This window comes from Streptomyces sp. NRRL S-455 (assembly GCF_000717875.1).
Classification (GTDB): domain Bacteria; phylum Actinomycetota; class Actinomycetes; order Streptomycetales; family Streptomycetaceae; genus Streptomyces.
This window is the reverse complement of record NZ_JOCT01000005.1, coordinates 1-57,671: the sequence shown is the minus strand read 5'-3', so window position 1 is coordinate 57,671 and position 57,671 is coordinate 1. Positions and strand designations below refer to the sequence as shown.

The 57,671-nt window shown below is 73.1% G+C and carries 38 protein-coding genes and 1 pseudogene (1 of these 39 running past the window's edge); 22 read left to right on the top strand and 17 right to left on the bottom strand.

The features are described from left to right. The 4 genes from IE97_RS0109755 to fabI all read left to right on the top strand — a co-directional run. Window positions 1-658 carry the 3' portion of a fatty acid desaturase family protein gene (locus IE97_RS0109755; RefSeq protein WP_030234955.1) on the top strand. The gene continues 446 nt to the left of window position 1, outside the view, so only the last 658 of its 1,104 coding nucleotides appear in the window; its start codon lies beyond the left edge, outside the window; its stop codon occupies window positions 656-658. A gap of 190 nt (window positions 659-848) precedes the next feature. Then, entirely contained in the window at window positions 849-2,273 is a 1,425-nt protein-coding gene (locus IE97_RS0109750) for an MFS transporter (protein ID WP_030234950.1), read from the top strand. 2 nt (window positions 2,274-2,275) lie between these two features. Beyond that, window positions 2,276-2,602 (top strand): ferredoxin, encoded by a 327-nt coding sequence (fdxA, locus tag IE97_RS0109745; protein WP_018888440.1) that lies wholly within the window; start codon window positions 2,276-2,278, stop codon window positions 2,600-2,602. Continuing rightward, window positions 2,599-3,363, top strand: coding sequence for an enoyl-ACP reductase FabI (gene fabI, locus IE97_RS0109740; protein WP_030234948.1), 765 nt, complete (start codon window positions 2,599-2,601; stop codon window positions 3,361-3,363). The genes fdxA and fabI overlap by 4 nt, the downstream gene beginning before the upstream one ends. An 82-nt stretch (window positions 3,364-3,445) precedes the next feature. On the opposite strand, the gene serS is transcribed toward fabI, so the two are convergent. The 11 genes from serS to IE97_RS0109685 form a co-directional block, all read right to left on the bottom strand. Further along, the gene (gene serS / locus IE97_RS0109735) at window positions 3,446-4,723 is read right to left on the bottom strand and encodes a serine--tRNA ligase (protein WP_030234944.1); all 1,278 of its coding nucleotides are present in this window, start codon (window positions 4,721-4,723) and stop codon (window positions 3,446-3,448) included. Window positions 4,724-4,859: 136 nt separating this feature from the next. Then, a complete protein-coding gene (locus IE97_RS0109730) occupies window positions 4,860-6,080 on the bottom strand; it encodes a beta-ketoacyl-[acyl-carrier-protein] synthase family protein (RefSeq protein WP_030234941.1) in 1,221 nt (406 codons plus the stop codon). Beyond that, a complete protein-coding gene (locus tag IE97_RS0109725; protein ID WP_018888444.1) occupies window positions 6,080-6,310 on the bottom strand; it encodes an acyl carrier protein in 231 nt (76 codons plus the stop codon). The genes IE97_RS0109730 and IE97_RS0109725 overlap by 1 nt, the downstream gene beginning before the upstream one ends. Before the next feature lie 106 nt (window positions 6,311-6,416). Continuing rightward, entirely contained in the window at window positions 6,417-7,424 is a 1,008-nt protein-coding gene (locus IE97_RS0109720; RefSeq protein WP_030234935.1) for a beta-ketoacyl-ACP synthase III, read from the bottom strand. Further along, a complete protein-coding gene (locus tag IE97_RS0109715) occupies window positions 7,421-8,413 on the bottom strand; it encodes a VlmB-like protein (protein WP_030234932.1) in 993 nt (330 codons plus the stop codon). The genes IE97_RS0109720 and IE97_RS0109715 overlap by 4 nt, the downstream gene beginning before the upstream one ends. Further along, window positions 8,410-8,967 (bottom strand): flavin reductase family protein, encoded by a 558-nt coding sequence (locus tag IE97_RS0109710; RefSeq protein ID WP_030234929.1) that lies wholly within the window; start codon window positions 8,965-8,967, stop codon window positions 8,410-8,412. Before IE97_RS0109710 ends, IE97_RS0109715 begins: the two co-directional genes overlap by 4 nt. Further along, window positions 8,964-9,572, bottom strand: coding sequence for a hypothetical protein (locus tag IE97_RS0109705; RefSeq protein ID WP_030234924.1), 609 nt, complete (start codon window positions 9,570-9,572; stop codon window positions 8,964-8,966). The genes IE97_RS0109710 and IE97_RS0109705 overlap by 4 nt, the downstream gene beginning before the upstream one ends. Before the next feature lie 21 nt (window positions 9,573-9,593). Further along, entirely contained in the window at window positions 9,594-10,076 is a 483-nt protein-coding gene (locus tag IE97_RS0109700) for a type II toxin-antitoxin system RatA family toxin (protein WP_030234920.1), read from the bottom strand. Window positions 10,077-10,078: 2 nt separating this feature from the next. Further along, window positions 10,079-11,374 (bottom strand): aspartate aminotransferase family protein, encoded by a 1,296-nt coding sequence (locus IE97_RS0109695; RefSeq protein WP_030234915.1) that lies wholly within the window; start codon window positions 11,372-11,374, stop codon window positions 10,079-10,081. A 235-nt stretch (window positions 11,375-11,609) separates the two neighbouring features. Then, window positions 11,610-12,749, bottom strand: coding sequence for an acyl-CoA dehydrogenase family protein (locus IE97_RS0109690; RefSeq protein ID WP_030234911.1), 1,140 nt, complete (start codon window positions 12,747-12,749; stop codon window positions 11,610-11,612). Between the two features lie 45 nt (window positions 12,750-12,794). Next, window positions 12,795-14,426 carry an aldehyde dehydrogenase family protein gene (locus tag IE97_RS0109685; protein ID WP_030234908.1) on the bottom strand — a complete coding sequence of 544 codons (1,632 nt, stop codon included), beginning with the start codon at window positions 14,424-14,426 and terminating at the stop codon, window positions 12,795-12,797. A gap of 150 nt (window positions 14,427-14,576) precedes the next feature. Here IE97_RS0109685 and IE97_RS0109680 point away from each other — a divergent pair, with 150 nt between their 5' ends. From IE97_RS0109680 to IE97_RS0109645, 8 genes are all read left to right on the top strand, one after another. Then, window positions 14,577-14,891, top strand: a complete 315-nt coding sequence (locus IE97_RS0109680; RefSeq protein ID WP_030234905.1) for an acyl carrier protein — start codon at window positions 14,577-14,579, stop codon at window positions 14,889-14,891. 11 nt (window positions 14,892-14,902) lie between these two features. Further along, a complete protein-coding gene (locus tag IE97_RS0109675; RefSeq protein WP_030234902.1) occupies window positions 14,903-20,611 on the top strand; it encodes a type I polyketide synthase in 5,709 nt (1,902 codons plus the stop codon). Window positions 20,612-20,629: 18 nt separating this feature from the next. Further along, complete coding sequence (locus tag IE97_RS0109670; protein ID WP_030234899.1) at window positions 20,630-22,246, top strand: fatty acid--CoA ligase; 1,617 nt, start codon at window positions 20,630-20,632, stop codon at window positions 22,244-22,246. Window positions 22,247-22,284: 38 nt separating this feature from the next. Next, on the top strand, window positions 22,285-23,289 hold the full coding sequence (locus tag IE97_RS0109665) for an LLM class flavin-dependent oxidoreductase (RefSeq protein WP_030234895.1): 1,005 nt from the start codon (window positions 22,285-22,287) through the stop codon (window positions 23,287-23,289). A gap of 53 nt (window positions 23,290-23,342) precedes the next feature. Then, the gene (locus IE97_RS0109660; protein WP_030234893.1) at window positions 23,343-24,110 is read left to right on the top strand and encodes a thioesterase II family protein; all 768 of its coding nucleotides are present in this window, start codon (window positions 23,343-23,345) and stop codon (window positions 24,108-24,110) included. A 520-nt stretch (window positions 24,111-24,630) separates the two neighbouring features. Next, window positions 24,631-25,596, top strand: a complete 966-nt coding sequence (locus IE97_RS0109655; protein ID WP_030895221.1) for a diacylglycerol/lipid kinase family protein — start codon at window positions 24,631-24,633, stop codon at window positions 25,594-25,596. 83 nt (window positions 25,597-25,679) lie between these two features. Next, the gene (locus tag IE97_RS0109650) at window positions 25,680-26,048 is read left to right on the top strand and encodes a nuclear transport factor 2 family protein (protein WP_030234889.1); all 369 of its coding nucleotides are present in this window, start codon (window positions 25,680-25,682) and stop codon (window positions 26,046-26,048) included. A 127-nt stretch (window positions 26,049-26,175) separates the two neighbouring features. Beyond that, on the top strand, window positions 26,176-27,729 hold the full coding sequence (locus IE97_RS0109645; RefSeq protein ID WP_030234886.1) for an MmgE/PrpD family protein: 1,554 nt from the start codon (window positions 26,176-26,178) through the stop codon (window positions 27,727-27,729). 87 nt (window positions 27,730-27,816) lie between these two features. On the opposite strand, the gene IE97_RS0109640 is transcribed toward IE97_RS0109645, so the two are convergent. After that, complete coding sequence (locus IE97_RS0109640) at window positions 27,817-28,476, bottom strand: ScbR family autoregulator-binding transcription factor (RefSeq protein ID WP_234310473.1); 660 nt, start codon at window positions 28,474-28,476, stop codon at window positions 27,817-27,819. A 337-nt stretch (window positions 28,477-28,813) separates the two neighbouring features. Here IE97_RS0109640 and IE97_RS0109635 point away from each other — a divergent pair, with 337 nt between their 5' ends. Continuing rightward, window positions 28,814-29,779: a ScbA/BarX family gamma-butyrolactone biosynthesis protein gene (locus IE97_RS0109635; RefSeq protein ID WP_037844163.1), complete on the top strand. Its 966-nt coding sequence runs from the start codon at window positions 28,814-28,816 to the stop codon at window positions 29,777-29,779. A 47-nt stretch (window positions 29,780-29,826) separates the two neighbouring features. Here the strand turns inward: IE97_RS0109635 and IE97_RS39225 are convergent, their stop codons facing one another. Next, entirely contained in the window at window positions 29,827-30,420 is a 594-nt protein-coding gene (locus IE97_RS39225; protein ID WP_234310474.1) for a TetR/AcrR family transcriptional regulator, read from the bottom strand. Window positions 30,421-30,596: 176 nt separating this feature from the next. Here IE97_RS39225 and IE97_RS0109625 point away from each other — a divergent pair, with 176 nt between their 5' ends. The 9 genes and pseudogenes from IE97_RS0109625 (at window position 30,597) to IE97_RS0109585 (ending at window position 40,495) form a co-directional block, all read left to right on the top strand. Next, on the top strand, window positions 30,597-31,766 hold the full coding sequence (locus IE97_RS0109625) for an acyl-CoA dehydrogenase family protein (RefSeq protein WP_030234870.1): 1,170 nt from the start codon (window positions 30,597-30,599) through the stop codon (window positions 31,764-31,766). Next, window positions 31,756-32,505 carry an HAD family hydrolase gene (locus tag IE97_RS0109620; RefSeq protein ID WP_234310476.1) on the top strand — a complete coding sequence of 250 codons (750 nt, stop codon included), beginning with the start codon at window positions 31,756-31,758 and terminating at the stop codon, window positions 32,503-32,505. Before IE97_RS0109625 ends, IE97_RS0109620 begins: the two co-directional genes overlap by 11 nt. A 228-nt stretch (window positions 32,506-32,733) precedes the next feature. Next, a pseudogene (locus IE97_RS43585) lies at window positions 32,734-32,877 on the top strand (IS630 family transposase); the annotation flags it as partial. Between the two features lie 186 nt (window positions 32,878-33,063). Further along, window positions 33,064-33,309: a phosphopantetheine-binding protein gene (locus IE97_RS0109610; RefSeq protein ID WP_030234857.1), complete on the top strand. Its 246-nt coding sequence runs from the start codon at window positions 33,064-33,066 to the stop codon at window positions 33,307-33,309. After that, a complete protein-coding gene (locus tag IE97_RS0109605; protein WP_030234853.1) occupies window positions 33,306-34,523 on the top strand; it encodes a beta-ketoacyl-[acyl-carrier-protein] synthase family protein in 1,218 nt (405 codons plus the stop codon). The genes IE97_RS0109610 and IE97_RS0109605 overlap by 4 nt, the downstream gene beginning before the upstream one ends. 51 nt (window positions 34,524-34,574) lie before the next feature. Next, a complete protein-coding gene (locus tag IE97_RS0109600) occupies window positions 34,575-36,323 on the top strand; it encodes an acyl-CoA dehydrogenase family protein (RefSeq protein ID WP_051704900.1) in 1,749 nt (582 codons plus the stop codon). Further along, a complete protein-coding gene (locus tag IE97_RS0109595) occupies window positions 36,307-37,293 on the top strand; it encodes a beta-ketoacyl-ACP synthase III (RefSeq protein WP_030234846.1) in 987 nt (328 codons plus the stop codon). The genes IE97_RS0109600 and IE97_RS0109595 overlap by 17 nt, the downstream gene beginning before the upstream one ends. 280 nt (window positions 37,294-37,573) lie before the next feature. Then, entirely contained in the window at window positions 37,574-38,575 is a 1,002-nt protein-coding gene (locus tag IE97_RS0109590) for a clavaminate synthase family protein (RefSeq protein ID WP_030234842.1), read from the top strand. Window positions 38,576-38,614: 39 nt separating this feature from the next. Beyond that, the gene (locus IE97_RS0109585; protein ID WP_030234834.1) at window positions 38,615-40,495 is read left to right on the top strand and encodes an ABC transporter ATP-binding protein; all 1,881 of its coding nucleotides are present in this window, start codon (window positions 38,615-38,617) and stop codon (window positions 40,493-40,495) included. A gap of 80 nt (window positions 40,496-40,575) precedes the next feature. Here IE97_RS0109585 and hasP read toward each other — a convergent pair whose 3' ends face one another. The 4 genes from hasP to IE97_RS0109565 form a co-directional block, all read right to left on the bottom strand. Next, window positions 40,576-41,484: a 3-hydroxyasparagine phosphotransferase gene (hasP, locus tag IE97_RS0109580; protein WP_030234827.1), complete on the bottom strand. Its 909-nt coding sequence runs from the start codon at window positions 41,482-41,484 to the stop codon at window positions 40,576-40,578. Window positions 41,485-41,559: 75 nt separating this feature from the next. Continuing rightward, window positions 41,560-42,378, bottom strand: coding sequence for an alpha/beta fold hydrolase (locus IE97_RS0109575; RefSeq protein WP_030234825.1), 819 nt, complete (start codon window positions 42,376-42,378; stop codon window positions 41,560-41,562). Between the two features lie 18 nt (window positions 42,379-42,396). After that, the gene (locus tag IE97_RS0109570) at window positions 42,397-49,539 is read right to left on the bottom strand and encodes a non-ribosomal peptide synthetase (protein WP_158708263.1); all 7,143 of its coding nucleotides are present in this window, start codon (window positions 49,537-49,539) and stop codon (window positions 42,397-42,399) included. Further along, on the bottom strand, window positions 49,539-57,671 hold an 8,133-nt coding region (locus tag IE97_RS0109565; protein ID WP_051704909.1), incomplete at its 5' end, for a non-ribosomal peptide synthetase. The genes IE97_RS0109570 and IE97_RS0109565, both read right to left, overlap by 1 nt.

Genomic DNA, 57,671 nt, shown 5'->3' with positions numbered 1-57,671 from the left:
CACCGTCATCTTCGACGTCAAGCAGTACCCCAGCCGGCGGGGCACACAGAGGTTCGTCGTGCGTCACCAGAGCGTGCTGTTCTTCGTGCTGCTCGTCCTGGAAGGCTTCAAGATGCTCCGGACGGCCGTGGTGTCCATCGCACAGGGCAAGACCAAGCGGCCCGTGCTGGAGTCGTTCCTGATCGTGCTGCGCGCCGCGGTCTACTGCGCCCTGGTCTTCACGGTGCTCTCGCCGGTCCTCGCCGTCGCGTTCATCCTCGTGCAGCACGCCGCCCTGGGCGTCTACTTCGGCATGATCTTCGCCCCGAACCACAAGGGCATGGACGTCCGCGACGGCGAGGAGGAGACCCTGGACTGGCTGGAGCGCCAGGTCCTCACCTCCCGCAACATCCGCCCGAACCTGGTTGTCGACTTCCTCTACGGCGGCCTCAACTACCAGGTCGAGCACCATCTGTTCCCGGCCATGCCGCAGAAGCACCTGCCGCGCGCCCGGGAACTGACCCGCGCCTACTGCGCCGAGCGCGGGGTGCCGTACCACGAGGTCGGCTTCTGGGCGTCCTACCGGGAGGTCGCCTCCTACCTGCACGAGGTCAGTGAGCCGGTGCGGGCCGGGACCGTGGAGGAGGAGATCAGGCGCCGGGCAGCCCAGGCGGCCTGACCCGGCCCGCGCCCCTCGGTCGCCGCCGGTCCGGGACCTCCCACGCACCGGTCCCGCACGCCCCCCCCCGCACCCCCACGCGTCCACAGCCCCGGCCAGGCCCCAGGGCCGCACGCCCGGGCCCGCCGTCGGCCCGGGCGGTTCCCTCACCGGAGCCCCTGAGAACCAGGAGTCCAAGGAGAGCCTCCCCATGTCCCAGACCACCACGGTGGCGGGCGGTGTCACCGCTCCCGCCGCGATCGGGGTCCGCCTGGACCGCATGCCGATCACCCCGATGCACCGAAGACTCACCATGGTCATCGGCATCGGCCTGCTCTTCGACACGTTCGAGAACAACCTCTCGGGCACCATCGCCAAGGTGCTCCAGAGCGACTTCGCCTTCGGTGCGACCGAGCTCAAACTCGTCCTGGCCTCGGTGTTCATCGGCCAGTTCATCGGCTCGCTGGTGCTCGGCCGGATCGCCGACCGGTTCGGCCGGCGCCGGGCCTTCCTGATCAACCTCGCCATCTACTCGGGCTTCTCCCTGCTGGGCGCCTTCTCGCCGAACGCCGCCTGGCTGATCGTCACCCGCTTCATGGCCGGCATCGGTATCGGTGCCGAACAGGTGCTGTCCGACTGCTACCTGGCCGACGTGCTGCCCGCCAAGCGGCGCGGCCGGTACATCGCCTGGGCCTACACCGTCGCCTTCTGCGGGGTGCCCGCCGTCGGCTTCGCCGCGCTGTGGCTGGTGCCCCTGTCCCCACTGGGCATCGACGGCTGGCGCTGGCTGTTCGTGATCGGGTCGCTGGGCTCCGCCGTGGTGTGGGTGCTGCGCCGACGGCTGATCGAGTCGCCGAGGTGGCTGGCCGCCCAGGGCCGCACCGAGGAGGCCGAGCTGCTGGTGGCCGAGATGGAGAAGCAGGCCTACCCGGACCGTCCCGCGACGGGTCGCCCGGTGGCCGCGGACACCGCCGGACCGGTGGAACCGGCCGCGGTGCGCCACCGTGTGCGCGACGTGTTCGGCCGCGGCATGCGGCGCCGCACGGTGGTGCTGTGGATCTTCTGCGTGCTGTCCGTGGTCGGCTACTACGGTTTCGGCACGCTGGCCCCCCAGATCGTCGCGGCCAAGGGCTACGGCATCGTCGCGGGCATCGGCTTCACCGCGCTGTCCTTCCTGGGCTACCCGGTCGGTTCCGCGCTGGCCCTGCCGATCGTCGACCGGTTCGAGCGCCGGACGCTGGTCGCGGCCTCCGCGGCGGCGATGATGGTGGCCGGCCTCGGCTTCGCCTACGCCGGATCCCCCGCGCTCATCGTGGCGTTCGGCTTCATCTACACCCTGTGCAGCAACGTCTTCTCCAGCGTCTCGCACGTGTACCTCTCCGAGCAGTATCCGACCGCGATCCGCGCCACCGCGTCCGGCGCCGCCTACTCGCTGTCCAAACTCAGCGCCGCCGCACTGCCGTTCGTCCTGCTGCCGGTCCTGGACTCGCACGGCCCCGGTGCCCTGTTCGGGGTCATCGCCGCGGCGATGGCGGCCCTGGCGGCGACCGTCCTGCTGCTGGGCGAGCGCACCACCGGGGCTCCGGTCGACGGCGTCCCCGGCCCCCCGACCACCCCCGTGACGAAGAGGAGCTGACGATGGCCTACGTCATCGCGCTGCCCTGCGTCGACGTCAAGGACCGCTCCTGCGTCGACGAGTGCCCCGTGGACTGCATCTACGAGGGCCGCCGGGCCCTGTACATCCACCCCGACGAATGCGTCGACTGCGGCGCCTGCGAACCCGTCTGCCCCGTCGAGGCGATCCGCTTCGAGGACGACGTGCCCGCCGAGTGGGGCGACCACACCGCCTCCAACGCCGACTTCTTCGCCGCCGTGGGCTCGCCCGGCGGCGCCGCCGCACTCGGCGCCCTCGGCCACGACTCCCCGCTGGTGCGGGCCCTGCCCGAGGCGGTGACCCGGACATGAGCGGACTCCTCGCCGGCAAGCGGATCCTGGTGACCGGGGTCGTCACGGACGCGTCCATCGCCTTCCACACGGCCCGCATCGCCCAGGAGGAGGGTGCCGAGGTCGTCCTCACCGGCTTCGGGCGCCTCTCCCTGATCGAGCGCGTCGCCGGACGGCTGCCGAAGCCGGCCCCGGTGCTCGAACTCGACGTCACCGACCAGCGGCAACTGGACGGCCTCGGCGACCGGATCCGCGAGCACACCGACACCCTGGACGGACTGGTGCACTCCATCGCCTACGGGCCGCGGGGCGCCTTCTCCTTCCTGGACGGCGACTGGAACGACGTGTCGACCGCCGTGCACGTATCGGCGTACTCCCTGAAGTCGCTGACCACGGCCTGCCTGCCGCTGATGGAGCGGCGCGGCGGCTCGGTGGTCGGGCTGACCTTCGACGCCGCGGTCGCCTGGCCGCGCTACGACTGGATGGGCGTCGCCAAGGCCGCCCTGGAGTCGACCAGCCGCTACCTCGCCCGGGACCTGGGCGGCCGCGGCGTCCGCTGCAACCTCGTCGCGGCGGGACCGCTGCGCTCCATGGCGGCCAAGTCCATCCCCGGGTTCGCCGACCTCGCCGGGGTCTGGGAGCACCGGGCCCCGGCGGGCTGGGACCCCACCGACCCGGACCCGGCGGCCCGCGGGGTCGTCGCCCTGCTGTCGGACTTCTTCCCGCGCACCACGGGGGAGATCGTGCACGTCGACGGAGGGGTGCACATGATGGGCGCCTGAGCCCCGGGCCGGGCGCGGCGAAAGGGGCGGGAGCGGGTCGCGGACCCGGCTCCCGCCCCTTCGCGGTGGCGCCCGCCGGCGCCTACGCGGTGTCCCCGCCCGGCAGGATCCGGCGGAAGCCGGTGTACGGGACGAGGGCCTCGGGCAGCACCACCGAGCCGTCCTCCCGCACGCCCTGCTCCAGCAGCGCGGCGACCGTGCGGCCGATCGGCAGCGCCGAGCCGTTCAGCGTGACCGCCGGCGTCCTGCTCCCGTCGGGCCGCTTGACGCGGATGTCCGCGCGACGCGCCTGGAAGGTGCCGCAGTCGGAGACCGAGGAGATCTCCCGGTAGGAGCCGCTGCCCGGCAGCCACACCTCGACGTCGTAGGTCATCCGGGCGGAGAACCCGAGGTCGCCGGCCGGCAGCAGCACCACGCGGTGCGCCAGTTCCAGGCGCTTCAGGCACTCCTCGGCGTGGTTCACCATGAGTTCGAGCTGCGCCGGGGCGTCCTCGGGGGCGCAGACGCGCACCAGCTCCACCTTCTCGAACTGGTGCAGCCGCAGGATGCCGCGGGTGTCCCGGCCGTACGCCCCGGCCTCCGCCCGGAAGCACGGCGTGCAGGCGGTGAAGGCCAGCGGCAGCGAGCGGGAGTCGAGGAGCCGTCCGGCCACCAGGTTGGTCAGCGGGACCTCGGCGGTGGGGATCAGGAACAACTCCCGCTCACCGACCTGGGTGCGGAACAGGTCGTCCTCGAATTTGGGCAGCTGCCCGGTCCCGGTCATGGTGTCGCGGCCGACCAGGAACGGCACCGACTGCTCGGTGTAGCCGTGCTCGCGGGTGTGCAGGTCGAGGAGGAAGTCGCGCAGGGCCCGCTCCAGTCGTGCCCCGGCCCCGCGGGCGACGGTGAAGCGGGCACCGGACAGCCGGGCCGCGGCCGGGCCGTCGAGGATGCCGAGGGACTCCCCGATGTCGGCGTGGTGGCGGGCGCCGTCCGCCGGACGAGGAGCGGGACCGCCCCGGCGTATCTCCACGGCCTCCTTCTCCGAGTCGCCGTCCGGGACCGCGTCCAGGGGGATGTTGGGGACGGAGAGCAGCAGCTCGGTCAGGTGTGCTGCGGCCGTGCGGGCGGCGGCCTCGGCCCGCTGCACCTCGGCCCGCAGCGCCCGGGCGGACGCCTTCTCCTCCTCGGTCGGCGGGCCGGAGCGGCGGGCCCTGGCCGTGCGGTTCAGCTCGGTGCGCAGCCGGGTCACCTCCGCCTGCGCGCCGTTGCGCTCGCGCAGGGCGTCGGCCAGCGCGGCCGGGTCGAGGTCGTGCCGGCGGCGGGCCAGCCGCCGTACGGCCTGCGGCCCGTCCTTCAGCAGTTCTTGGGGATCGTGCACGGTGGACTCCTGACGTGGGGCGGGGTGGGGTGGCCCGCGGACCGGCGGGGCGGGCGCCGTGCGGCCGGGTGCCGCACGGGAACAGCCGCCCGGCGGAGGTGCTCCGCGGGCGGCTGCCGGTACGTGCCCGGGCCGTTCAGGCCGGGGCGATGGCCAGGGCCGTGTTCTGGCCGCCGAAGCCCAGGGAGTTGCTCAGGGCGAGGTCGATGGGCATGTAGGTGGCGGTCTGGGCGAGTTTGATGTCGATCCTCGAGTCGGGCATGACGAGGTTGGCGGTGGGGGGCACGAGTTCGTGCTCGACGCTCAGCACGGTGAAGGCGGCCTCGACCGCCCCGGCCGCGCCGAGCAGGTGTCCGGTGACTCCCTTCGTGGACGTGACCAGCGGGTCCCCGCGCAGCGTCCGGCCGATCATGCGGGCTTCCGCCAGGTCGTTCAGCGGTGTCGACGTGCCGTGGGCGTTGACGTGCTGGACGTCGTCCGGGTCCGCGCCCGCGTCGGCGAGCGCGGCGCGGACGGCGGCCTCGATGCCCGCGCCGTCGGGGTGCGGCGACGTCATGTGGTGGGCGTCGGCGGTGGCGCCGTAGCCGATGATCCGGCCGTGCACATGGGCGCCGCGGGCGCGGGCGTCCGCCACCCGTTCCATGACGAGGATGCCGGCGCCCTCCCCGGCGACGAAGCCGTCCCGGTCGGCGTCGAACGGCCGGGACGCGGAGGCCGGGTCGTCGTGCCGCTTCGACAGCGCCCCCATCTGGGCGAAGCCGGCCATGACCAGTGGGGTGACCATGGCCTCGCTGCCGCCCGCGAGGACGATGTCGCAGCGGCCCAGGGCGAGCAGGTCCCGGGCCGTGCCGATGGCGGTCGCGCCCGAGGCGCAGGCGGTGGCCACCACCAGGTTGGGCCCGGTCGCCCCGAACTCGATGGCCGTCTGCCCGGCCAGCATGTTCGGCAGCTGCATGGGCAGCAACAGCGGCGAGACCCGGTCGGCGCCCTGCTCGCGCAGCACGTGGTGCTGTTCCTCGACGGTGCCCGGGCCGCCGTCCGCGCAGCCCAGCACCACACCCACCCGCGCCCCGTCCCACGTCTGCGGATCGAGGCCCGCGTCGGCCACCGCCTCGTGCGCGGCGACCAGCGCGAACTGGACGAACCGGTCCAGGCGGTGGGCCCGCCGCGCGCTCAGCAGGCGCTCGGGGTCGAAGCCGGGCACCCGGCAGGAGATACGTACGGGGTTATCCGTCAGCAGCGGATCGAGGGCGGCGGCCGGCCTGCCGTCGCAGACCGCCGCCCAGCTCGGCCCGACCCCGATACCACCCGGGGTGACCAGGCCGAGCCCGGTGACGGCGATGTCCATGCCGGCCATCAGACCTTCGCACTCCGCTCCTCCATCAGCCGGACCATGTCGGCCACGGTTTCCGCCTCCAGCAGGTCGTCGTCGCTGACGTCCAGGCCGAGCTCGGACTTCAGCAGCAGCGACAGCTCCACCACGGCCAGCGAGTCCAGCTCGATGTCCTCCCGGGTGGCCTCCGGGGTGATGGCCTCGGGCGACACCTTGAGCTTGTTGGACAGGATTTCCTTGAGCTGCTCCAGCATGTCGGTTCCTTTCGACAGTTCTCTCGAAGGCGCAAGCGCCCGTTCTCCGCTGTGTCGGACAGCGCTTGTTGGAGGGGCCGGCCCGGGCCCCGCTTGTGACGGGACGTCAGACGGTCTGCACCTCGGGCCAGACCAGCGTGGTCGCGCCCCAGGACAGCCCGCCGCCGAACGCGGTCAGCAGCAGCCGGTGTCCGGCGGTGAGCCGTCCGTCCGCCGCGCTCTCGGCCAGCAGCAGCGGCAGTGAGGCGGCGCCGGTGTTGCCGACCTGTGCGATGTTGCTCAGCCGCCGTTCGCCGGGGATGCCGAGCCGCTCCGAGACCGCCTCCAGGATGCGGGCGTTGGCCTGGTGCGCGGCGAACCGGTCGACGTCGCACGGCCGCCAGCCGGCCCGCTCTGCCGCCTCGGTGGAGGTGGCGGTCATCCGCTCCACCGCGTGCCGGTAGGTGTCGCGGCCCACCATCCGGAAGAAACGGTCCTCCGGTGCGGGCTCCCGGCCGGACGACCGCTGCCGCGACCCTCCGGCCGGCACCTCGATCAGATGGCTCAGCCCGCCGTCGCTGCCCAGCACGAGCGGGCCCACCGCGCCCGGCTCCCCGGGGGAGCCGGCCCGCAGCAGCACCGCGCCCGCGCCGTCCGCGAAGATCACCGCCGTGGTGCGGTCCTCGGGGTTGATGATCGTCGTGAACGCGTCCGCGGCGATCAGCAGCACCCGGTCCGTCACCCCGGCGGCGATCAAGCCCGCCGAGCTGGCCAGGCCGTACAGGAAGCCGGAGCAGACGGCTGCCACGTCGAAGGCGGGCACCTCGCCGAGTCCGAGCCGCGCCGCGACCTGCGGCGCGGTGGCCGGACACGGCTGGTCCGGGGTGGTGGTGGCCAGCACCACCGCGCCCGCCCGCGCGTCTCCCGCCGACTTCAGCGCCCGCAGGCCCGCCTCGACCGCCAGGTCGCTGGTCGCCGTGCCCGGGGCGACCACACAGCGCCGGGCGATCCCGGTGCGCGAGCGGATCCAGTCGTCCGAGGTGTCCAGGCGCCGGGCCAGATCCTCGTTGGTGACCACGTCGGGCGGGACGTACGACCCGATCCCGCAGACCACGGCGGCCCGTCGGGTGCTCACGCGCCCGGCCCCGGACTGCTGAGGACCTCCAGGGGCAGGCCCATGTAGGCCATCCGGGCCTCGGCCATCTCGTCGGTCCACCGCTCGGCCATGTCGTAGCGCTGCTCGGGAGTGGTGTCGAGCATCCGCACGCCGGGCCAGATCTCGTAGTCGCCGATCCGGTCGGCGTGCCGGAGCATGCCCTCCTGGAACAGCTCCTCGCGGTGGATCACGAACTCCCGGTCGGGGATCTCGTCCCACAGCCGCACGCCGGCCCGCAGGATCTCCAGCAGGCGCGGACGGTACTCGGGGTGCGCGGCCACGTGGTCGCGCAGGATGGTGCTGGCCACCGTCAGATGGCGGATCTCGTCGATCGCGGTGCCGCGGGAGATCTCGCCGGTGGCCGGGGACAGGGGAGTCCACTTGCGTTCGCTCAGCTCGGCGGCCGGTGCCAGCACGCCCTCGATGACGATGGCGAACACGGCGACACCGCCGGGGAAGTCGGCCTGGTCCCGGACGATGTCGAGGGTGAAGTCGACCACCGGGTCCAGCACCCGGGCGCGGTAGTCCCGGGCCATCTCGTCGATGCTCTTCAGGAGCGTGTCGGCCGGGATGCCCAGCTCCACCAGGTGGTTGCGGAACACCCGGGCGTGCCGTGCCTCGTCGAGCAGCTGGGTGGCGTAGAACTCCATCTCGGGTATGCCGGGCGCGATCGACACGTAGTGGCCGAGCAGCCGGGTGGCCAGCTCCTCGGACAGCCCGCGCAGACCGAACTCCAGCACCAGCGCCTCGCGCAGCGGGCCCGGCTCCTTCAGGAAGTCCGGGACGATCGCGTCGTCGTGGTGGCCGGTCACGCCGCGGTCGCGCAGCGTGCCCTGGGCCACCGAGGTGATCCAGTAGGCGAGGTCGCACTCCTCGGGACCGAGGGTGAGTTCCTTCGCCCCGTCCAGCAGACCGGGTGCCTTGTCCCAGTCGGCCTCGGGGGCCACGAGTACCTTGGACTGCGTCATGACGCGGCGGCCTCCTTCGCAGGGTGCAGGGTGCCGGCGTGCAGGCGGCCGGCGTAACTCAGCAGGGGGAGCCCTTCGTCCGCCCTGGCGCGCACGACGTGGCCGAGCAGCAGCTCGCTGTCGCCCGCGGCGTGGGCGGAGTGGAAGCGGCAGGTGTAGTGGGCGAGCGCGCCCGCGATGAGCGGGGCCTGCGCGTACGGGTCCGCCGTCCAGGCCAGGCCCGCGAACTGGGCGCTGCCGTCGGGGCGCCCGCTGTCGGCGAACCGGCGGGCCACCTCCGCCTGGTCACCGCCCAGCACGTTGATCGCGAACCGGCCCTCGGCGGCGGCCCGCCGCGCGAAGGACGACCCGGCCCGCAGCACGACGCCGACGAGCAGCGGCTCGCGCGAGACCAGGGTGACCGTGCTCGCGGTGGTGCCGTGCATCCGGCTCTCAGGGCCGGTGGTCAGCACCGACACCGGGGACGCCAGGTGGTAGAGCGCCCGGCGCCGTTCGGCCGGGTCCTGGCGGACGGGCCGGCGCGTGCGCGGGCCGGTCACGGTCGCGGTGCTCATCGCAGCGCCTCCGCTTGCCTGGCCGCGGACTCTCCGGCCACGACGGCCTGCGCCGGGTCCTCCTGCGCCGCGGCGGCGTCCGCCCGCGGCGCCGCCACCGGCGTGCGGACCGGGACGTGCCCGACCGGCACCGGGTCCGTCACATGCCCGACCGGCTTGGGGTGCGGCAGGCCCAGGTCGTCCAGGAGCCGCAGGTAGCCGGGCTGGCGGACCGGCTCGAAGGGCAGCGCGAAGGACTTCATGAAGTTGCCGAACAGCCCGCGGTCGCCGAAGAGGTGGAAGGGCAGCACCAGCAGCGCCCACTCCGGCTTCACCAGCCAGCACCACAACGCGGCCACGGCGGCCTGGGTGATGAGGCTGTGCATCACGTTGTACAGGACGTAGTACGCCTTGTGGATCGGCCGCCCGCCACTGCGCCGGAACGCGATCGCGCCCGGGATGTAGCCGATCAGGTCGATGTAGAGGAAGAGGGCGATCGCCGGCAGCCAGCGGATCTCGTCGAAGTGGGCGATCATCAGGCCGGTGGTGACGGCGAAGCCCACCAGGTACTCGGCGCGGTGCAGCGAGTACGTGCGCGGTGTCTCGAAGGGGTTTGCCTGGTCCATGGTCAGCAGCTCCCCGATGCGCTAGGCGCCGACCGCGGCGGGCGGGGTGAGTTCGATGCCGCCGCTGATGCGCACGGCGGGGAACAGACCGGTCAGCGCCCAGGCCACGGTCTCCTTGATGACCCGCTCGGCGATCGGGTCGAGGATGCCCTCCAGACTCGGGATGCCGAAGTCGAAGTCGGCGTCGAAGCGGACCGCGACGTCGTCGCCGTCCTGCGTCACCGACCAGGTCCCGGAGAAGGAGTCGAAGTCCCCGTCGGACTGCTCGAAGCGGATCTCGCCCTGCTCCGGCAGCACGGTGTCGTCCTCGGTCCAGCGCAGCAGGCCGCTGCGGAAGTGCAGCTCCCAGCTGGAGGAGGCGGCGGGGTCGGGGTAGGCGGCGTGCACCGTGGTCGCGTTGACGTGGGGCGCCAGGTCCGGGTACCGCTCCCAGCGCCGTACGGCGTGCAGGACCGTCTCAGCCTGCTCCGCGGGTATCAGGGCATCGAGTTCGACGTGCCTCACGATCAGTTACCGCCTTCCGGCATCTTGGCCGCGCCCCGTACGAGATCGCGGGTGGCCAGGTCGAAGGAGTTGAGGAGGAAGTCCACGTCGGTGTCGCCGAGCACGGCGGGCGGGGTGAACCGCACCACCGAGCTGCCGTTCATCGAATGGTTGGCGACCACGCCGTGGTTGAACAGTTCGATCAGCAGCTCGCCGGCCAGCCCGGCCTCGACGAGCTCGACGCCGATCAGCAGGCCCCGGCCGCGCACGTCCACCACGAGGTCGGGGATGTTGCGGCGCGCGATCTCGGTGATCGCCGGCAGCAGCCGGGCGCCGAGGTCCAGCGCCCTCGTGACCAGGCGCTCCTCCTGCACGGCGCGGATGGCGCCCTGGACCGCGGCCATCAGCACCGGCTGGCCGGAGAACGTGGCGGTGTGGACGTAGGGGTCCTTGTCGAAGGGACGGAAGGCCTTGCGGGTGGCGACGGCCGCCGAGACCGGCATCACCCCGCCGCCGAGCGCCTTGCCGGCGAGCAGGACGTCCGGGACGACGCCCTCGATGTCGGCGCCCCACCACTCGCCGAGCCGGCCGAAGCCGGACTGCACCTCGTCGAGGATCAGGAAGCCGTCGTACTCGCGCACCAGCTCCTCGACGCGCTTGAGGTAGCCCTTCGGCGGGATGATCACACCGCCCTCGCCCTGGACCGGTTCGAGGATGACGCACACCTCGCCCGGGTGGGCGGCGAGTTCGGCCTCCAGGGCGTCGGCGTCACCGAAGGGCAGGTGCAGGAAGTCGGGCACCAGCGGGCGGAACGGCCGCTGGTAGACCTCCTTGGCGGTGGCCGACAGCGCGCCGAGGGTCTTGCCGTGGTAGCCGCCGCGCATGGAGACCGTCCGCTTGAAACCGCCCGCGCGGGCCAGCTTCAGGCCGGTCTCCACCGCCTCCGCCCCCGACAGCGCGAAGTGCACCCGGTCCAGACCGGGTGGCAGCACCGAGACCAGTGCCTCGGCCGCGCGGGCCACGGTGGGCTCCAGCAGGATGCGGGTCGCGGTGGGGTGGGTGCGCAGCTGGCGCTCCACCTCCTCCATCACGATCGGGTGGCGGGCGCCCATCACGAACACGCCGTAGCCGCCGGCGTTGAGGAAGCGCTCACCGTCGCTGGTGGTGAGCCAGGCGCCCTCGGACGCCACCTCCATGTGGCTGCCGAACAGCTCGGCGAGCGTGGCCCGGCCCTTGCTCAGATGCGCGCGGTACAGGCCGAGGACCTCCGCCTCGGCGTCGGCGGACGAAGCCGCCGGGGATTCCTGGATGACGGTCACGTGTGGCTCACTCCAAGGGGTCGTGGGGTGGTGCGGACAGGACCGGGACCGTGCCGCGGCCGGGGCCCTGCCGACCCGAGCGGGGCGTGGTGCGTGCAGATGCAAGGCGGAGGAGGGCGGCAACGCGGAGCGTTGACAACCGACGACAACGCGGCTGGGGGTCCCCCCCTGCTCGAAGAGCTTGGGGGAGTGCGTGCCACGCCCCGCGACGCCGGCATGATCCAAACGACAGGCCCTAGGCGAGGACGAGCTCGCCGCCGTCGAACCAGCGCAGCAGCGGCTCGGCGGCGGCGGCGCGCGACGGCGGGTGGAAGGCGAGGGCCCGCAGCGCGGCCGCGGCCTGTGCCGGACCGGAGCCGCGGATGAAGTCCAGGCCGCCCAGCAGCTCCAGGGCGCGGGAGGCGATGTCGGGCAGGGCGTTCTGCACGGCGTACCGGGCCACCAGTACGCGGGCCACCGACTCCTCGTCACCGGGCTCCGGGCCGGTCGCCCGCGCGACGCCCTCCAGCAGCGCGACCGCGGTCTCCATGTCCACGGCGAGGGAGGCCCGCTCCGCCACGCTGCCGCGCTCGCGCTCCAGCACCTGCTCCACCAGCGCCAGCGCACCGCCCGCGTACCCGGCGGAGATCAGCATCTCGAACCAGACGAACCCGGCCGCCTGAAGGTCGTCGAGACGGTGCGGGTCGTCGGCGCCGGCCCGCACGACCATGCCGGCCGGCACGAACACGTCCTCCAGCCGCACCTCGTCGCTCTCCGCGCCCGCCAGCAGGTCGTTGCCCCAGTACGGGTGCACGGTCAGGCCGGGCGCGTCGGCCGGCACCAGGGCGAGCGCCAGCTCCGGCTCGCCGTGGTCGCCGTGGATGGCGACGCTCGCCGTGAGCAGGCTCATCGAACGGGACAGGCTGCACGGCTTCTTGGCGCCGGTGAGCAGGAACCCGTCGCGCACCGGGCGGGCGGTCACGGCCGGCTTGAGGATGTTCTGCGCCGTTCGGCCCTCGGCCCAGCCGGACGCCATCACCTGCTGGTCGGGCACGATCCGGCGCAGCAGGGCCGTCTGCTCGTCGGTCAGCCGGCCCGCCTTGACGGCCAGCGAGTACAGCATCGCGGTGGTGAAGTGGTGCATCGACACGGCCGCCACCAGCGACGGGGACACGGCGCCCAGGGCCAGCTGGACCCGCAGCGCGTCCAGGGCGTCGGCGCCGTGGCCGCCGTACTCCTCGGGGATCAGCAGACCGACCCCGCCGTGGATGCGGAACAGGTCGATCACCGGGCTGCCGGGCCGCTCGCGGTCGGTGTACGGGATCTGGTCCAGCTCCTTGAGCAGACCGGGATGGAAGCGCTCGCAGACGGAGCGGGCGAGGTCGAGGGAACGCAACGGAAGCCTCCAGCGGAAACGGCGGGGTTCAGGGGCGGAGGGCGGTCAGGCGCCGAACACCGCGTCGTACGGGCTGACGCCGCGGGCGATGCTGACGCCCTGCACGTGGGAGGTCTTGAGCATCGGGTAGTTGGCCTCGCCGAAGGCGCCGCCGGTGCGGCCGGTGCCGCCGTGGCTGGGCAGGTAGGGCAGGAAGCCGATGTGGGAGTCGTTGACCTTCAGCAGGCCGCCGTTGACGACCCGCCGCACGAAGGTCTCGATGACGTGGTCGGAACGCGACCACAGGGAGTTGCGCAGCCCGTAGTCGTTGCTGTTGACGAAGCGCAGGAACGCCTCCAGGAGGGCGTCGTCGTCCTCCCGCTCGGGGACCACGATCGGCACCAGCGGGAAGAACGTCTCCTCGCGCACCACGTCGTAGGTGCGCGCCCGGTCCAGGCCGTCCACGCGCACCACCGTCGGCTGGAGGAACACCCCCGTCTCCGAGGGCGTGCCGTCCAGTTCGGTGCGGTGGCCGCCGGTGACCAGCTCGGCGCCGTTGTCCAGCGCCTGCCGCAGCAGCCGGAAGAACCGCTCGCTGCGCCGCACCGGCGACAGCAGCACGTCCTCCTCCTCGGGCAGGCCCGGCCGGATGCCCTTGACCTGCTCCTTCACCTCGGTGATCAGGCTGTCCGCGACGTCCGGGTGCACCAGCACGTAGTTGGGCACCATGCAGATCTGGCCGGAGCCGTAGAAGGCCTCGGTGATGGCCTCGGCCGCCCACTTGACGTCGGCGTCCTTCCACACCACGATGCCGTCGTTCCCCGCCAGTTCGAGGATCGGCTTCTTGCCGTGCGCCACGCACTGCTGCTCGAAGCGCAGGCCCTCCTGGCTGCCGCCGATGTAGAAGATGTCGTTGATCAGCGGGTCCGCGATCCAGCGGTCCATGGTCTGCTTGGGGTTGCTGCACACCGCGTTGAGCACCCCGGCCGGCGCGTCCATCTCCTCCAGCAGCGGCGCCACCACGTCCCGCAGCAGCCACATGGTGCTCAGCGCGATGCTGCGCGGCGCCCGCACCACCACCGCGTTGCCGGCCATCAGCGCCAGCACGCACAGGGCGGCGCTCGGCAGGGGTGCGTTCTGCGGCGGGTTGAAGGCCACCACCCCGTCGGGCTGGCGGTGCAGCACCAGCGTGCGGCCGGCGTACTCCTTCTCCACCCGCATCTGCTTGGTGTACCAGCGCAGGGAGCCCGGGGAGTAGATCTGCAGCAGGCAGCTCAGCTCCCAGCGGGCCAGCTTGACCGGGTGGGACTCGGCGACCAGCATGCGCAGGAACTCGTCCTGGTGCTTGATGAGTTCCTCGCGGAACCGGGTGCCCAGCCGCATCCGCCGCTCCAGCGGCACGGCCGCCCAGTCGGGTGCGGCGGCGGCAGCGGCCTGCGTGGCCAGGTCGATGGACCCGTCGTCCGCGACCGCGCAGCGCCCGACGACGTACGGGTGCCTGGCCGCCTCCGACTCCGGGTCCTGCTCCAGGGCGCGCTTCAGGCTCACGCTCGTGAACACGTCTTCCAGCAGGGACCGGCCGCTGACGGTGTACACCCACCCGTCACCCGCGACGTCCTTGCCCGCGATGTAGAGGTCGTAGCTCTTGATATCGGAAGGTGCCTCGGCACTCTCCTCCTGCGCGGCTTCGCGAAGCATCTTCAGCCTTTCACCTTTGGCGAGCGGATTTTTCGAAGCAGTGCGAGCGTGACAGCGGAATCTGACCCGGCGCTGACAGGGGGCTGATTCAGCCAAGCCGGCCCCGCCGTCCGTCAGTGGGGCGTCAGCCTGCGCTGCTTGCATGACCGCATGCCACCCGTCGACAGCACTGTTCAGCGCCTGCGTGATCTGCCGCGCGCCGAACTCGCCGAAGAAATCGAGTCGATCGTCCTGAAGAAATTCAGGGCGGTTCTCCTCATGGACGAATCCGAGGACCTCCCGCTCGACATCAGCTATTTCGATCTCGGACTCACCTCACTGCGGCTGACCGAGATACGGCAGAGCCTGGAGCGGCTCCTTGATCTCTCCATCAACGTCAACGTGCTCTTCAACGAGCCGACGGTCGCCCATCTGGTGGACCACCTGACCCAGGCCGTCCAGGACAGTTCCTCTCAGGAAAGCTAAGGAGTCCCTCCATGCCGCGTGCGGAATCCCAGCAGCCGCCCGAGCCGGTCGCGATCGTCGGAATCGGTCTGCGATTCCCCGGCGGCAGCACCTCGCCCGACGAGTTCGACGCCTTCCTGCGGGAGGGGCGCAGCGGGATCGGCCCGATCCCGCAGGACCGGTGGGACGTGGCCGCGTTCACCCCCGAGACCCCCGAGGACAAGGGGAAGATCCACACCACCGCCGGGGGCTTCCTCGACCGCGTGGACCTCTTCGACGCCGCCTTCTTCAACATCTCCCCGAAGGAGGCCCGGTACATGGACCCCCAGCAGCGCCTGCTGCTGGAGACCGCCTGGCAGGCCCTGGAGCACGCCAACATCGACCCGGCACCGCTGCGCCGCGGCAACGGCGGCGTCTACGTCGGCGCCAGTTCCATCGACTACGCGCTGGAGCTGGAGTCCCTGCCGTACGAGGAGATGGACGGCCACCTGGCCTCCGGCATCACGATGTTCCCGCTGTCGGGCCGGCTGTCGTACTTCCTGGGGTGGCGCGGACCCAGCATGAGCGTCGACACCGCCTGCTCGTCCTCCCTGGTCGCACTGCACCTGGCGGTGCAGGCCCTGCGCTCCGGCGAGACCGACATCGCGCTGTGCGGCGGCGTCAACGCCCTGCACCACCCGCGCATCCCGGTGATGTTCTCCAACGCGCAGATGCTCGCCCCGGACGGGCAGTGCAAGACCTTCGACGAGTCGGCCGACGGTTACGCGCGCGCCGAGGGCTGCGGCGTCCTGGTCCTCAAGCTGCTCTCCGACGCCGAGCGTGACGGCGACCGGGTGCTCGCCCTGGTGCGCGGCACCGCCGTCGGCCAGGACGGCGACAGCGCCGGACTGACCGTGCCCAACGGCCCCGCGCAGGAGAAGGTGATCCGCGCCGCGCTGGCCACGGCCCGCCTCGCCCCCGAGGACATCCAGTACGTGGAGGCGCACGGCACCGGCACCCCGCTCGGCGACCCGATCGAGTTCGGCGCCATCGGGGACGTGTTCGCCGAGTCGCACACCGCCGACAACCCCGTGCTCACCGCGTCGGTGAAGACCAACCTGGGCCACATGGAGCCGGCCTCCGGCATCGTCGGCGTCATCAAGACGGTGCTGCAGCTGCGCTCCGGCACCATCTACCCGCACCTGAACCTCACCACCCCGTCCGGGCGCATCCCCTGGGACCTCTACCCGCTGCGCGTGCCGACCGCCTGCGAGCCGTGGCGGGCCGAGGTGCGCCGCGCGGTCGTGAACAGCTTCGGCTTCGCCGGCACCATCGGCGCGGTGGTCCTGGAGCAGGCACCGGAGGCGAGCCCCGCGCCGCAGTCCTCCGGCACGCCCGCCGCCCCGCTGTTCACCCTCTCCGCCAAGAGCTCCGCCGCCCTGCGCGAGCAGGCCGCGAACCACCGGCGGCTGCTCGACGAGCGGCCCGACCTCCCCCTCGACGCCCTCTGCCACACCGCCAACGTCGCCCGCACCCACCACCCTTACCGCGTCGCCGCCCCGGTCGCCGACCGCGCCGCCCTGGCCCGGCTCCTGGACCGGGCGGCCGGCCAGGACCACGAGGGCCCCAGCGGCATCCGCAAGACGGCCTTCATGTTCACCGGCCAGGGCTCCCAGTACGCCGGCATGGGCGCCGCCCTCTACGAGGCCCTCCCGGAGTTCCGCTCCCACGTCGACGCGTGCGACCGGCTGTTCGCGGAGCACCTGGACCGCTCCGTGCGCGACCTGCTGCTCGGCACCGCCGAAGACCCCGGGGCGATCGACCGCACCGAGTACACCCAGCCCGCCCTGTTCACCCTCGAGTACGCCCTCGCCCGGCAGTGGATGGCCTGGGGCGTGCGCCCCAACGTGCTCGTCGGGCACAGCATCGGCGAGGTCGTCGCCGCCGCGGTCGCCGGCCTGTTCAGCCTCCCCGACGCCGTGCGGCTGGTCGCCGCGCGGGCCCGGCTGATGCAGGCGGTGCGCGCCGAGGGCGGCATGGCCGCGGTCGCCGCCCCCGTCGAGGATGTCGAGCCGCTCCTGGAGAGCCGTCCCGACCTCGCCCTGGCCGCCGTCAACGCCCCCGACCAGTGCGTCGTCTCCGGCGCCCTCCCCGCCCTGGACGAGGTCTGCGGCATCCTCAAGGAGCGCGGCGTGCGCGTCGACCGGCTCGCGGTCTCGCACGCCTTCCACTCCCCGCAGATGGCCGAGGTCTACGACGACTTCCGCGCCGCACTCGACGGCATCGAGTTCCACGAGCCGGCCATCAGCCTGATCTCCAACGTGACCGGACGGCTCGCCCGGTTCCGCGACATCGCCACCCCCGACTACTGGGTGCGGCACATCGGCGAACCCGTGCGATTCCTGGACGGCATCCGCGCGGTGGCCCGGCGCGGCCGGCACGCCATGATCGAGGTCGGCCCGCAGGCCGCGCTGACCGCGCTCGCCCGGCGCGGCGTCGCCGCCGAGGACCACCTGTGGCTGGCCAGCCTGCGCCGCCGGGACCGGACGGCCACCACCACCCTGACCGCACTCGCCGAGTACTACGCCGCCGGACTCACCGTCTCCTGGCCCGGCTACCACGCCGGGCACGCCGTGCCGGCCAAGGCGGACCTGCCCACCTACGCCTTCCAGCGCAAGCGCTACTGGCTGCCGGCCGCCGGACCCCGCCGCGCCGCCGCGGGCGGCACCGCCCGCCACCCGTTGCTCGGCACGGAGGAGCGCTTCGCCTCGGGGGTACGGGAGTTCACCGCGGAGTTCACCGCCGAGGACCTCGGCCCGCTCGCCGACCTCGCCGACGCCGGACACACCACCCTGCCCGCCGGCGCCTACGTCGACCTGCTGTTCGCGGTCCAGGACGCGGTCCGGGGCCACGCCCGGTCCGCCGTGCGCGACCTCCGGCTGCTCGCGCCGCTCGACGTTCCCGCCGAGACCAGGACCGCCCTGACCACCCGCTGGCGGCCGCTTCCGGGCGGGGGCGCCGAGGTGGCGGTGTTCACGGTCGTCGGCGGGGAGGAGGACGTGCACGCCACCGCGATGATCGCCGCCGACCCCGAACCGGTGGTCCCCGTCTCCGAACTGGCCGAATTGGACGCGGGCCTCGCCCCCGCCGGAACGCAGATCGACGACGAGGACATCTACACCGACCTCGCCTCCGTCGGCCGCCCGCACGGCCCCCGGATGCGGCTGCTGCTGCGCGCCGCCCGGCACGCCGACGGCCTGGTCACCGGGGAGCTGACCGGCCGGAACGCCTCCGCCGTCGAACACGTGCCGGCGGAGCTCGTGGAGGCCGCCGTCCAGGCGTGCGTCGTCCTCGACCCCGAGGGCCCGGTGTTCGTGCCCCGCGGCGTCGCCTCGGTCCGCCACTTCCGCAAGCCTCGCGGCGAGGAGCTGCGCGTCCTCGCCCGGGTGCACGGCGACCAGGACCGCCGCACCGCCGACGTGCTGCTCCTGGAGAACGGCGACCCGGTCGCCGAACTGCTCGGCGTCCGGCTGGCCCGCCCCGAGGGCAGCACCGGCCGCCGCCGGTTCCTGCACCGCCCCGAGTGGGTCCGCCGCGCCCTGCCCGCACCTCAGGCCACCGCCCCCGCCCGGCACGTCGTGCTGCTCGACCCGTCGCCGGCCCGCGCCGCCGACCTCGCCGGACGGCCCGGCCTGAAGGTCACCCGGGGCGCCGACCTCACCGAACTCAAGGCGGCCCTGGAGGACCCCACCGTCACCGACGTCTGCCGCGTCTGGCGGCAGCTCCCGCAGGCCATGTCCGCCGACCGGCTGCGCGCCGAGTGCGAGGAGAACTACCGCGAACTGCTCGCCCTGGTCACCGCGCTGGACGCCACGGGCACCCCCCGGCCGCCCCGCCTGTGGCTGGTGACCGAGGGGGCCCAGTGGCTGCCCGGCGACCCGGCCGGCGACGGCGGACACCTGGCCGCCGCCACGCTCTGGGGCTTCGGCCGGGTGCTGCTCACCGAGTACCCCCAGTACCGGGCCACCCTGGTCGACGTCGCCCCCGGCAGCGGCCTGACCCCGCTGCTGGAGGAGTGGCACGCCGAACCGCCCGGCGAGTACCAGGTCGCCCACCGTCCGGGCCGCCGCTACGTCCGCCGGCTCCTCTCCGGCGACGCCCCGCTCACCTGGTCCGGCGGCTTCGAACTGCGCGCCCCCGACTCGGGCGACCTGTCCGACCTCGCGCTGGTCGCCGCCACGGACGTGCCCCCGGGGGCCGACGAGGTCCAGATCCGCGTCCGGTCGGTCGGCCTGACCGCCGGCGACGCCCGCACCGCCCTGGACACCGGCCGCGCGGAGCGCGAGGAACTGCTCGGCGAGGAGGAGGAGCCCCCGCCGCTGCTCGGCACCGCGGCCACCGGCACGGTCCTCGCCGCGGCCGAGGGCACCGGGTTCGCGCCGGGCGACGACGTCCTCGTACGCCACGACGGCACGTTCCGCTCCACGCTCACCGTCCCCGCGGCGGCCGTGGTGCACGCCCCGCCCGCCGAAGCGGACGACGGCGCCCGGCACTTCCGCCTCGACGAGACCGGCGAGGCGCTGCGGACGGCCCTGTCGGACCCGTCGGGACAGTCCTGGGTGACCCTCCCTCACGCCCCCGAGGCGGAGCCCGCCGCCCCCGCCGAGGAGGTCCCGGCCGCCCTGCGCCCGGACCGCACCTACCTCGTCACCGGCGGTCTGGGCGGTCTCGGCCTGGTCACCGCCCGGAAGCTGATCGCCCTCGGCGCCCGCCACCTGACGCTGGTCAGCCGCAGCGGACGGCCCACCGAGGAGGCGGCCCCCGTCCTCGCCGAGCTCGCCGAGCACGCCGAACTCGACCTGGTCCGGGCCGACATCGGCCGCGCCGAGGACGTGCGGCGGCTGGTGCGGCACCTCGCCGCCGGCCCGCACCCGGTGGGCGGGATCGTGCACGCCGCAGGCGCCTACGACAAGAAGCTCATCGCCGAGCTCACCTGGGAGGCCATCGACGCCCAGCTGGAGGCCAAGGCGTACGGCGGCTGGCTGCTGCACGAGGCCGCGCAGTCCTCCTTCCCGGAGCTGGACTTCTTCGTCACCTACTCCTCGATCGCCTCGGTCCTCGGCGGCGCCACCCAGGGCCACTACGCCGCGGCCAGCGCCGCCCTCGACGCCCTCGCCGAGTGGCGCGGCCGGCGGGGCGTGCCCGGCCTGTCGGTGAACTGGGGCGCCTGGGCACGGGTCGGCATGTCGGCCCGCCTGGAGGAGCACCTCAGCCAGGAGATCGAACGCAGCGGCGTGCGCTTCTTCTCCCCGACCCGCGCCCTGGACACCCTGGCCAGGCTCTGGGGACGCCCCCGCACCCAGCGGGTGGTCGGCGAGTTCGACTGGGACCGCTACGTCGCGGGCAGCGTCACCGGCGACCTGTTCTACGACCGGCTCGCCCGCAACGCCTCCGACGACGACACCGGCCTCGACCTCACCGCGCTCGCCGCCCTCCCACCGGCCGAGCGGACCGCCGCCATGACCGGGGTCGTCCGCGAGAAGGTCGCCGCCGTCCTGCACCTGGAGGAGGGCGACGAACTGAACCCGAACACCGAGTTCGTCTCCCTGGGCCTGGACTCGCTGATGGCCCAGCAGGTCAAGGCCGCCCTGGAACAGGCGTTCCGGCTGCCCCTGCCGGCCTCGCTCACCCACGACCACCCGACCGTGCGGCAGCTGGCCCAGTTCCTCTGCGGGCAGCTCGAGCCGGTGCCGGCCGCCTGACGCACACAAGGACGGATCATGACTGACACACCCAGCGGCATACCGACGGAGCGCTGGACGCTCACCCACTCCTCACGGGCCCACGCCGGCAGCCGACCGGACCACCCGGCCATCATCTGCGAGGACCGCGTCACCACCTACGACAAGCTGCACCGCGACAGCAGCCGTGCCGCGCACGCCATGCGCGCCGGCGGCGTGCGGCGCGGCGACCGGGTCGCCTACCTGGGGCGCGAGTCGGAGAACTACTACGTGGTGATGCTCGCCTGCGCCAAGGCGGGCGCGGTCCTGGTGCCTGTCAACTGGCGGCTCACCCCGACCGAGGTGGACCACATCCTGCGCGACTCCGGCGCCGCCCTGATCTTCGTCGACGACGAGTTCTGGGACACCGTCGCCGCGGTGCGCCACCAACTGCCCGGTCTGCGGCGGGTGATCCGCGTCGACGGCACCGACGCCGACGGCGAACCCGCCCGCGGCGCGGGCCTGCCCGCCTGGGCCGCCGACCAGCCCGACTCCGAGCCGGTGCCGGGCACCGGCCCCGACGACGCCGTGGTGCAGATCTACACCAGCGGCACCACCGGACTGCCCAAGGGTGCCGTCCTCGCCCACCGCAGCTTCTTCACCCTGCCGCACGCGATGCGCGAGCACGGCGTCGCCTGGATCGACTGGCTGCCCGACGACGTCAGCCTCATATCGCTGCCGGGTTTCGGCGTCGCGGGCATCGGCTGGTTCCTGCACACCTTCAACGCGGGCGGCACCAACGTGATCATGCCGCAGTTCGACCCGCAGGAAGCGGTCCGGCTGATCCGCACCCACAAGGTCACCACCACCTTCGCGGCCCCCGCCATGCTCCAGATGATGGCCGCGGAACGCGGCGCGGGACCGGAGGCGTTCACCTCCCTGCGCAAGATCGCCTACGGCGCGGCGCCCATGTCCGAGACCCTGCTCAAGCAGTGCCTGGAGACCTACGGCTGCGAGTTCGCGCAGATCTACGCCAGTACCGAGACCGGCAGTGTGGCGGTGTGCCTGCCGCCCGAAGCGCACCACCCGGGCAGCCCGGTGCTGGACTCGGTCGGCAGGCCGTGCCCCGGCAACGAGGTCAAGGTGATCGGCCCCGACGGCGACCCCCTCCCGCCCGGGGAGATCGGCCAGATCTGCGTGCGCGCCCCGTCCCGGATGCTCGGCTACTGGAACCTGCCCGAGGCCACCGCGCGCACCCTGGTGGGGGAGTGGCTGCACATGGGGGACGCCGGCTACCTCGACGAGGACGGCTACCTCCACCTGTGCGACCGCATCAACGACACGATCATCGTCGCCGGGCAGAACATCTACCCGGCCGAGGTCGAGAAGGCGCTCGCCGCGCACCCGGCCGTGGCGGACGCCGCCGTCGTCGGCCTGCCCGACGAGCACTGGGGCGAGAGCGTGCACGCGGTCGTCGTCCTGCGCCCCGGCGCCGAGGCGCACCCGCGCGAACTGCTGCTCTCCCTGCGCGGCCGGCTCGCCGACTACAAGATCCCCACCGCCTACCACTTCACCGACTCCCTGCCCCGCAACCCCTCCGGCAAGATCCTGCGCCGCGCGGTGCGGGAGCGGCTGACCGCACCGGCCCGGGACCCGCTGGCCGGCACGGTCGCATGACACCGCGTCAGCCAGCGCGGACAGAAAGGTTGTCGCCCATGAACGGGCCCCTGCACGTCGGCATCCTGCTGCCCACCCGGGAACAGGCCATCAACGGCACCTACGCGGCGGCCCCGCTGCTGGGCTTCGCCCGGCAGGCCGAGGCCCTGGGATTCGACTCCCTCTGGGCGGGCGACTCGCTCACCGCCCGCCCCCGCCTGGACCCGCTCGTCGTCCTGGCCGCCGCTGCTGCCGCCACCGAGCGGATCACCGTCGGCACCGCCGCCCTGACCCCGGCCCTGCGCCACCCGCTGATCGGCGCCAATATGGTCGCGAGCCTCAGCCATGTGGCAGCGGGCCGGCTGGTCCTCGGGCTCGGCTCCGGCTTCCCCATGCCCGAGACGGAGGAGGAGTTCGCCTCGGTCGGCGCCGGCTTCCGCGGCCGCGTCGGACGCCTCGACGAGATCACCGCCCTGTGGCGCACGGCCTGGCGCGCCGGACAGGAGGGCGAACCGGCCGACTTCCGGGGCAGGTACTGGCAGGCCGACCACCTCGACCGGCTGCCCTCCCCGGCCACCGCCGGCGGCCCGCCGCTGTGGCTGGCCGGCAGCGACACCCCCAAGGTGCTCGCCCGCGCGGCCACCCGCTACGACGGCTGGCTGCCGTTCCTGCCCGACCCCGACGCCTACGGCCGGGCCCGCCGCCGGATCGCCGAGCTCGCCGAGGAGGCCGGCCGCCCCGCCGGCGCCGTCACCCCCGCTCTGTACGCGACGATCACGGTGAACCGCGACGAGCGGGCGGCCGAGGCCGAACTGGAGCACTACATCAGCCACTACTACGGCCGTTCCCTCGACCAGATGCGCACCATCCAGGCCTACGCCTGGGGCAGCGCCGAGAAGTGCGCCGAATGGCTCGGCGGCTACGTCCGGGCCGGCGCCCGCCACCTGGTCCTGAGGATCGGATCGCTCGACCCGGAACCGCAGTTGAAGGAGATCGCCGAGGTGCTGCTGCCCGCGGTACGCGCCCTCGGCCCGTCCACCACCGTGGGGAGTACACAGTCGTGACCAGTACCACCAACGCAACGGACACCGGTGCCACCGTCACCGCCGGCAGCCGGATGTCCCGCGCGGGCCAGTGGTTCCACCCGGTGGAGCCCTCGCCCGACGCCTCGATCCGGTTGTTCCTGCTCCCGCACGCGGGCAGCGGCGCCATCATCTACCGGGACTGGGAGAGCCTGCTGCCGCCCGACATCGCCCCGCAGGCGGTGACCCTGCCGGGCCGTCACAACCGCCGGGAGGAGCCGACGTACGAGGAGTTCTGGCCGCTGCTCGAAGCGCTGCACGAGGCCGTGCTCGACGACCTGGACGACCGGCCGTTCGCGTTCTTCGGGCACTGCCTCGGCGCCCAGCTGGCGTTCCGGCTGGCCATCCGCATGGAGGAGGAGGGCGGCCCGGCGCCCGTCATGGTCGGCATGTCCGGCTGGTCGCCCGTGGGCTTCTTCCAGCCCACCGAGGAGCAGAGCCGGATGCCCGAGCCCGAGCTCGTCGAGTGGATCAAGAAGCTGGGCTCCTTCCCGGCCGAGATCTACGACAACCCCGAGATGCTCGCCCTCGTGGTCCCCGCGCTCCGCGCCGACCTCAGGGTCGCCGCCCAGTACGTCGACGACGGCGCGGGGGTCGCCTGCCCGCTCGCCTCCTACGGCGGGCGCTCCGACCCCCTGCAGGAGGAGCCGGACGCCATGACCCACTGGGCCGGACGCACCCCCGCCTACCTCGGCCACAACGAGTACTCCGGCGGCCACTTCTACATCGACACCCACGCCCAGGCCGTCACCGCCCACTTCGCGCACCGCCTGCAGCGGATCGCCGCCCACCCCGCGCGCTAGCGCCGCGACCGGAGAGGTCGACCGGCCGGCCTTCCCGGCCATAGCACCGGCGCGGCACCGGGAAGGCGCCCCGCTCCGGCGCCTTCCCGGTCTGCACCACACCCCCAGCACCGGCCTCACACGAGTGTCACCGCGCGCCGGGTGAAGCGGCTGCGCGAACCCGTCCAGCGGCTGGTGGACGAGCTGCTGGACGAACTGGAGGCACTGCCCCGGCCGGCCGGCCCGCGCCCCGCTCTCCCCTCGCTCCCACTCCCGACCCACCTCGCACACGTGCCTTGGGTGCCCGCGGCGCCCGGCCCGGCGCACCGCGGGCGTCCGCGGCGGGCCGGGCGTGCCCTCGGCCCCGCGTCCCCGTGCCCGGTGTGTCCCTGTCCTGTCTCCCCGTGCCCGTGCGCCTCGTCGGCGTCAGCCGCACGTCAGCGCCGTGGCAGCGGTCGGCGGCAGAGTTGGCGTCGTGGGTCCGGAGCCGCAGGCGCGGCCCCGGACCCGCCGGCGCCGTCCGACGAAGGAGTACGCCCTCATGGCAGATACAGCAGCCCCGGTCCCGACCCGGGCACTGGTCCTGGCCAACCCGGCCTCCGGCAGCCACAGCCCGGAACTGGTGGAACAGGTACGCCAGTTGTGCGACTCGTACCTGGAGCGCACCGAGGTGCACCCGACCACTGGACCGGGTGACGCCACCGTCGCGGTGCGGAGGGCCCTCGAACGGCACGCCGGCGCCCCCGACCTGGTCGTCGTCATCGGCGGCGACGGCACCGTCCGGGAGGCCGTCCAGGGCCTGGTGCCCGCCTCCGGGCGCGCCACGCTCGCGGTGGTGCCCGGCGGCACCGGCAACTCCGGCTACAAGATGCTGTGGGGCGACCGTCCGTGGACGGAGTCCCTCAAGACGATCCTCACCGACTCCGGCATCGGCGGCAGCGCCCGCCCGCGCCGCCTGGACCTGGCCCGTCTCGCCGAGACCCGTCAGTACGTCTACCTGGGAGCCTGCTCCGGTGTGATCGCCGACGCGCTGATCACCGCCCGCGACCTGCCGTTGACCGGCCGCGAGCGGTACGCGCGCGCCTTCGCCGACACCGCCGCGGGCTACGCGCCGTACCCGGGCCGGGTCACCGTCGACGGGCGGGTCGTGCACGAGGGCCCGACCGTCCTCGCGAACGTCGGCGGCGGCCCCTACCGCGGCGGCCGGTTCAACGTCCTGCCCGACTCGCTGCTCGACGACGGCCTGCTCGACGTCTGCGTCATCGGCGACGGGATCGCCGCGGCCGACGTGCCGCGGCTGACCCTGACCGCCGCCCACATCGGCCACCCCGCCACGCGGTACGCGCGCGGCCGGACCATCACCGTGGAGCGCACCGACGGCCGTCGGCTGCCGCTGGAGCACGACGGCGAGTACCAGCACGGCATCGGCTCCACGGCCACCTTCGAAGTCCTCCCCGGCGCCCTCCCCGTGTGGGCCCCGGCCTCGGACCGCCCCGAGACCCCCTGAGACATCCAGAACCCCCGTCGTACCGCACGCCTGGCGACGGCACGTCGGGTCAGCCCCACCATCGGAAAACGAGGAGAACACACATGAGCGACCTGACCACCACCGTCGACCGCTACCTGGCCATCTGGAACGAGGCGGACGCCGACAAGCGCGCGGCGGCCATCGCCGAGCTGTTCACCGCCGACGCCCCGTACATCGACCCGCTCGCCGCCGTCGAGGGCCACGAGGGCTTCGGCGCGGTGGTGGCGGGCGCCCGTGAGCAGTTCAAGGGCCTGACCTTCGAACTGCACGGCACCGTCGACGCCCACCACAACCAGGCCCGGTTCCAGTGGGGCCTGGTCACCGAGCCCGGCGCCGAGCCCATCGCGATCGGTTTCGACGTCCTGGTCGCCGACGAGGCGGGGCGCATCAAGGCCGTCTACGGCTTCCTGGACAAGGTGCCGGCCGCCTGAACCCCTCCCGCGGCGGTGGGAGCACCGGCCGACGGTGCTCCCACCGCCGCTTCCACCCGCCCGGAGCGACCAGCCGCCGGCCACGGCACGCCCCGGCCGGCGTACGGCAAGAGAGGTGCCTCGCGCCATGACGGCAGTACTCGGTGAGAGCGTGGCCAGGGCGCTGTGCGACGACTGGGGAAGCACGGCGCCCAGGCGTCCTCGCCGACCCACCGACACCCCGCTGCGTGAACTGTCCCAGTGGGCGGCGACGCTGCGCCCCGAGCACATCCCGTGCCGGGTGCTGAAGCTCGCCGCCAGCCAGGTGCTCTCGCAGGCCGCATCCATCAGGGCCGGGCTCCAGCACCCGCTGGGACGGCGGCTGGTGGCGGCCTTCGGGCACCCCATGCAGCGCGACCCGCGCACCGCCGCGGGCGTCTTCGCCGCCCTCGGGTCCTGGCTCAACCTCGACGACACCGCCTACGCCGGACACCTGTCGAACTCCACCGTCGCGGTACCGCTCGCCTTCGCCTACACCCGCCGGCTCGACGGGCTGTCCCTGCTGACCGCCGTCGTCGCGGCCAACGAGTGCGCGGCCCGCATCACCGCCTCGGCCACCCTCGGCCCGCTGCGTGGCCAGAGCGCCGTGCACACGCACCTGGCGGGCGCGGTGGCCGGCCGGCTGCACTGCGACCGGGCCCCGGCCTCGCTCTGGGAGAACGCCTTAGGGCTGGCCTTCGCCATGCCCAACTGGCCCCTGATGCGCGCCTTCCTGGCCAGCGACGCCCGTCTGTTCAACACCTTCACCCCGGTACGCACCGCCATGGACGCCTGCGACGCGGCGTACGCGGGGCTGCGCGGCGCTCCCGACATCGTCGAGCACGAGGACGGCTTCCTCGCCCGGTTCGCCACCGTGCCGCTGCCGCAGGCGGTGGCCAAGGGACTGGGCCGGCGCTGGCACACCGACACGCTTTCCTTCAAGATGCACCCCGGCGGGCCGGGCATCGACGCGGCCGTGGACTGCGCCGCCGAGATCCACCGGGAACTGGGCGGCCTGCGGCCCGAGGAAGTGGCCGAGGTGGTCGTCGAGGCGTCCCTGTACACCCTCTTCGCCGGCGAGCGCGCCGCCCGGTACGTCAACGGTCCGGGCTCCCCGCTCGGCGCCCTGGTCCTCGACGTGCCCTACCCCGTCGCGACCACCCTGCTCACCGGCGAGTTCACCGTGGACGACTTCTCCTCCCCGCACCTGGACGACCCGGCCCGCTGGGCGCTGGCCCGGCGGGTGCGCCTGGAGCACGACACCGAGATGACGCGCGAACTGTTCCTGTCCGACGCCCCGTTCGGCGAGGCGGTACGGGAGGCGGGGGAGCGTGCCGTGCCGTGGCTGCGCGGCTTCGGCGGGGACGAGCTGGTCGACCTGCTGGGCCCGCTGAGCGCCGACGAACGGGACTTCTCCCGCGCCGCGAAGGCCACCGGTGCCCGGGTCACCGTCCGGCTGACCGACGGCCGTACGGTGTCGCGCACCCGGCTGATTCCGGTCGGTGCGGCCGGCCCGGAGACCCGGGTCCGGCACGCGGACCTGGTGCGGGAGAAGTTCCTGTCGGTCGGCGGCCCGCACGAGGTGTCCGACAGCGTGGACCGGCTGCACCGCATGCGTCCGGGCGCCCTGCGTCGCTGGATAGAGGCCGCCTTCCTGGACTGAACCGTCCGGCCCGCCGCCGGACGGCGCGGCGGTGCGGCGACCGGAGCGGTTCACCGGCTCCCGCCGCACCTTCCCGGCCACACGGTCCTACCGCGCCGGCACCGACAGCAGGGCGAAGGCGTCGACGATCTCCTCGACCCGCTCCACGATGTCGGCCCGGTCGTTCTGCACCCAGGAGATGTGCTGGGCGCCGAACAGGGCGGAGACCAGGACCCTGGCCAGGGCCTCGGGCACCGTGCTCTCCGGCAGCCGGCCCGCGGCCCGGCACTCCTGGAGGAGTTCGACGATCAGTGACGTGAAACCGACGTACGGGACCGGCATCTCCGCCTTGATGTAGGGGCGTTCGATCTGCAAACGCGCCCCCGCCTTGACGTAGACGTCGTCGCGGAACCCGCCCGCGGTGCGCAGCAGCACGTCCACCACCGTCGAGGGCGAGGAGTGGTCGCCCTCGAGCGCGGGGGAGACGATCTCGTTGAGCCTGCGGTAGAACTCCTCCGTCACGGCGACCGCGAGGGCCTCCTTGTTGGAGAAGTGGAAGTACACCGCGCCCTTGGTCATCTCCGCGCCGTCGGCGATGTCCTTGATGGTGACGTTCGGGTAGCCGCGCCGGGCGAAGACCTCCGCGGCCGCGTCGAGGATGGTGCGCCGGGTGCGGATGGCGCGGTCCTGCTTGAGGTGCGAGGTGTCGTCGACCGAGGTGCCGCCGGAGATGTGCGAGGTCTGTATCGCGTTGCCGTGTTCGCTCATGACGTCCATTCGTGCCGTGCCGTCCGCCGCTTTCGGTGGCCGGTTCGTGGGGGGAGGGCCGGGTCGGGGCACGTGCGGACGCTTCGCGGGTTTCGCCTCTCTGACCAGCAGGGATGACCGATCATCCGCCGTGTTCCGCCCGAGCCTTGCAAGATACCTTCCCGAAGGTATATTAATTTTGTGCCGAAGGGCGCCGCACGTCTGTTAGTTCGCATGGTCCTGGTTCTTCCAGTACGGGGGAGGCGAATCCCAGATGTCAGTCGTGCTCAATCATCCCAGCATCCCTCAGGCGTCAGCAATGGCCCACGCCTGCGATTCGTTGAGCTTTGCACGTCCCGTGACGCGTGAGCTGGTGCACCGCAGCTCCGTCGCGGAGGTCTTCGTCACCGACGGTGCCCGTGTCGGTGACCGCGAGTTCGTCGTCGCCGCCCAGTGGCCGCGCGACCACGCGCTCTACCACCCGGACGAGAACGGTCTGAGCGATCCCCTGCTGTTCGCGGAGACCCTGCGTCAGGGGATGGTCTACGTCGCCCACCGGCACTGCGGTGTGCCGCTCGGCCGGCGCTTCGTCGGCCGCGACATCGACTTCGAGATCACCGACCCCGCCGCCCTGCGGGTCGAGGGCGTACCGCTCTCGGTGTTCCTGGTGGGCGAGTGGGCCTGGGACGGCGACGATGCGCGGGGCAGGAGCGGGGCCCGGATGGACTTCCGGCTCGTCGTCGGTGGCCGCACGTGCGGCTGGGGCGCCATCAGCATGCTGATGGTGGACGAACGGCGCTACCGCCTGCTGCGCCGGCTCGGCGGCGGTGCCGCGGACGTGCCGTCCACCGTACCGGCGCGGACGGCCGCCTCCGGGGCGCCGCGCACGCCCCCGCACCGGGTGGGGCGGCTGCGCTGGCGGGACTGCGTCCTGGAAGAGGCCGCGAGGCCCGAAGAGTGGCGGTTGCGCGTGGACCGCGACCACGCGGTGCTCTTCGACCACCCCACCGACCACATCCCGATGATGGTGATGCTGGAGGGCTTCCGCCAGCTCGGCCACCTCAAGGTGCACGAGGCGTGCGACGGCCCGTTCGCCGACCTGTCCTTCGCGCTGGCCCGGACCACGGTGCAGTGCCTGGCCTTCGGCGAGTTCGACCGGCCCACCCGGCTGGTGGTCGATGAGTGCGCGTCGGGCGCCCGTCCACAGGAAACGTTTCAGCTGTCCGTCTCGGCTGTCCAGGGTGACACCGTACTGGCCCGCGCGCGGACCGCCTGGGCCTGCGTGGGCACCCGCCCGGCGGCGGCCGTCCCGGCCTCCTGGTAGCGGCGGCCCACCGGGCCCGGGCCCCGGGGCCGCGCGGTCGTCGGGGCTCAGGCGGAGGCGCGTGTTCCCATCACGCGCGTCAGCACGCCCCACATCGCGGCGACGCTGGGCCCGGGCCGGTCCGGGCCCGCGCAGGCGCCGGTCCACAGCGCGGTGCAGAACGCCGCGACGATGAGATCGGCCAGGGCGTCGGCCGGCGGCGTCTCGTCCCAGTGCCGTCCCCGCTGCACCTCGCCCACGAGTTCGAGCGCGACGCCATGGGTGTCGCTCAGGAGAGGAGCCACCGTGTCGGCCGCCCGAGCCGCCTCCACCTCCAGCCGCAGGGCCGCCTGCGCCCTGTGGTCGGTCTCGAAGAGCTTGCCGAGTCCGAGCACCAGGGCCTCCAGCCGGCTCGTGGCCGGCTCGGGCGAGGTCCTGGCCTCGTCCAGCAGCGTCCGCACGCCCCGGGACAGGTGTTCCGTCAGCGCGGCGGCCAGCTTCTCCTTGCTGGAGAAATGCCCGTACAGGGCGCCCTTGGTCAACCCGATCCGGTCGGCGATGCGCTGCAGGTTCGCGTTCACGTAGCCGTAGCGTGCGAACTCGTACGCGGCGGCGTCGAGGACGCGATCGTGCGTCCGAAGGGCACGCGCCTGCTTGACCACGCTGATCACCTCCTTCACCCCGGCCCGGTGGTGAAGGACCGGCCGAGAAAGATTCGTTCCCGAACGAATTCTAGTCGTGGAGTAAAGGAGAGCGATAGGTGAACCGGCGTCAAATCTGCACAGGCCAGGGGGCACAGGGTGGCGCGCCGCGGGCGCGCGTACAGCTGGAGGGCGCCGTGGCTTCCGCCGCGGCACACGCGTCGACGGCGGACGCCACCGGCCGGCTGTCCGCGGAGACCCTCGCGCGGCTGACCCGCGCCGGCTTCGCCCGTCACTTCGTGCCCGGGGTCTGGCACGGTACCGAGGGAACCTTCAGCGACCTCCTCGCCGAGGTGGCGGCCGTCGGCGAGGGGTGTGCGTCCGCCGCGTGGTGCGCCGCCCTGTGGGCGACCCACGGCAGATACGCCGCCCACCTGCCCCTCGAAGGGCAGCTCGACCTGTGGGGCCGAACGCCCGATGTGCGGATCGCCGCCGGACTGCGGCCCTCCGGCTCGGCCGCCCGCTGCTCCGGAGGCTGGCTGCTCAGCGGCACCTGGGAGTGCGTCAGCGGGATCGCGGACGCGGACTGGCTGCTGCTCGCGGCCCCGGAACCGGACGAACCGCGGTTACCCGGCGGCCGGTGCCGGCTCTTCGCCGTCCCCGCCGCCGAGATCCACGTACGGGAGACGTGGCGCAGCACCGGAATGCGCGGCACCGGCAGCCACACCGCGGTCCTCGACGGCCCGGTGGTCGTCCCCGACCACCGCACCTGCTCGCTGTCGGACGTGCTGGCGGGCTCTCCCGGGCCCGGGCGGTCCCGCTGCCACACCGCCCCGGCGCACCTGGGCACGGGACTGCTGCTGTGCGCGCCCGCCCTGGGGGCGGCCCGCCACGCCCTGCGGGAGTGGACCGCGTGGGCCGCGCGCAGGGGAGCCGGCCGGCCCTCGGAGCGTGCCACGCTCCAGCTGACGCTGGCGCAGTCGGCCGATGACATCGAGGCCGCCGAACTGCTGCTCGGGGACGCGGCGCTGCGGGCCGACTCGGGCACCCGCGCCGAGCGGGACGTGGCCCGCAACCGCCGGGTCGCGGCGGCCGCCGCACAGCACCTGGTGACCGCCGTTGAGCGGCTGTTCCGCGCGGCCGGAACCCACGCATGCGGCGGCCCCGGGCCGCTGGAGCGCACCTGGCGCGACGTCCACGTGCTGGCCGCGCACCAGGCCGTGCGCCGGGAGACCGCGGCGGCCCTGTACGCGGACTCGGTGTTCGCCGACTTCGAGGACCGTCCCGAGCAGGCGGCCGGGCCGGCGGCAGCGCCCCGGTTCATGGCGTACTCCGCGTCGGCGGAGGTGGTCGCCGGTGTCCACTGACACCCGCAGCGGGCGCAACCGGTCCCCGCGACCCGCGACGCCCCGCCCCACACCCTCCCGGCCCGCGGCGCGGGTACGCCCCGAGGGCCCCCGCCGGCTGGTGTTCTTCGACGTGGACGAGACGCTGATCGGCCGCAAGAGCGGCCCGGACTTCCTCCGCGACCACTTCGCGCGGACGCACGGCGCGGACGGAGTGCGCCGGGCCGGCGAACTGCTCGGCGCACTGGCCGGTCTGCCCCGCGAGGAGGCCAACCGCCGTTTCCACCGGGCCTTCCGGGGCTGCCCGGCCGCGGAGGCCGAGGCCGCGGCCCGCCGGTGGTACGGGGAACACAGCCGGGCCGACGGCTTCTATCTCCCCACCACACTGGCCGCGCTGCGCCGGCACCGGGCCGAGGGCGCGTCCGTCGCCCTGGTCTCCGGCACCTTCCCGCCGCTGCTGGCCGTCATCGCCGAGGCGGTCGGGGCGCGGTTCGCCCTCGGCGCGAGACTCGAACACTGCGGGCCGCTGCTCACCGGCGAACTGATCGGCCCCCCGGCCATCGGCGAGGGCAAGCGCACCCTGGTGCGCCGGCTCCTCGCCCGCCACCCCGACATCGACCCGGCCGACTGCTGGGCCTACGGCGACCATCCCTCCGACCTGCCCATGCTGCACAGCGTGGGGCACGCGGTGATGGTCGCCCCGGACGGGACCCACACCACCGTGCCACCGCACGCCGCCGGGACCGACGGAGACGGGTGACCGCGGCGGACCGCCGGCTCCGGCCGGGACCGGTGCGGTTGTCGATGCGGATCACCGTGACCTGCCCGCACGACTGTCACGCGGATGAGAGCGAGGTCGGCGTGCACCGTCAGCACGCCGATCATGCCCACGTGCACGGCGAGGGCTGCGGGCACGTGGCGGTGCCCCACGATGACCACATGGACTGCGGGCGCCGAGTCCTGTGCCCGCAGACCGAGCTCGTCCTTCCCCGACGCCCCGGCGACGGTGCTGATCTGTGACAACGACCCGATCCACCACGCCCGCACGGTCCGCGACTTCGTGGCCGACCAGCCCGGCCTGCACCTGTGGTACGGCGCCCGCTACAACCCGCACGACCATCCCATCGGTCGGTGCCGGAGGCCTGAATTCCCTTTTGAGGCCCGCCGGTTCAGCCGGCGGGTTTCGGTGTTCTGGCTCTTTCCGCCTCTTTCTCTTGATAACGGCGCGATACGTGCTCCATATCCGGCGTCAGCAAAGTGGAGTTGATCTCGTTTCGAGGTGCCGAATCAATCCTTAGCCCCCACAGAGGTGAAAGACATGAGCATGGACCCGAAGACTGTCGTGCACGGGATCCTGGCCGAAGACCTGGAAGTGGACCCCGCGGAGATCACGGACGGCGCCCTGTTGCGCACCCTCGAACTGGATTCTCTCGCCATCGCCGAGCTCATCGTCAGGATCAAGGAAGAGACGGGCGTGGACCTCGGCGGCGAGGAGACCCGGATAGCGGACCTCACGGTCGGGGACGTCGTCTCGCTGGCCGGCTCGGGGCTGGAAGCGGCGTGACCGAAGGACCCGTCGCCATAACGGGTGCCGGCCTGGTGACCCCGGCGGGCACCGACTCCGACACGACCTGGGAGGCGCTGTGCGCGGCCAGGTCCCTGGAGTCCGGTGACCCGGAGCCGCTGGCCGGCACCGGGGCGTGGCACAGCCTGCGCGTGCCGCCCCTGCGGCCGGGGCAGCTCACCGGGCGCGGCACCGCCCGTACCGACCCCTTCATCCGGTTCGCCCTGGCGGCGGTGGACGAGGCGTTGGTCCAGGCGGGGCTCGACCCGCGGAGGTGGGACGGCAGCCGGGTCGGCATCGTGGTGGGGTGCGCCTTCGGCGGAGTGACCACGCTGGAGGAGCAGCACCGGCGGCTCGACCGCCAGGGCCCGGAGATGGTCTCGCCGTATCTGCACCCCCGGTCACTGATCAACATGGCGGCGGGCACTCTCAGCGCGCGGTACGGGATCACCGGGCCCAGTCACACGGTGGCGGCCGCCTGTGCGTCGGGTGCCTCGGCGCTCGGCCTCGGCAAGACCCTGCTGGACGCCGGGGTCTGCGACACGGTCATCGCCTGCGGCACGGACGCGGCCGTCACCCCCCTCGTGGTCGCCGGATTCGCCCGCATGGGCGCGCTCTCCGAGCACAAGGGGCCCGACGCGTCACGGCCGTTCGCCGCGGACCGCGACGGCTTCGTCATCTCCGAGGGCGCGGCGGCCGTCGTCATGGAGAAGCCGGCGAAGGCCCGCGCCCGGGGCGCCGACGTACTCGGCCGGCTCCTCGGCTACGGCAGCACGTCCGACGCGCACCACCCGACGTCCCCCCGCCCCGACGGGGCGAGCGCCGCGGCCGCCGTGGAACAGGCGCTGGCCGCGGCCCGTATGACCGCGCGGGACGTCACGACCGTGAACGCGCACGGCACCTCGACACCGCAGAACGACCAGACGGAGGCCCGGCTCCTCGCCCGCCTCTTCCCCCACGGACCGTCCGTCACCTCGAACAAGGGGCTGCTCGGCCACACCCTCGGCGCGGCCGGTGCCATCGAGGCCGTGCTGACCCTGCGCAGCCTGCGCAGCGGCACCCTGCCGCCGATCGCGCACACGGAGCGTGCCGACCCCGACCTGCCCGAACTGGACCTGGTCCTCGGCAGCGCGCGCAGCCACGGCGGGACCGTCTCCGTGAGCACCTCCTTCGGATTCGGGGGCAGCAACTGCGCGCTGGTGCTGGACGCCTGACCGGCGCAGCCGCGCAGCCACAGACCCGTGCGACCCATCCCAGGAGAGTCCATGACGCAACGCGAAGAAGAGCTGGCCCGTGTCCTGTCCGGGCCCGAGTTCGCCACCATCAGACCGGACGACGGAAGCGTTCTCGACTACAGCCTGCTGACGCTTCGCCGGGCGAAACTCCTCAACGGTGCCGGCTTCACGGCGAATTCCCTCTGGCTGGGCCGCGGCGACAGCGCCCGCTTCCCCGACTTCCTGCGCACCATGGGCTGGATCGGTGCGTACGACCTGTCCCTGCTCAACGTCCTGGTCTCCCACCAGATCGCGGGTGACGCGCTGCTCAGCCACGGCGGACAGCAGCAACTGCGCTCCTACGGCCCGGAGATCGACCGCATGGCCAAGGTGTACTGCTTCGCGGGCTCCGAACTGCACGCCGGATCGGACCTGAAGCAGGTGCGGACCACCGCCACCTACGACCCGCAGAGCGGCACGCTGGTCCTGAACACGCCCCGGCCCGCCGACAGCAAGGTGTGGATCGGCAACAGCCTGCACACGGGTGACGTGGCCATGGTGCTGAGCCGGCTGCAGGTCGGCGGGCGGGACGAGGGCCACCACTGGATCCGGGTGCCGCTGCGGGAAGACGGCAGGGTGCTGCCCGGGGTGCGCATCGGGCGGGCCGAGCCGAAGGGCGGCGTCACCGCCAACCAGACCGGCGTCCTCTCCTTCACGGACTACCGCCTGCCGGTGTCCGCCCTGATGAACCGCTGGGCGTCGATCGACGCGGACGGCACCTACCGTTCCCCGCTGCCGCGCCACCGGCGGTTCGAGGAGTGCCTGGCGACCTTCACCCACGAGCGGCTCTTCCCGTCGGTGGGGGCGGCCTACGCGCAGCTCCTCGCCTGTGCGATCACCACCCGTTTCGCGGCCGTCAAGCAGACCTTCGGCAGACCGCTGATCGGCCACGAGCACTACCGCATGCGGCTGTCGGCCGCCGTGGGCCGGTCCCTCGCCGCCCGGCACGCCATGGACGCGCTGTCCGAGATCGCGGTCGCCCGTTCCGCTCAGGGCGCACCGGCCCGTGACCAGGTGCTGCACGCGCTGATCTCCTGCGGGAAGTCCGGAAGCACCGGCGACGCCCGACACACCCTCGCCGAGACGCGGGAGCTGTGCGGCGGACTCGGGTACCACGACGCGAACCAGATCACGCCCCTGCTCCACGACTACGAGATCGCCGTCACCTTCGGCGGGGACAACACCGTCCTCGGCTACCAGGCCTCCCGCTTCGCCCTGCGCCACCGCAAGGAGTTCGACACGGTACTCGACGAGGCGGTCGCCGGGGCCGGCGGTCCGGACGCCGCCCGCCTGCTGCGGTCCGTGTGCGACGTCCTGCTCGACCACGTCGAGCGGCACGGTCCGGGCGAGGCCAGCGCGCAGTGGACCCGCGCCGTCCACCAGACGCTGGCGATCGGCCACTGGGCGGCCCACGCCGGGACGCCCCTGTCCGAGCGCCTCCTCGGACAGTACGCGGCGGCCTGTGCACTGGAGCACGCGCTCGCCGCACTGAGGGCCGGAATCCTGGACCAGGGCGCGGTCCTGCGCCTCGAAGAGGTCCGCCGTGAGGCGGCCGGCGCACCCCTGGACGCAGCGGAACTGATGACGGAACTCGGCGTGCCCGAGGAGCTGATCACAGCACCCATCGCCCGCCAGGACTTCGCGGAACTCCATACGGCCCTCGCCCTCGCCGGGCCCGCCCCGGTGTCGGCGTCGTCCGCATCCCCGGAAGGAGGGGGCCTCCATGACCGCGGCGAATGACCGGGTCGGTGCCGTCATCACCGGCCTGGGCACCTGCCTGCCGGAGGACGTCGTCACCAACGACGAGGTGTCGCGGCACCTCGACACGGACCACGCCTGGATCCACAGCCGTACGGGCATCGAACGGCGTCGCCGGGTCTCCTGGGGGACCGGCACGGGAGACCTCGCCGTCGGGGCCGGAGCCGCGGCGCTGAAGTCGGCCGGGCGGGACGGCTGCGACCTCGTCCTGCTCGCGACCACCACGCCGGACCGGCGCTGCCCCGCGACCGCCCCCTGGGTGGCGTCCCGACTGGGCCTGGCGGCAGCGGCGTTCGACCTGTCCGCCGTCTGCTCCGGGTTCGTCTACGGGCTCACCGTGGCCTCCTCGATGATCACCGCGGGCAGCTGCGATCGGGCCCTGGTCATCGGCGCGGACGTCTACTCCTCGATCGTGGATCCCGACGACCGTACGACGGCCGTCGTGTTCGGCGACGGAGCGGGCGCGGTCCTCCTGGAGCGTGGCCGCACGAGCGAGCCCGGCGCGGTGCTGCACACCGAACTCGGCAGCGACGGCACCGGGGACGACCTGATCACCATCCCGCCGCACGGCGAGTACCTCACCATGCAGGGCAGCGAGGTCTACAGCCGGGCCGTCACCACCATGACGGAATCCGCCCGCTCCGTCGCCGGGAAGGTGGGGTGGGACATGGCGGACGTCGACGCGTTCGTCGGCCACCAGGCGAACATCCGCATCCTCAAGTCGGTGGCCAAACGCCTCGGCCTGCCACCGGAGCGGGTGATCTCGAACATCGCGGACGTGGGCAACACGGCCGCCGCCTCCATCCCCCTCGCCCTGGCCGACGCGGCCGCCGAAGGACGTATCGGCACCGGGGACCGTCTGGTCCTGACCGCCTTCGGCGGCGGCCTCACCTGGGGCTCCGCCGCCGTCGTCTGGTCGGGCGCGGAACCCGTCCGGGACCTGAGGGGCTGATGGCGCCGAAGGTGCGGATCGCGGTCGTCGGGGCGGGCATCGGCGGGCTCGCCGCCGTGCTCGCCCTGACGCCCACGCCCGCCTCTTTGAGTTCCGGGGCCTGCTCGTGGACCCGTACCTCGTGGCCCTCCCGCATGCACCCCGGCCCCAACGGCAGCCGCATCCTGCCTGCGGAGACCGGAACCGGAATATCCGCTCATGCTCGGTCGATACGCGGCCGATAACGCGCCGCCATAGCGTCCGGAGTACACGCAAAATACCGTGGACGGAGGCTCTGAAAATGGCTGCGAGTGCCGAACGATCGGCTCCGCGCTACGACGTGACACTGGACCCGTCGGATGCGGAACTCGTCGAGGAAATAGCCTGGAAACTCGCCACTCAGGCGACCGGACGCCCCGACGACGTCGAATGGGTGGAGGCCGCCAGGAATTCATGGCATGAATTGCCGGTCGCGCTGCGCAGAACCCTCGCCGATTTCCGTCGGGATTCCGGTCCCGGCGGCGGGCTGCTGCTGCGGGGACTGCCCGTCGACGCCCTGGGCCTGCCGCCGACCCCGTGCGTCAACGGCTCCGTACAGCGTGAGCCCGCACTGGGCGCCGCCGTCCTGCTGATGATCGCCTGCGGTCTCGGCGACCCCGGCGCGTTCCGGCCCGAGAAGGGCGGTGCCCTCGTCCAGGACGTCGTGCCCGTCCCGGGCATGGAGGAGTTCCAGGGCAACGCCGGCTCGACGCTGCTGACCTTCCACAACGAGAACGCCTTCCACGAGCACCGACCCGACTTCGTGATGCTGCTGTGCCTGCGGGCCGACCCCACGGGCCGCGCGGGCCTGCGGACGGCCTCCATCCGGCAGGTACTCCCGCTGCTCTCCGACGGCGCTCTGCGGACCCTGGGGGCCCCGGAGTTCATCACCGCGCCGCCGCCCTCCTTCAACATGGGCGAGGTCGAGGAGCCGCCCGCCCCGGTCCTCACCGGCGACCCGTCGGACCCCGACATCCGGGTCGACCTGGCGGCCACCAAGCCGGTCACCCGACGTGCCGCCGAGGCGCTGCGCGAACTGCGGGACCACTTCGACGCGACCGCGGCGACCCACCGCCTCGCGCCGGGTGAGCTGGCGATCGTCGACAACCGCGTCACCGTCCACGGCCGTACCGAGTTCACCCCCCGCTACGACGGCACTGACCGCTGGCTGCAGCGCACCTTCGTGATGACCGATCTGCGTCGCTCGCGCGCGATGCGCCCGGCCGACGGCTATGTGCTCGGAGACGTGGCGCAGCCCGCCTGACCGGCGAATCCCCCGCAGTGAAACAGGAGTTGGAGTCCGATGACGAGCACGCAGACCAGGGAGCGGCCGCCCGCTCCGCCCGCCGGGGCGGCGATCTCGCCGAAGCCGGAGTCGCCCGCCCTGCCGGCCCGGAAGGTCGGATTGCGCTCGCTGTTCCCGTATCTCCAGGGCCACTGGCCGACCCTGGGGATCGTGGCGGTGCTCTCCCTGGTCGTGACCCTCCTCACCCTCAGCCAGCCGGTACTGACCCGGGACGTGCTCGCCGACATCGAGGCGGACAAGCCGGTGGGCCGGCTGGTGGCGCTGCTCATCGGCGTCCTCATCGTGGTGGCCGTGCTCAGCGGGGTGCGCGACTACATGCTGCAGCGCGCCGCCGAGGGCCTCGTCCTCACCGCCCGCCGACGCCTGGTGGCCCGGCTGCTCAGGCTGCCCATCACGGAGTACGACCAGCGCCGCACCGGGGACCTGCTCTCCCGCGTCGGCGCCGACACCACGCTGCTGCGCGCGGTGGTCACCTCGGGCCTGTTCGACACCGTGACCAACGTCGTCATGGTCGGCGGCTCCGCGGTCATGATGTGCCTGATCGACCCCACCCTGTTCGCGGCCACCGCCCTCGGCCTCGGCCTGGGCGTCGTCGCGGTCGTCGGGCTCTCCCGCCGGGTGCGCGGGGCGTCCCGGGACGCCCAGGACCGCATCGGTGAGATGACGTCCGCCGTGGAGCGGGCGATCTCCGCCGTCCGCACGATCCGCGCCAGCGGTGCCGAAGAGCGGGAGGCGCGCGCCGTCGACGGGTACGCCAAGGACGCCTATACCGCCGGAATGCGCATCGCCAAGCTCCAGGCGATGATCAACCCGATCACCTCGACCACCATCCAGGTGGCGTTCCTCGTCGTCCTCGGCCTCGGCGGCGCCCGGGTGGCCAGCGGCGCGATCCAGGTCGGTGACATGGTCGCCTTCGTGCTCTTCCTGTTCATGCTCTGGTTCCCGCTCGGCCGCGCGCTGACCGCCTACTCCCGGCTCCAGTCGGGGCTCGGCGCCCTTCAGCGCATCGAGGAGATGGTGGACCTGCCGCAGGAGACCGACACCGCCGGCGGCGCCGACGCCCCCGGCATCCTCCGGACGCCGCCCGGCGGCGCGCTCTCGGTACGCGAACGGACCCGGCCCGAGGCGGACGCCGGCGCGGGACGGCCGCCCGCCATCGAGTTCGACCGGGTCAGCTTCGGCTATTCCGGCGGCGAGAGAGTCCTGCGGGACGTCTCCCTCACGGTTCCCCGAGGCACCCGCACCGCGCTGGTCGGCCCGTCCGGAGCGGGCAAGTCCACCCTGCTGTCGCTGGTGGAGCGGTTCTACGACGTCACCGCGGGCGCCGTGCGGGTCGGCGGGATCGACGTACGCGACCTGCCGCGCCGCGAACTGCGTCACAGCCTCGGCTATGTCGAGCAGTCGGCGCCGGTCCTCGCCGGAACCGTCCGCGACAACCTCTCCCTGGCCTCGCCCGACGCCACCGACGAGGACATGCGGGAGGTGCTGCGCTCGGTCAACCTCGAGGACGTGATCAAGCGTGCGCCGCTCGGCCTCGACACCCAGGTCGGAGAGGGCGGCGTCCTGCTGTCCGGCGGGGAACGCCAACGCCTCGCCCTGGCACGGACGTTCCTGGCCGCGCCGCCGATCATGCTGCTCGACGAGGCGACCAGCAACCTCGACGCCCGCAACGAGGCCCTCATGCGGAACGCGATCAGCACGGTCACCGCCGACCGGACCCTGCTCGTGGTCGCCCACCGGCTCTCCACCGTCGTGGACAGCGACCAGATCGTGGTCCTCGAACACGGCGAGGTCGTCGCCGCGGGCCGGCACGACGAACTGACCGGCAGCAGCCCGCTCTACCGCGAACTCGCCAGCCACCAACTGCTCATCGAGTGACAGGAGCGACACCACCACGAAGGGGCCTCCCGGTCGATGACCGGGAGGCCCCTTCGCCGTGCCCTGCGGGCGCGCCCGCGTCAGGCCGCCGTCGCCAGGCAGCGCCCGACCCGTTCCCGGGTCAGCTCCCAGTCGGCGTCGAGCCGTACCGCGCGCGCCCGAGACGCGTCGTCCGTGAACCGCTGGTGGGCGCGCCGCTCCCGATACAGCAGCAGCGTCAGGTTCAGCAGGAAGGGCGCCAGCCCGTCTCGTACGTCACCGCGCCCGGCCACCTCCACCTCGATCCGCTCCCGGGCACCCGGAACCTTCCACAGGAGCATCCAGAGCTGGGCCAGATCGAGGCCGGGCAGATAGACCGCGCTGCTCGCCCAGTCGATCAGGGCATGTCCGCCGCCGGTGCGGACCACGTTGGCGAGCACCAGGTCGCCATGGCCGAACTCCCGCGGCCGCCCGGACAGTTCGAGGAGCGCGAGCATCTCCGTCCAGCCCTTTTCGTCGAACACGCCCTGGGCGCGCATGCCTTCCAGCATGGGCCGGTAGTCGACCCACCACGCGCGTGACGTGCCGGGGTGCCAGTGCCGCAGACGCTCCACGGCATCGAGCACGCCGGTCAGATCCGCATCGGAGACGGGGTCGGCGGGGAACCGGTCCGGCGCCACCACCTCCCCCGCCAGCCGCTCCATCACGAGCACTGCGCGCTCCTTGTCGGAGCCGAAGCGGCGCGGCACCGGCACCGGCGGGGGCGCCGTGTCGAAGAGGTCGTACGCCTCGATCTCGCGCAGGCACTGCCGGCGCCAGTCGGGCGTACGGACCTTGGCGAGGGCCTCGGTGCCGTCCAGGGAGCCGCCGACCACCAGCGATGTGCGGCTGCGGTAGACGACCTCCGACGGCTCGAACCCGGGGCACACCTCTAGTGCCAGAGCGAGCAGCTCTGCGTCGCCGGCCCGGAGATCCTCGTCGAGCCCGGCCTTCACCGTGCTCCCCTTCATCGCCCCATCCCCTTCCTCCTCTTGATCAACTTGACCCCTCTCATGGCTTCAGCGGCTTCATGTGCTGTGCCTGCTTCATCCGCGCAGGAATTCGACGATGCTCTTGTTCACCGCGTCGGGTGACTCCAGATAGCCGTAGTGCCCGCAGTCGGGCACGACCTCGAACTCGGCACCGGGGATCGCGTCGGCGACCTCCCGGCCCAGGCCCGGCGGGGCGATCAGGTCGTCCTGGAAGGCGATGACCCGGGTGGCGGCCCGGATGCCGCGGTAGGCCTCCCGCCGGTCCGGCATGAGGCCCACCCCGAGCTGTGACCGGTGCCCGGGCCCGGAGAACCGGGTCAGTTCCAGCATGTCGAGCCAGTCGCGTGCCTGCTGGTCCTTGTCGAGCGTGCGGGGCGAGAGGTTCTGCATGGCCTGCACGACCGCCGCGTAGGCGGCGGGCAGCTCCACGCCCCGGTCGTACAGCTCGATCTCCGCGCGGGACAGCGCGTCGCGCAGCACGTCGGGACGGGCCCGGGTGGCCATCAGGACCATACGGCTGACGAGTTCGGGCCGGGCCAGGGCGAGCTCCTGCGCGATGTGCGCCCCCATCGAGATGCCCGCCACCAGGCAGGGGCCCAGGCGCAGTTCCTCGATGAGCGCCGCGGTGTCGGCGACCAGGTCGTCGATGCCGAAGCCGGATGGGCACTCGTCGCTCGGGGCGATGCCGCGGTTGTCGAAGCTGACCACCCGGAACCCGGCGGCCACCAGGGCGGGCACCTGGTGCAGATGCCAGGCCCGGCCGCTGCCGCCCGAGCCCATGACGAGCAGCACGGTGGGCGCGGAGGGGCCGCCGCCGGGCGGCTTGTTGTCGTAGTAGTTGAGCTTGATGTCATTGACGGTGATCACGGGCATGGTGGGAGTCGACCTCGCTCAGTCCAGTCGTTCGGTCAGGGCACGCCCGACGACCGCGAGCGCGGCGTCGGACTGGACGAGCCCGAGGTGGTCGGCGTCGACACCGACCCGCTCGATACGGCCCGTCACGTACGGGCGCCACGATTCGGCGCCGCGGCGCGCCAGCTTCTCGCCGGGCACCCGCTCGGCCGACAGGACCAGCACGTCGCCGTCGAAAGAGCCCGGCGTGTGGCCGCGCATCAGCCCGGCGTTGTTCATGAACACCTTGAGGACCGCCGCCAGTTCGGCCTCGTCCAGTCGGCCCATCGGGTCGCGGGTGGCGTTCAGGAACGCCCGGTAGCGGGCCGCGGGGAAAGCGCCGTCGGCGAGCTCCTCGGTGCCGATGTCGAACCCGGCGTCGCGCAGATTGTGCGCGAACACCTCGGCCAGCGGGGTCTCCTCGCCCTGTGCCGCGCGTCGCGGGTAGGCGTCCAGGAACGCCACCAGCTCCACCTCCTGGCCCCGTGCGCGCAGTTCGCCCGCCATGGCGAAGGCCACGTTGCCGCCGAGCGACCAGCCGAGCAGCCGGTACGGTCCCTGCGGCTGCGCCTCCTGGACCAGATCGGCGTACTCGGCGGCCATCTCCTCCAGCGTGGCGGGCAGCCGCCCGTCGCCGTCGAGGCCCGCGGCCTGGATGCCGTACACCGGGATGTCGGCGGGCAGATGGCGGACGAGACCCGAGTAGCACCAGCTCATGCCGGACCCGGGGTGGACGCAGAACACCGGACGTCGCGAGCCGGACGCGCGCAGCGGCAGGAGGCGCTCCATCGGCTCGTGGTCGCCGCGGGCGGCGAGCCGCGCCGAGAGGTCCGCGACCGACGGCGCGGCGAACAGGTCGCGCACGGCCATCTCCACGCCCAGCTCGCCGCGGGCCCGCTCCACGAGCCGGATCGCCAGGAGCGAGTGGCCCCCCAGGTCGAAGAACCCGTCGTCGGGGCCGACCAGGTCCAGTTCGAGGACCTCGGCGAAGAGCCGGCACAGGGCCTCCTCGCGCGGGGTGCGCGGGGCCCGCCCGTTGGTGGCGCGGTACTCGGGCGCGGGCAGCGCGCGGTGGTCCAGCTTGCCGTTGGCGGTGAGCGGCAGCGCGTCCAGGACGACGAAGGCGGCGGGCACCATGTACTCGGGCAGCAGTTCGCGCAGCCGCCGGCGCAGCGCGGCGGTGTCCACGGCCGTACCGGCGTCCGGCACGACGTAGCCGACCAGGCGGCGGTCGCCCGGCGCGTCCTCGCGGACCAGGACCGCCGCCCGCCGGATCCCCGACTGGCGGGTCACCACCGTCTCGATCTCCGACGGTTCGATGCGCATACCGCGCAGCTTGATCTGTGTGTCGGTACGACCCAGGTACTCCAGGACGCCATCGGCGTTCCAGCGGACGAGGTCGCCGGTGCGGTACATCACGCCGCCCGCCGACCCGTACGGACTCGCCACGAATCGGCTTGAGGTGAGCGACGGCCTGCCGAGGTAGCCGCGGGCGAGCCCGGGACCACGTACGTACAGCTCGCCGGGCACCCCCGGGGGCACCGGCTGGAGCGCTCCGTCCAGGACGTACACGGCGGTGTCGGCGATCGGGCCGCCGATCGGCGGGACGACCGAACCCGTCAGGGGGCCGCTCATGGTCGCGCAGACCGTCGCCTCCGTCGGGCCGTACGAGTTGAGCATCAGACGCCCCGAGGACCAGCGCTCGACCAGCTCCGGCGGGCAGCTCTCGGCGGCGACGACCAGCGTCATGCCGGCGGGCAGCGCCCCCTCGGGGATCAGCTGGAGCACCGCCGGCGGGATCGCCGCGTGCGTGACCGCGTGCCGCACCGCGAGGTCCGCGAGGGCCGGGCCCGGGGTGATGCCGGGCTCGGCGACGACCAGGGTCGACCCGGTCAGCAGCCCCATCGACAGTTCCCAGAACCCGCCGTCGAAGGAGGGGGACAGGTGGTGCAGGACGCGGCTGCCGGGGACGACCCCGCAGTGCGAGGTGAAAATGTCCACCAGGCCCGGCAGCCCCGCGTGCGTCACGGTCACGCCCTTGGGGCGGCCGGTCGTGCCGGACGTGTAGATGACGTAGGCGGGGTGCGACGGCAGGAGCGGCGCGAGCCGGTCGCTGTCGGTCAGGTCGCCCGCCGCCTCGCCGGCCGCCGGCTCCTCGTCCAGCAGGATCCGGGGCACGGCCGTGTCCGGGAGGGCTGCGGCCACGCCGCTCGTGGTGAGGAGCGCCACCGGCGCCGCGTCCTGGAACGTGCCGGCGATCCGCTCGGCCGGATGCCCCGGGTCGAGCGGCAGATAGGCGGCACCGGACTTGGCCACCGCGAGGACGGCGACGGCCAGCTCCGGGGAGCGGGGCAGCGCCAGCGCGACCAGGTGCTCGGGCCCGGCACCCCGCGCGACCAGCAGCCGGGCCAGCCGGTTGGCGCGCGCGTTGAGCTCCCCGTAACTCAGCGACTGGTCACCGCAGACGAGGGCCTCGGCGTCGGGCCGCTGCCGTACGTGCCGCTCGAAGAGGTCCGGCAGCGTGGCCGGAGCCAGGCTCTTGGCCGTGGCGTTCCACTCCTCGACGACCCGGTGCCGCTCCTCGGGACCGAGGACGTCGATCCGGCTCAGCGGCAGGTCGGGGCGGCCGGCCGCCTCGGCGAGCACCCGCACGAACCGGTCGACCAGCGCCTGGGCGGTGCCGCGGTCGAACAGGTCGGTCCGGAAGTCGAGCACGCCCGCGATCCCGGCGGGGGCGTTGTCCGCGGCCCGGCGCTCCGACACCGAGAACCCGAGGTCGACCTTGGCGGCGGTCGCAGCCGCACCGCCCACGCCGGAGACGACCAGACCGCCCGGCAGCGACGGGCCGCCCTGGGCGGCGGCCTCCCCGCCCGCCCGCTGCGGGCCCGCGCTCTGCAGCGCGAGTACCACCTGGAACAGGGGGTGGTGGGAGAGCGAGCGGGTGGGGTTGAGGGCTTCGACGAGCCGCTCGAACGGGAGCTCCTGGTGGGCGTAGGCGGCCAGGTCGCTGTCCCGGACGCGGCCCAGGAGCTGCCGGAAGGTGGGGTTGCCGCTGGTGTCGGTGCGCAGGACGAGGGTGTTGACGAAGAAGCCGATGAGGTCGTCGGTGGCGTCGTCGGTGCGTCCGGCGATGGGGGTGCCGATGGGAATGTCCTCGCCCGCGCCGTGCCGGGCGAGCAGCGTGGCGAGCGCGGCCTGCAGGACCATGTAGAGGGTCGTGTCGGTGGCGCGCGCCAGCTCGGTGAGCCGGGCGTGCAGCTGCGCGGGGACGGCGAAGGACACCCGGTCGCCGGTGTGGTCGGCGGTGGCGGGGCGGGGCCGGTCGGCGGGCAGGTCGAGCTGCTCCGGAAGACCGGCCAACCGCTCCTTCCAGTACGTGAGTTGCCGGCCGGCGATGCTGTCGGCGTCGGAGTCGTCGCCGAGGACCTCCTGCTGCCACAGGGCGTAGTCGGCGTACTGGACCGGCAGCGGCTTCCACGCGGGCGCCCGGCCCGCGCACCGGGCCGTGTACGCGCTCGTCAGGTCGTGCGCGAGCGGGGCACGGGACCAGGCGTCACTGGCGATGTGGTGGATGAGCAGCAGCAGGACGTGCTCCTGCGCGGAGAGCCGGAGCAGACGGGCGCGCACGGGTATCTCGGCACTCAGGTCGAAGCAGTGACGGGCCGCCAGCGCGAGATCGGCCTCGTACTCGGCTTCGGTGGTGTCGGCCGTCTCGAAGCAGAGCCGGACCTCCTCGGGGCCCAGCACCACCTGCCGGGGCCCGTGCTCGTCCTCGGTGAACGTCGTCCGCAGGCTCTCGTGACGGGCGATCACGTCGAGCAGCGCCCGGCGCAGGGCCTCCTGGTCCAGAGGCCCGGTGAGGCGAAGTGCCGTCGGGATGTTGTACGTGGGGCTGGGACCCTCGAGCCGGTGGAGGAACCACAGGCGTCGCTGGGCGTAGGACAGGGGGATGCGCTCGGGCCGGGGCCGCGCCGTGAGGGCGGTGCGCGCCCGGCCGGCCCGGTCGAGTACCCCCGCGAGTGCGGCGATCGTCGGCGTCTCGAAGAACTGCCGGATGGAGAGCTCGGCGCCCAGCGTCGTACGGATGCGGCTGACGAGACGGGTGGCGAGCAGGGAGTGCCCGCCCAGCTCGAAGAAGTTGTCGTCGATCGTGACCTGCGGCAGCGAGAGGACCTCCGCGTAGAGGCCGCAGAGGATCTCCTCACGCGGGGTGCGGGGCGCCCGCCCCGAGACCCGGCCGGTATAGGTGGGGGCGGGCAGCGCCTCGCGGTCCAGCTTGCCGTTCGGGCTGAGCGGCAGGGCGTCCAGGGTGACGAACGCCGACGGCATCATGAAGTCGGGGAGTTCGCGGCCCAGCGCGGTGTACGCCGCCGCCTCGTCCCACACGCCGCGGTCCGCCACGACGTACGCGACGAGGCGCTGGTCGCCGGGCTGGTCCTCGCGGAGCACGATCGCGGCCTGGGCGGCGCCCGGCAGGGCCGCGACGGCGGCCTCGATCTCGCCGAGTTCGATGCGGTACCCGCGCAGCTTGATCTGGCGGTCCGCGCGGCCGACGAACGTCAGCTCGCCCGAGTCGTTCCAGCGGGCGACATCGCCCGTGCGGTACATACGGCTGCCCGCCGCGCCGAACGGGTCGGCGGTGAACCGCTCGGCGGTCAGCCGACTGCGGCCCAGATACCCGCGTGCCAGCTGAACACCCGCCAGATACACCTCGCCGTCCAGGCCGGGGGCGACCGGCCGCAGCGCCGAGTCGAGGACGTACAGCCGCACCCCCTCGTGCGGGGTGCCGATCGGCACCGGCCCCGGCGGCAGCGCGGTGTCCGGTCTGATCCAGTGTTCCAGGCAGTGGCCCGTGGCCTCGGTCGGACCGTAGACGTTCACCACGGTCACCTCCGGCATGTTCTCGCGCCACGGCGCGAGGACCTCGCCGCGCAGTTCCTCGCCGCCCAGCGTGAGGATTCCGGAGGGCGAGACGGTCTCGGGCATCGTCGCGAGCAGAGCCAGGTGCGACGGGGTGCCCTTCATGAACGTCGCCCGGCGGAACCCGGGTTCGTCCACGGCCGTCTCGGCGAGATCCCGCAGATCCGTCACGCGCACACAGCCGCCGCTGATCAGCGGGGCGTGCAGGGAGCCGACGCTCTGGTCGAACGACGCCGAGGCCTGCATCACGGACAGCCCCGAGATGTCCGGCGCCTGCGAGGAACGGCAGTGTCTGACGAACGCCGACAGCGCCTGGTGCTCGATGACGACGCCCTTGGGGCGGCCCGTCGAGCCCGACGTGTAGATGATGTACGCCGGGTGGCGCGGCAGCAGCGGGCCGCTGCGGTCCGCGTCGACGAGGTTGATCCCGGAGTGCTGGCGCAGCGACCTCCCCGTCTGCGGGTCGTCCATGACGAACGTCAGCGGGCCGCAGCACTCCTCCCGCACCTGGGCGTCCACGTCGGACGTGGTGAGGACCAGCGCGGGGTCGGAGTCCTCGATCATGTGCCGGATGCGGTCGGCCGGGTACTCCGGGTCGATCGGCACATACATGCCGCCCGCCTTGAGCACCGCGAGCATGCCGACCACGAGCTCGGTGCGGCGCGGCACCGCGATCGCCACGGGGCGCTCGGGGCCGACGCCCAGCTCGACCAGGCGGCGCGCCAGACGGTTGGCGGACGCGTTGAGTTCGGCGTAGGAGTAAGTCGCGTCGGGGGCGATCAGCGCCGTCTTGCCGGGGGTGCGCGCCACCTGCTCCTCGAACAGGTCCGTGAACCGCTCGGCGGGCCGCACGTCGTCCGAGCCGCTCCACTTCTCCAGGACGGTGCTGCGCACCTCCGGGTCCAGGAGCGCGACCGCGCCCACCGCGGTCCCCGGGCTGTCCAGGATCGTCCTGAGCGCCCGGCGGAACGCGGCGATCACCGACCTGACCTGCTCGGCGTCGAAGACCTGCGGAAGATAGCCCAGCGAGAACCGCAGGGTCTCGCGCGGCAGGGCGAGCAGGCCCAGCGGATAGTGCATCTGGTCCCGCGAATGGACCTTCAGGACCGTGGGGAGGTCCGCGTCGGGCCCGGCGCCGGGGGGACGGCCGCGGCTGGAGTTCAGCGGATAGTTCTCGAACACCATGGCCGTGTCGAAGAGTTCACCCGAGCCCGCCCAGCGCTGGATGTCCGCGAGCGATACCCACTGGTGGTCGATCAGCCGCGCCTGCTCGCTCTGCACCCGGCGCATGAAGTCCGTCAGCGACTCCGCGGGCCGCAGCCGGACCCGCAACGGCAGGGTGTTCATGAACAGACCGACCATCGTGTCGACGCCGGTCAGCTCCGGCGGGCGGCCACTGACCGTCACACCGAACACCACGTCGTCACGGCCCGTCAGATGGGACAGGACCAGGGCCCAGGCCCCCTGGATCACGGTGTTGACGGTCAGCCCGTTCGACCTGGCGAACCGGGTCAGCGCGGCGCTCGCCGCCTCGTCCTCGACGAAGTCGATCCGCTCCGGCGCCGCGGTGAGCGCCCCCCGGTCCGGCGCCACGATGCTCGGCGTGTCGAACCCGGCGAACGCCTCCGTCCAGGCTTCCTGCGCCGCGTCCCGGCCGCGGGCGCCGAGCCAGTTGAGGTAGTCGCGGTACGGACGCACCCGGGGCAGCGCCGTCACGTCCCCGTGGACCGTGTACAGCGTCAGCAGCTCGCGCAGCAGCACCGGCATGGACCAGCCGTCGAGCAGGATGTGGTGGTTGGTCATCACCACGCGGTAGCGGCTCGCGCCGAGCCGGATCAGGGTGAAGCGGATCAGGGGCGGCCGGCCCAGGTCGAACCGGGTCCAGCGGTCCTGCGCGGCGATCCGCTCGGCCGCCTCCTCCCGCTCGGCCTCCGCCACGCCCCGCAGGTCCTCCTCGCGCCAGGGCAGCTCGACCCTGCGGGGGATGAGCTGCACCGGGCGCTTCAGCCCCTCGTGGCGGAAGGCGGCGCGCAGATTCGCGTGCCGCTCCAGGAGCGCCTCGCCGGCCCGGCGCAGCCGGGCCGGGTCGACGTTGCCGTCGAGCTCGATGAAGACCTGGACGTTGTAGGCGTCCAGCTCCTCGTCGTCGAAGAGGTTGTGGAACAGCATCCCCTCCTGCAGCGGGGACAGCGGCAGGATGTCTTCCAAGCCGGACTTGGCCATCAGAGGGAACCCCATTCGCTTTCGAGTCGTGTGATGTCGTCCTCGCTGAGCGAGGTGAGGGAGACGTCCGAGGGGGTGAGACCGCTCGCCTCGGGCCGGCCCGCGTGCTCGACCAGCGCCTTCAGGGCCCTGAACCAGCTTTCGCCCAGGCGCCGTACCTCGTCCTCGGAGAGCACGGCGCTCGCGTACGTCCAGACGCTGTGCAGCCTCGGCCCCTGCTCCGTGTCGTGGGCACCCGCGACGAGCTCGACCGGATGCGCGAGCACGGTGTCCGGATGCTGGCCCGCGACGCCCCGGCCGAGCACGCTGAACGGCTCGGGCTCCGAGGCGCCGGCCGTGCCGCGCCCGCCCGTGTACCGCCCCAGGTAGTTGAACCCGTATGCGGGCGCCGGGAGTCCGGCGAACCGGTCCCGGGTGCTGGGGTTGAGGTAGCGGAGCAGGCCGTAGCCGAGCCCGTCGCCCGGCACCGCGCGCAGCTGTTCCTTCACCCGCTTCAGGGCACGCCCCGCCGCGGCCCCGCCGTCCCACACGCCGGCCCAGTCGCTGACCCCCGGGCTCAGCAGGACCGGGTGCATCGCCGTGAACCAGCCGGTGGTGCGGGTGAGATCGGCACCGGGAGCGAGGTGCTCGTGGCGGCCGTGGCTCTCCAGGTCCACCGTGACGGGCGTCTCGGCGCTGCGGCCCCGGCCGCGCCGCCAGTCGGCGACCGCCAGGCCGAACGCGGTGAGCAGCAGGTCGTTGATCTCCGCGCGGAACACCCCCGGGACCCAGGTGAGGAGGGCGTCGGTGGTGTCCGCGTCGAGGTCGAGGACGACCTGCCCGGACCGGGCGTGGGTGTCGCGCGCGGGGTCGAGGGACAGTTCGGCGGCGGGGCGGACCGCGTCCAGCCAGTGGTCCGTCTCGGCCTCGGTGGCGGGACGGGCGGCGAGGTCCTGGAGCGTAGCGGCCCACTGGCGCCAGGTGGTTCCGGCCGGGCTGAGCGGGCGGCCCTCGTAGGCGGCGGCCAGGTCGGGCACGAGCAGGCGCCAGCTGACGGCGTCCACCGCCAGGTGGTGGGCGACCAGGACCAGCAGGCCGTGCCGCTCCGGCCCGCGGTCGATCCGGCAGGCCCGCAGCACCCGGCCCTCGGCCGGGTCGAGCAGGTCGCGTGCGGCCGCGGCCGACGCGGCGACGGTGGCGTGCAGTTCGGTGTCGTCGAGGTCGGATGCGCCGTGGTGCGTGAGGAGACCGGCGGCGTCCACGGACCCCGGTTCGAGGATGGACATGGTCCAGTCGTCGGCGACCCGCAGGCGCAGCGTGTCGTGCCGGTCGACGACGGCCTGCAGGGCCGCCACCAGCCGTTCCTCGTCGAGGTCCGCGGGAACGGACACCACCACGGACTGGTTGAACGGCGCGACGGGGCCGCCCAGTTCGGCGAACCACCGCATGATCGGGGTGGCCGGCACCGGCCCGCTCGCCCCCTGTTCCTCGGCGTTCGCGGGACCCGTCTCGGGCTCCGCCTCGCCCAGCGCCTCGGCGATGTGGGCGACGCTCTGGTGCTCGAAGACATCCCGCACGGACAGGGTGAGGCCCTGCGCACGGGCCCGGCTGACGAGCTGGATGGACAGGATGCTGTCGCCGCCGAGGTCGAAGAAGCCGTCGTCGACGCCGACCGACTCCAGCCCCAGCGCGTCGGCGAACAGCTCGCACAGCAGCTCCTCACGCGGCGTGCTCGGCGCCCGGCCCGTACTGATCGTCGCGTAGTCCGGCGCGGGCAGCCGCCCCCGGTCCAGCTTGCCGTTGGCCGTCAGCGGCAGCTCGTCCAGGCGGACGAACGCCGACGGCACCATGTAGTCGGGCAGCGAGTCCTGCAGATGCCCCCGCAGCTCCGCGTCCGTCGGCACCGGGCCGGCCCCCGCCACCAGGTACGCGACCAGACGCCGGTCGCCCGGCCGGTCCTCGCGTACGACCGCCACCGCCTCCGGCACCCCGGGGTGCCGCGACAGGGCGGACTCGACCTCGCCCAGCTCCACCCGGAAGCCCCGGATCTTCACCTGGTCGTCGACCCGGCTGATGAACTCCAGGTCGCCGCGGCGGTTCCAGCGCACGATGTCACCGGTGCGGTACATCCGCTCGCCCGGCCCCTCGAAGGGGTTGGCGACGAACCGGGAGGCGCTCTGCCCGGGCCGGTTGAGATACCCACGCGCCAACTGCACACCGGACACGTACAACTCGCCCGGCACACCGGCCGGAACGGGCTGCAGATACGGGTCGAGGACCAGCATCCGGGTGTTGGGGAACGGGCGGCCGATGGTCAGCACACCGTCCGCGAGGTCGTCCGGGGAATCGACGCGCCAGGTGGTGCAGCCGACGATGGTCTCGGTCGGGCCGTACTCGTTGAGCACGGTGGCCCCCGGGTGCGCCGCGAGCAGCGTCCGCACCGCGCGACCGGTCAGCGACTCGCCGCCGAGGACCAGCTCCCCGCGCGGCACACAGACCGCGGGCAACTCGGTGATCAGGGGCAGATGGCTCGGCGTCGCCTTCAGGAACGTCATCTGCGGCAGGTCGGCGGGCACGTCACCGGCCAGGGACCGCTCGTGCAGCTCCTCCAGGTCGGCGAGGTGCACGCAGCCGCCGTTCAGCAGCGGCGCGAACAGGCCCGTGACCGTCAGGTCGAAGGACAGCGGCGAGTGCAGCAGGGCGTTGCCCGCCACCCCCGGATACAAGTCCGCTGACACCGCCAGGTAGTTGACCACCGGCTGGTGCTCGACCAGCACCCCCTTGGGGCGGCCCGTCGAGCCCGACGTGTAGATGATGTAGGCCGCGTTCCACGGGGACAGCGGCTGCGTCCGGTCCTCGTCCGTCAGGTCGTGCGCGGGCTGCCCGGCGAGCCGCCCGGTCACGTCCGGGCTGTCGAGGACCAGCCGGGCCAGCTCGGCGGGGAAGGCCTCGTCGGGGACCGACAAGGTGGTCAGCGCGCAGATCGGGTCCGCGTCCTCGATCATCGTCGCGATCCGCTCCCGCGGACTGCTCGGGTCGACCGGCAGATACGCGGCACCGGTCTTCAGCACCGCGAGGACCGCCACCCCCAGCTCCACCGACGGCGGCAACGAGATCGCCACCACCTGCTCGGGACCCGCCCCGCACTCCGCGAGGAGATGGGCGAGCCGGTTGGCGCGGAAGTTGAGTTCGCCGTACGACAGCGTCGTCCCATCCGCGGCGAACGCGGGCCGCCGAGGCGTCCTCGCCACCTGCTCCTCGAACAGTTCGGGCAGCGTCGCCTGCCGCTGCGGGCGCGCGGTGTCGTTCCACCCCACCAGCAACTCATGACGCTCGGCCGGGTCCAGCAGACCGATCCCGCCGATCGGCCGGTCCGGGTCCGCCGTGACCGAGCCGAGCACGCCGAGCAGCCGCGAGATGATCGACTCGGCGGTCTCCCGGTCGAACAGCTCCGTGCGGTACTCCAGCGAACCCCGCATGCCCGTCGGCGCACCGGACTCGTCGTGCCCCTCGCCGAGGGTGAGCGACAGATCGAACTTCGCCACCCCGGTGGCGGCCGCCATCCGGGTCGCGTTCAGCAGCGTGCCGCCCCCGGCGACAGCCGCCCGCTCCTCGTCGCGCACCGCCCCCGCCGTGTTGTTGAACGTGATCATCACCTGGTACAGCGGGTGATGGGCGAGGGAACGGGTGGGGTTGATCGCCTCCACCAGCCGCTCGAACGGCACCTCCTGGTGGGCGTACGCGGCGAGATCGCTCTCCCGCACCCGGCCAAGGAGATCGCGGAAGGTGGGGTTGCCGCTGGTGTCGGTGCGCAGCACCAGCGTGTTGACGAAGAACCCGACGAGGTCCTCGGTGGCGTCGTCGGTACGCCCCGCGACCGCCGTACCGATCGGAATGTCCTCGCCCGCACCCAGCCGCGTCAGAAGCGCGGCGAACGCCGCCTGGGTCACCATGAACAGGCTGGTGTGCGTGGCGCGGGCCAGATCCGTCAGCCGCGCGTGCAGCGCCGCGGGGACGGTGAAGGGGATGCGGTCGCCGGTGTAGCCGGCGGTCGCCGGCCGGGGCCGGTCCGTGGGCAGTTCGAGCTGCTCGGGCAGCCCGGCCAGGGCCTCCTTCCAGTAGGCGAGCTGCCGCCCCGCCACACTCCGCGGATCGGACTCGTCGCCCAGCACGTCGTGCTGCCACAGGGCGTAGTCGGCGTACTGGACCGGCAGCGGCTCCCAGCCCGGCGCCTCGCCCGCGCAGCGCGCCGCGTACGCGGTGACGAGGTCGCGGGCGAGCGGGGCCATCGACCATCCGTCGCTGGCGATGTGGTGGATCAGCAGCAGCAACACGTGCTCGGTGTCGGAGATCCTGAACAGCCGTGCCAGGAACGGGATGCCGGCCGTCAGGTCGAAGACGTGCCGGGCCGCCCGCGCCACCCGCTCCTCGACGTCCTCCTCGGAGGCGTCGACGACGTCGAGGCGGTGGCCCACCCGGTCGGCGGGCAGCACGATCTGGCGCGAGCCCTCCGGGTCCTCGGCGAAGACGGTCCGCAGACTCTCGTGCCGCTCCAGCACGTCACCGATCGCCCGGTCGAGCGCGGTGCGGTCCACCGGGCCGGTCAGCCGCAGCGCCGTGGGCACGTTGTACGTCGCCGAGGGACCCTCGAACTGGTAGAGGAACCAAAGCCGTTGCTGGGCCGGCGAGAGCGGGACGCGCTCCGGACGCGGCCGGGCCACGAGCGGCGCCCGCGCACCCGCCGCCCGGTCGAGGACCCCGGACAGCCCGGCGATCGTGGGCGTCTCGAAGAACTGCCGCACGGACAGCTCGACCCCCAGCGCCGTGCGGATACGGCTGACCAGCCGGCTCGCGAGCAGCGAGTGCCCGCCCAGGTCGAAGAAGCTGTCGTCGATCCCGATCCGCGCGGCACCCAGCACCTCGGCGAACAGCGTGCAGAGGATCTCCTCACGGGGGCCGCGCGGGGCCCGGCCCGCCGACTCGGCGGCGTAGTCCGGCGCGGGCAGCGCCTTGCGGTCCAGCTTCTTGTTCGGTGTCAACGGCAGCGCGTCGAGCGTGAGGAAAGCCGTGGGCACCATGAACTCCGGCAGCCGCTGCCGCAGATGGTCCCGCAGCGCGCCCGTGCCCGGTGCCGCGTCCACCGCGACGACGTACGCCACCAGACGCTGGTCGCCCGGCCGGTCCTCGCGCACCGCCACGGCCGCCTCCGCGACCGCCGGATGGCGTACCAGCTCCGCCTCGATCTCACCGAGCTCGATGCGGAAACCACGCAGCTTGACCTGCTGGTCGACCCGGCTCAGATAGCGCAGCGCACCGTCGCGACGACGGACCACGAGGTCGCCCGTACGGTACATCCGGGCACCGGACGGGCCGTACGGATCGGCGCAGAAGCGCTCCGACGTCAGCCCCGGACGCAGGTGATAGCCCTCCGCCAGCTGCTCGCCGGACAGGTACAGCTCACCCGGCACCCCCACGGGGACCGGACGCAGCGACGCATCCAGTACGTACGCCGACGTGTTGGCGACGGGCCGGCCGATGACGGGACCGGCCTCGGCCACGTCGGCGGCCGTGGCCCAGATCGTCACCTCCGTCGGGCCGTACAGATTGGTCACGGAACGGGCCTGGGCGGTGAGCGCCCGTGCCAGCTCGGTGGGCAGCGCCTCGCCGCCCACCAGGACGTGGACACCGGCCAGTTCACCCGTCGCCGCGGCGGCGACGCCCTGCCACAGGCTCGGCGTCGCCTGCACCATGGTGATCCGCGCCGCCGAGACGGTCCGCAGCAGCGCGTGCGGATCCTTCGCCGTCTCCTCGTCGGCGAGCACCAGCACCGCTCCGTGCAGCAGCGGAAGGAAGAGCTCCAGGCCCGCGATGTCGAAGCCGACCGTGGTGACCGCGAGGAGCCGGTCGTCGGCGCCCGGCGCGAACCGCCGGCCCATGGCCGCGAGGAAGTTGCCCAGCGCCCTGCGCGGCACGACCACGCCCTTGGGACGTCCGGTCGACCCCGAGGTGTAGATCGTGTACGCCGGATGCACGGGAGAGAGCGGCGCCCGCAGCTCCGCGTCACCGAGGTCCGTGGCCGCGTACCCGGTCAGTTTCTCCTCCCTGACCGGCTCGGTCAGGGTGAGGGCCGGCGCGGCGTCGTCGAGCATGTGGCCGACGCGGTCGGCCGGGTAACCGGGGTCGATCGGCAGATAGGCCGCGCCGGACTTGAGGACCGCGAGCAGCGTGACGACCAGGTCGAGCGAGCGCGGCATCGCGACGGCCACGAACCGGCCCGGCGCCGCGCCCTGGGCGACCAGGTACCTGGCCAGCCGGTTGGCGCGCGCGTTGAGCTCCGCGTACGACAGCCACCCGTCCGCGAACTCGACGGCCGTCGCGTCCGGCGACCGGAGCACCTGCCGCTCGAAGAGACGCGTCACCGACTCGGCGGGCACCTCGGCGGCGGTGTCGTTCCACTCCTGAAGCACCAGCCGCCGTTCGGCCGCGTCCATGATCTCCAACTGCCCCAGGGGCCGGTTGGGATGGGCCACGGCCGCGGCCAGCAGCCGGACCAGGCGGTCGGCGATGTCCTGGACGGTGGCACGGTCGAAGAGGTCCGTGCTGTACGTGACGCTGCCGCTCATGCCCTCGCAGACATGGCCGTCCCCGAACCGCTCGGCCAGCGCGAACGACAGGTCGAAACGGGCCGACACCGACTCCGACGCCATGACCTCGGCCGACAGACCGGCGAACTCCTCCGCCTCCGTCCCCTGCGTGTTGTGCAGGGTGAGCATCGTCTGGAACAGGGGGTGGTGGGCGAGGGAGCGGGTCGGGTTGAGCGCCTCGACGAGCCGCTCGAAGGGCAGGTCCTGGTGGGCGTAGGCGGCCAGGTCGGTGTCGCGCACACGGCCCAGGAGCTGCTGGAAGGTGGGGTTGCCGCTGGTGTCCGTGCGCAGCACCAGCGTGTTGATGAAGAAGCCGACGAGGTCGTCGGTGGCGTCGTCGGTGCGTCCGGCGACGGGAGAGCCCAGCGGGATGTCCTCGCCCGCGCCGAGCCGGGTGAGGAGAGCCGCGAGGGCAGCCTGTATCACCATGAACGTGGTGGTGTTGCTGGACCGGGCCAGTTCCGTCAGCCGCCCGTGCAGCTCCGCCGGCACAGTGAACGGGATGCGGTCGCCCGAGTAGCCCGCGGTGGCGGGGCGGGGCCGGTCGGTGGGCAGGTCGAGCTGCTCGGGAAGCCCGGCCAACTGCTCTTTCCAGTAGGCGAGCTGCTTGCCCGCGATGCTCTCCGGGTCGCTGTCGTCGCCGAGGACCTCCTGCTGCCACAGGGCGTAGTCGGCGTACTGCACCGGCAGCGGCTTCCAGCCGGGCGCGTCGCCCGCGCACCGCGCCGCGTACGCACCCGTCAGGTCCCGAGCCAGAGGCGTGCGGGACCAGGCGTCGCTGGCGATGTGGTGGATGAGCAGCAGCAGCACGTGCTCGGACTCGGAGACCCTGAACAGCTTTACGCGGATGGGGATCTCGGCCGTCAGGTCGAAGGCGTGCCCGCTCGCCTCGGCCAGCCGGTCACCGACCTCCTCCTCGGCCACGTCGACGACCGCGAACGGCACCTCGGCCCGCTCGACCGGCAACACGATCTGCCGCGGCCCGAGGTCGCCCTCCGCCTCCTCGGCGAAGACGGTCCGCAGGCTTTCGTGGCGGGCGACGAGGTCGCGCAGGGCGTGGTGCAGGGCGTCCTGGTCGAGGGTGCCGGTCAGGCGGAGGGCGGTGGGGATGTTGTAGGTAGGGGTGGGTCCTTCGAGCTGGTGGAGGAACCACAGGCGCTGCTGGGCGTAGGAGAGGGGGACGCGTGCGGGCCGGGGGCGCGCGGTCAGGGCCGTACGGACCGCGCCGGACGCGTCGAGGGCGGAGGAGAGTCCGGCGATGGTGGGCGTCTCGAAGAGCTGCCGGATGGACAGCTCCATGCCCAGGGTGGTGCGGACGCGGCTGACGAGGCGGGTGGCGAGCAGGGAGTGCCCGCCCAGCTCGAAGAAGCTGTCGTCGATCCCGACATCGCTCACCGCGAGGATCTCCGAGTAGAGGGCGCAGAGGATTTCCTCGCGGGGGTTGCGTGGGGCCCGGCCTGCTGATTTTGCGGTGTAGTCGGGGGCGGGGAGGGCTTTGCGGTCGAGTTT

Coding starts and splice junctions, on each gene's coding strand:
- IE97_RS0109750 (WP_030234950.1), top strand. CDS start 849: ATGTCCCAGACCACCACGGTGGCGGGCGGTGTCACCGCTCCCGCCGCG.
- fdxA (WP_018888440.1), top strand. CDS start 2,276: ATGGCCTACGTCATCGCGCTGCCCTGCGTCGACGTCAAGGACCGCTCC.
- fabI (WP_030234948.1), top strand. CDS start 2,599: ATGAGCGGACTCCTCGCCGGCAAGCGGATCCTGGTGACCGGGGTCGTC.
- IE97_RS0109730 (WP_030234941.1), bottom strand. CDS start 6,080: ATGGCCGGCATGGACATCGCCGTCACCGGGCTCGGCCTGGTCACCCCG.
- IE97_RS0109725 (WP_018888444.1), bottom strand. CDS start 6,310: ATGCTGGAGCAGCTCAAGGAAATCCTGTCCAACAAGCTCAAGGTGTCG.
- IE97_RS0109715 (WP_030234932.1), bottom strand. CDS start 8,413: ATGACGCAGTCCAAGGTACTCGTGGCCCCCGAGGCCGACTGGGACAAG.
- IE97_RS0109710 (WP_030234929.1), bottom strand. CDS start 8,967: ATGAGCACCGCGACCGTGACCGGCCCGCGCACGCGCCGGCCCGTCCGC.
- IE97_RS0109705 (WP_030234924.1), bottom strand. CDS start 9,572: ATGGACCAGGCAAACCCCTTCGAGACACCGCGCACGTACTCGCTGCAC.
- IE97_RS0109685 (WP_030234908.1), bottom strand. CDS start 14,426: ATGCTTCGCGAAGCCGCGCAGGAGGAGAGTGCCGAGGCACCTTCCGAT.
- IE97_RS0109680 (WP_030234905.1), top strand. CDS start 14,577: ATGCCACCCGTCGACAGCACTGTTCAGCGCCTGCGTGATCTGCCGCGC.
- IE97_RS0109675 (WP_030234902.1), top strand. CDS start 14,903: ATGCCGCGTGCGGAATCCCAGCAGCCGCCCGAGCCGGTCGCGATCGTC.
- IE97_RS0109670 (WP_030234899.1), top strand. CDS start 20,630: ATGACTGACACACCCAGCGGCATACCGACGGAGCGCTGGACGCTCACC.
- IE97_RS0109665 (WP_030234895.1), top strand. CDS start 22,285: ATGAACGGGCCCCTGCACGTCGGCATCCTGCTGCCCACCCGGGAACAG.
- IE97_RS0109660 (WP_030234893.1), top strand. CDS start 23,343: ATGTCCCGCGCGGGCCAGTGGTTCCACCCGGTGGAGCCCTCGCCCGAC.
- IE97_RS0109655 (WP_030895221.1), top strand. CDS start 24,631: ATGGCAGATACAGCAGCCCCGGTCCCGACCCGGGCACTGGTCCTGGCC.
- IE97_RS0109650 (WP_030234889.1), top strand. CDS start 25,680: ATGAGCGACCTGACCACCACCGTCGACCGCTACCTGGCCATCTGGAAC.
- IE97_RS0109645 (WP_030234886.1), top strand. CDS start 26,176: ATGACGGCAGTACTCGGTGAGAGCGTGGCCAGGGCGCTGTGCGACGAC.
- IE97_RS0109640 (WP_234310473.1), bottom strand. CDS start 28,476: ATGAGCGAACACGGCAACGCGATACAGACCTCGCACATCTCCGGCGGC.
- IE97_RS0109610 (WP_030234857.1), top strand. CDS start 33,064: ATGAGCATGGACCCGAAGACTGTCGTGCACGGGATCCTGGCCGAAGAC.
- IE97_RS0109600 (WP_051704900.1), top strand. CDS start 34,575: ATGACGCAACGCGAAGAAGAGCTGGCCCGTGTCCTGTCCGGGCCCGAG.
- IE97_RS0109595 (WP_030234846.1), top strand. CDS start 36,307: ATGACCGCGGCGAATGACCGGGTCGGTGCCGTCATCACCGGCCTGGGC.
- IE97_RS0109590 (WP_030234842.1), top strand. CDS start 37,574: ATGGCTGCGAGTGCCGAACGATCGGCTCCGCGCTACGACGTGACACTG.
- IE97_RS0109585 (WP_030234834.1), top strand. CDS start 38,615: ATGACGAGCACGCAGACCAGGGAGCGGCCGCCCGCTCCGCCCGCCGGG.
- hasP (WP_030234827.1), bottom strand. CDS start 41,484: ATGAAGGGGAGCACGGTGAAGGCCGGGCTCGACGAGGATCTCCGGGCC.
- IE97_RS0109575 (WP_030234825.1), bottom strand. CDS start 42,378: ATGCCCGTGATCACCGTCAATGACATCAAGCTCAACTACTACGACAAC.
- IE97_RS0109570 (WP_158708263.1), bottom strand. CDS start 49,539: ATGGCCAAGTCCGGCTTGGAAGACATCCTGCCGCTGTCCCCGCTGCAG.